The organism is Stieleria neptunia, from assembly GCF_007754155.1.
Lineage (GTDB): Bacteria > Planctomycetota > Planctomycetia > Pirellulales > Pirellulaceae > Stieleria > Stieleria neptunia.
The window spans coordinates 1,671,885-1,729,555 of the sequence record NZ_CP037423.1 but is presented as its reverse complement, the minus strand read 5'-3'; the positions used below and the strand labels follow the sequence as shown (position 1 = coordinate 1,729,555).

The window sequence follows — 57,671 nt, the reverse complement described above, 5'->3', positions numbered from 1 at the left end:
GAGGGCTTGCTTCATTCGGTCTTCGATGATCGCCCACAACCAGCGGACTTGTTGTCGACTTCGCTTGGCGGCCAAGTCGCCACCGGATTTCATCGCCGTGTAACGCTGCTGGACGGCCTGCCAGACGGCATCGACCCGCTGGTCGTGTAGCGCGCTGCAGGTCAGCACCTGCGGCGGATGATCTTGTTTTCCCAAAATCGAATGGATGGCCATTTCGTATTGGTGGGCGGCCAGTTCGGCGGCTTTCAATGTCGCGGAGTCGGCTTTGTTCACCGCGATCACATCCACCAGTTCCAACAGCCCGCGTTTGATTCCCTGTAGATCGTCTCCGGCGCCGGGCAACATCAACGCTAAAAAGCAATCGGTCATTTCCGCCACCATGGTTTCGGATTGCCCCACGCCGACGGTTTCAACCAACACGATTTCGTAACCGGCCGCTTCGCACACGAGTAAACTTTCACGCGTCTTGCTGGCCACGCCGCCGAGCGTTCCCGCCGAAGGGGAGGGACGGATGTAGGCGTTGGGTTCGGCCGCCAGTCGCGACATCCTGGTTTTGTCACCCAGGATGCTGCCACCGCTGATGCCGCTCGATGGATCCACCGCCAAGACCGCCACCCGTCGCCCCTGCGCGGTCAATTGCAATCCGAGCGCCTCGATGAAGGTGCTCTTGCCTGCTCCCGGGGCGCCGCTGATGCCGACGCGGATGGCGTTGCCGGTGTAGGGCAACAGTCGCGTCAACAGCGTCTCGGCTTGCCGCTGGTGCTCGGGATTGTTGGATTCAATCAACGTCAACGCTCGCGGCAGTACCGTGATGTCACAGTCGCGGACCCCGACAAAGTAATCCTCCGTCGTCAATTGACGGCGTCGTGGAACATCACGCTTCATGCTGAATTCCGATCAGGCATCTTGAGTCTCGACTGCTTCGTCCACCGTGAACCCGAGTCGATCGGCGAGGTCTCGAACCACTCGAATCGCCGCCTCGCTGATCACCGTTCCGGGGCCGAACACTTCGGCGGCGCCGGCCGCGTACAACGCGTCGTAATCCTCCGGCGGGATCACACCACCGGCGACAATCATGATGTCCTCGCGGCCCAGATCCGCCAACGCTTTGCGGAGTTCCGGGATCAGGGTCAGGTGACCGGCCGCCAACGAGCTGACGCCCACCAGGTGCACGTCGTTTTCAACCGCTTGCCGTGCCGTTTCGGCCGGTGTGCGAAACAGCGGGCCGATGTCCACGTCAAAGCCCAAGTCGGCGAACGCGCTGGCGATGACTTTTTGTCCACGGTCGTGACCGTCTTGCCCCATTTTGGCCACCAAGATTCGCGGCCGACGGCCTTCGTTGCGTTCAAACGCCTCCACGATTTGGCCCACTTCCGTTGTCATGGATTCACTCTCAAGTGCAGCGGCATAGACGCCGCGGACGGATTGCACGGGCGCTTCGTATCGATTGTAAACCTTTTCCAACGCCGCGCTAATCTCCCCCACCGTCGCTTTGGCACGCGCCGCATTGACGGCCAGTTCCAACAGGTTGCCCTGTTCGCTGCGCGCCGCTTCGGTCAATGCATCCAACGCCGCATCGACGTCGGACGAATCACGTTCGGATCGTAATTGTTTCAAACCCGCGATCTGTGACTTGCGCACCGCCGAGTTGTCGACGTGCAGCACACGCATGTCATCTTCGGTCGCCAACCGATACTTGTTGACGCCGATCAAGGTTTGTTGCCCCGAATCGATGCGGGCTTGGGTGCGTGCCGATGCCTCCTCGATCCGCATCTTGGGAATCCCGGCTTGAATCGCCTGGGTCATCCCGCCGAGTTCTTCGATTTCAACCAAGTGGCTCCAGGCACGCTGGGCCAAATCGTGTGTCAATCGTTCGACGTAGTAGCTGCCTGCCCACGGATCAACGACTTTGCACGTGTCGGTTTCCTGTTGTAAAAACAGTTGCGTGTTCCGCGCGATCCGGGCCGAGAAATCGGTCGGCAGGGCGAGGGCTTCATCGAGCGCGTTGGTGTGCAACGATTGGGTGTGGCCGTGCGTCGCCGCCATCGCTTCGATACAGGTCCGCGTGACGTTGTTGTAAACGTCTTGAGCGGTCAAACTCCAGCCGCTGGTTTGGCTGTGGGTCCGCAGCGACAAACTCTTGGGGTTCTTGGGGTTGAACTGTTTGATCAGCTTGGCCCAGATCATCCGGGCGGCCCGCAGCTTGGCGATTTCCATGAAATAATTCATGCCGATCGCCCAGAAGAAGGACAGTCGTGGGCAAAAGGCGTCGACGTCCAAGCCGGATGCGATGCCCGTGCGGACATACTCCAGTCCGTCGGCAAGGGTGTAGGCCAATTCCAAGTCCGCGGTCGCGCCCGCTTCCTGCATGTGATAACCGCTGATGCTGATGCTGTTGAATTTAGGCATCCGCTGGCTGGTGTACTCGAAAATTGAGGCGATGATCCGCATGCTCGGGGCGGGCGGATAGATGTAGGTATTGCGAACCATGAATTCCTTCAAGATGTCGTTCTGGATCGTGCCGGCCAGTTGTTCGGGTTTCACCCCCTGTTCTTCCGCGGCCACGATGTACAACGCCATGATGGGAAGCACCGCTCCGTTCATGGTCATCGAAACACTCATCCGGTCCAGCGGGATGCCTTCGAACAGCGTCCGCATGTCTTGGATGCTGTCGATCGCCACACCGGCCATGCCGACGTCGCCGCTGACGCGGGGGTGATCCGAATCGTAACCGCGGTGCGTGGCCAGATCGAAGGCGATGCTCAACCCCATCTGCCCCGCCGCCAGATTACGACGGTAAAACGCGTTGGAGTCCTTGGCGGTTGAAAACCCCGCGTACTGACGCACGGTCCAGGGACGCTGCACGTACATCGTCGCATAAGGCCCACGCAAGAACGGCGCCAGCCCCGGCATCGTGTCCAAGTGGTCCAGCCCCGCGCGATCGGCCGAGGTGTACAACGGCTGGACGGGAATCTGCTCGGGCGTCTGCCAGCGGAGTTGCTCCGCGCGGTCTGCGACCTTCGCTTGCCAGTCGTCGATCGAACCCGCGGCGCGGTGTTCGCTTTCGAAAGGCACATCGGAAAAGTTTGGAATCAAGGTCATCGTACCGGCTCTCCTTCTTCAATCACACCGACTTGTGTCAACAGACTGCGCAGCGTCTCGAGCACATCACAACGCATGAAGATAAAGCGGTCGACGCCCGCTGCTCGCCATGCTTGTTCATGGTCACCCGGGTTTCCCGCCAGCACGACCGAGCCGGCCCCCGCTTGTTTCAGTTTGGCCGCCGCCGCGGGAACCACGTCGGCGTAAAGTTTGTCCGAGGAACAGATCACGGCGATCGACGCGCCGGATTGGCCAAACGCCGTCGCGGCAGCGTCCGCGTCCGCAAAGCCTCCGCTGTCGAGCACTTCGAAACCGCCCGCGGCAAAGAAATTACTCGACCAGGTGGCCCGGCCGCTGTAGTGGGACACGGGACCGAGGTTGGCCAAGAACACGCTTGGCCGTTTGCCATGGGCGTCTTGCCAGGCATCGCAGGCGTCACGCAATTGATCAAACGGTTCCGCCAGGCGGTGCGGCTCAATCGCTGTGATCGATGGACTCTGGCCGCGTCCCAGTCCAATCGCGGCGGCGATCTGCCCCAACGTCGCTCCATCGGATGCCGCCGCAACCGCCGCGGCAACACGGTCCTCCGCCGCATCAAGCGATAGGCTTTGATGGGCGGCCGGTCGAGCATCGCGAATCCGATCGGCGGCCTCCCCGGCAAGGGAATCCAGGTCCGGTGCATCGCGAACGACGGGCTCTTCGGCGACGTTGGCGAATTCGCTGACGCCCGTGATCCCGCGTTTGCGAGTGGCCACATCCTTGGCCCGGGCCGCGGCGGTGGCCGCAATTTCTTTCGCCACCCAACCGCTGGTCAACGCCGACAGCATGCCACCCTGGCGTTCGGTTTCCTGGAAAATCTCCCACGCCTTGCCGGCCACGTCTTCGGTCAGCTGATCCAAAAACCAACTGCCGCCGGCCGGGTCGATGACGCGATGCAGGTGCGATTCCTCTTGCAACACCAACGCGCTGTTGCGTGCGACGCGGCGACTGAAGTCGCTGGGCAATCCGGCCATCACATCGAACGAGACCGACGTGATCGCATCCGCACCACCGATGCCCGCGGCGAACACCGCCACCGAGTTGCGCAACAGATTGACGTAGGGATCATGTTTGGTCAGCACGCGGTTGCCGGTTCGGGCATGAATTTGCATCGACCGAGAGGCTTCCGGCACGTCGCACGATTCCAGCACGCGAGACCACAGCCATCGCGCGGCCCGCAGTTTTGCGATCGCTTGAAAGTGCTCGGTGCCAAGGCTGAATCGGAACAGAATCTGCTTGGCCGCCGCTTCCACGTCCATCCCGGCGTCGGTCATCGCCCGCAAGTATTCCACACCCGTCGCCAAACTCAGCGCGATGTCCTGGGCGGCGCTCGCGCCGCCGTCATGGTACGGCGAACTATCCACGCCGACCGCAGTGACGCGTGGGTAATGCTGGGACGTCCAACGGGCCAAATCCGACAACTGGGACAGCGCCGACTGGGGATCCGACGGCAATGATCCCTGGCGGGCAAGTTCGCCTAGCGGATCGGCATTGAACGCCGCCCGCGCGGTTTCCGGCGAGACGCCGCGCCGCTTCCAAGTGGCCATCAGGGTCGTCGCGGCCGGAAAGTATGCCGCGCCGGCGTCCAACGCCACCGTGATCATTTCCAGTTGAACGTCACCGAGCAGTTTCTCCCAGTCGTCCACGCCGTAGACCATCACGCCATCGCGACCGACGCAACCGCCGCTCGCCGTGTCATCGGGATCGAGCCCCTGGCGGGCGGCTTGGTCCAGCCGGATCTGGATCGACGTCACACCGCCGCCGAGGTCCGCCAGGATCGCCTGGTTGCAGGCGGCCGGGCAGGGGGCGGTGAATTCCTGACGCAGATCCCAGCCGAATTGGACCGATCCCAGCGGACGTCCCCCGCGAACCCGGGTCGCCAAACCCGGGAAACCCATCGGGTCGTCTCGGCCACTGTCATCGCGGCGACTGTAGATCGGTTGAATGCCCAGCCCGTCATAGGTCTTTAAGACAAGCTTCTTTTCAAACGGCGCGCCGGCCAGCGCCTTGTCGACCAGCGCCCGCCATTGATCGTAGTCGACCGCAGGGAAATCATCTTGAATACTAAATTCACGGGGAAACGTAACCGTCATCGTGCTTTCGTTCAATTCGAGTAAAGTGGCCTAAGCTTGCGAGTGGCGAGCTCCCAGCTCGCCCCCTCCCCTAACTTCCACCAGCCGGTTCACAAAGTTCGGTCAGCACACCGCCGGAACTTTTGGGGTGCAGGAACGCGATCTGCATCTGATGCGAACCCCCACGCGGTTTTTCATCGATCATCCGCAAACCCGATTCTTGCAATTCAGCGATACGGGCCTGGATGTCTTCGACGGTGTAGGCCAAATGGTGCAAGCCTTCGCCGCGTTTTTCGATGAACTTGGCGACCGTGCTGTCCTCGGACGTCGGTTCCAGCAATTCGAGTCGAACGTCGCCGGCGCGGAAAAATGCGACACGCACCTTTTGGCTGGGCACATCTTCCAACCCTTCGAATTCCAATCCTAGCGCCCCTTCGTAAAAGGTTTTGTGGGCATCGATCGACTGCACCGCGATGCCGATGTGATTCAAAGACTTGACCGCCATTTTGATCATCCGTTGTTAATGGGAAACATTCATCGTGTTGGATGCCTTGCCTTGGCAACTTTCGATCGCGTCCAAGGCGTGACCGGTCAGGAAACTTGCCAACGCGGTGGGGGCGCCGAGCAGGGCTTGGGTTATATCGAAATTCGAAAGCTGTGTGGCAAAGCGATTGGAGAACGGTGGGTGGAACCAACGCTGGGGCAGTTCCACCGCGAAGTGTCGCATGAATTCCATGTTCAGTGTCCGATCGATCAATCCCGTCCGATCGCCGACGTCCATCACGACTCCCTCGAGTGCCAACAGCGATTTGCGCAGCAGCATCAAATCCTCGGGCACTCGCAATCTGGCCTGCTGGACCGCCTCGTCCAGCATCGCGACCAGCCAACTCAATCCGGGGAATCGACCGCGACGAACGCACGCGACCCATTTTTCGGCGACTGCCTTCAGTGCGGTTTCATCGGGCGTTTGCGGCCCCGCCAGTTCCGCCATCCGCAGGGCGACGCCGCGTGCATCGAGTGTCACCGCGGCCAGTGAGATTTGCACGATCATTCGCCTGACGTCGGTCCCCAATCGTCCGACCAGACTCCAATCCAGGATTCCCAGGCGACCGTCGTCGGTCAGAAACAGATTGCCGGCATGTGGATCGCCGTGAAAGATCGGGGCATCGCGTTTGGAAAACACCGGCGCCGCGATCAACGCTTCGCCGATCAACGCGGCAAGCTCCCGTTTTTCACGCCCGCCGAACAGTCCGTGGTCAGTGACCTTGCCGCCGCTGAGACGTTCCATTGCGGTCACGCGTTTGGTGCAGTGCTCCAGCAGTTCGGGGATCTGGACCCGTGGTTCATCGGCAAAAAACGCCTTGGCTTCCACCAGATGCCGCTGTTCGTTTTCCAACTGCACTTCGTCCAGCAGTTTGACGTGCGTCTGACTGAAGGCGTCTTCATAGTCGAGCTCGGGGATCTGCAACGCTTCGCAACGGCGATCCAATTGTTCGCCGACCTGTGTGAGCAGACGCAGTTCGTGATCGAGTTGTTGTTCGATACCGGGTTTGAGAATCTTGAACACGCCCGCGGTCGTCGTCGTGCCGTCAAGCGGCCGATCGCAATCAAACGGGACGACCACCGCGACGCTGGCTTCGGCAATCGCCGGTCCGAGCGTGATGCCCAGACGGTCCAGCGGCCCGAGTTCTTGGGTGATCGCCTGCTCGAGCACCGGTTGCGAAACCACCGGCGGTAGACTTTCCAACTCGCTCAAATAGCCACGCAATTCCAGCGGCAGACGTTTGTCACGCGCCAGAATCTGGCCGACCTTGTGCAACACCGGCGAACTGCGGGCGAGAACCCCCAGCCGCTGTGAAAACGACGCCGACGGTGGCAATTGGGCTTGAGCCCGCACAATCGCAATCTGTTGCTCCGGCGGCAGACCGCCCAGGAACAGACTCAACCCCTCCCGAATCGGACGCGAAAATTGCGCGTGTTCGGGAGGCAGGATCGACCGGAACGAGGCTTCATCGAGCAGGAATTCCCAACGGGGGATCATTTCAGCCACCCGACCTTTCCGACAGCCAGGCTTCCATGTGCGGCCAGGTGTTTTTCTCGGCGCCGCGTCCGGCCATGATGCCGATGTGCCCACCTCGCACTCGAAACAGTTCCTTGTCTTCGCTGCCCACCAAGTCCATGATCGACTCGGACTGGCACGGGGGTGTGATGTGATCGGCTTCGGCAATCACGTTGAACAAATTGGCTTTCAGTTTTTTCAAGTCGACCGTTTCGCCGCGCAGTTGCAGCGTTCCTTTGACCAGCTTGTTTTCTTTGTAAAGCTCATTGATCAACTGCTTGTACGCGCCACCGGCCATCGGGATGATGTCGCGGACCCAGGTGTTCATGGCGTGCCAGGCTTCCACGGTTCCGGGGTTTTCGATCTTGTCCCACAACATGCTGTAGCTGCCGAAGTAGTTTTCGATCGGCTTGAGCATCTTGGCGCCCGAATCGATCATCTCACCCGGGACGTTGCCTAGTTTTTCGACGATCGTGTTGGCATTAAACGCCGGGTTGCTGGACCAACGGGTAAAACCTCCGGCCTCTTGGTCGCTGAAGTCCAGTGGTGCGGTCAGCAGCATCAGGTTTTTCAGCCCATCATCGGGTCGCAGCGCCGCGTACATCGTGCTGATCAAGGCGCCCAAGCACCAGCCCAGCATGCTGAACTCCTCCGCCCCCGAAATGCTCTTGAACTTGCGAATCGCACGCGGCAGGTATTCCAGCGTGTAATCATCGAAGCACATGTTCTTGTCTTCGGGACCGGGTTCCCCCCAGTCCATCAAATAGAGATCGTAACCGTGCCGCAGCATGTACTCGACGAAACTGTGGCCGGGCCGCAGATCCAAGACGTGCGGCCGGTTCATGATGGCGAACACCATGAACAACGGCACCGGCTTGCGATCCTGTTCGGGTACGACCGGGATGTAGTGATACAGTTTGGCCTTGTTGAGCGTCCAAACCACTTCCTTCGGCGTTTGGGCGATTTTGGCGTCGGTGGTGAGCATCCGGTTGAACCGGTCCAGGTTCTCGGCGGCCCGATGCCAGCCTTCGCAAACGTCGGAGAAGGATGGCATGCCGGCGTCCACCGCTTGGGTCGATTCTTTCGTGGTCATGTCATTCCCCTTCAGTTGGTTGCTTGCGTGTCGTTGGATGAAGCCCCTTCGCTCAGACGTGCGTCGAGGTCGTCCAACCGCATTTCGATATTGGTCAGACGCTCGGCCAGACGTGTGATGTCATCGCGAGTGGGCATGTTCAGTTGAGCCATCGCCTGAGCCATGCTGGATTCCATGGCTTTGCGAAACGGCCCGCTGGTCGTCAGCCAGGCGTCCAGCATGGCGCCGGTCGATTCGGCGTAGGCCTCGGTATTGACGAAGTCCGTCATGATCTTCGACCACGATTCCATGTTGGAATCGCGCATTTGTTTCAGCATGCCCGTCGGATCGAAGGGGTCGAATGTTTGATTGTCTTTGGATTGCGACATCTTGGTTCTATTGGCTCCTATAAACTTCGCGAAAAAACCTCTTCGATCGTGGCGTCTGCTGCGACGCGCGCGGTCGGCCTTACATGAAGGCTCCACCATTGACGTTGATTTGTTGCCCCGTGATGTAGTCGCCGTCGGCGACCAGGAAGGTCACGGCTTTGGCAATCTCTTCGGGATGGGCAAATCGTCCCATCGGAATCCCACCGCGGATCTTGGCTTGAATCACCGGCGGGACCGCTTCAAACATGTCCGTGTCGGTGTACCCCGGCGCGATCGTGTTGACCGTGATGCCCGAGTGAACGAGTTCCGCGGCGGCCGTGCGGGTGAAAGCGATGATGCCACCCTTACTGGCGCTATAGTTGGCCTGGCCGATCGCCGGCAACTGACCGTTCATCGAGCTGATGTTGACGATCCGGCCATAACTTTGTGTCGTCATGATCGGGATCGCGGCCGAGGTGCAGAAAAAGCAACCGCCCAGATTCGTTTGAATCACTTCCATCCATTGCTCGTCGGTCATGCGGGGCAACATCGCATCGCGGGTGATGCCGGCGTTGTTGACCAGAATGTCCAGATGGGTGAATTCATCGGCGATCTTTTGCACCATCGCCCGCGCCGATTTGGGGTCCCCGATGTTGGCCTGCGCCAAAATGCACGTCCCCCCTTCGCGATTGATCTCGTCGGCCACTTCTTGGGCCTTGGCCTCATTGCTGGAGAAATTGATGGCGACCCTGGCACCCTCGCGGGCGAGTTCCAACGCGATCGCGCGTCCGATCCCACGTGACCCGCCGGTGATCAATGCCGTTCTTCCGTCGACCCTTCCCATTGTCTTGTGCTCCGTGTCAATTCAATTGTGATGTACAGTTCCAGTGATGCCGTTAGATGTGCTCAAAAATGGCCGCAATGCCTTGTCCGCCGCCGATGCACATCGTCACCAGGGCTCGTTTCTTGCCAGTCCGATTGAGTTCGTAGAGCGCCTTGATCACCAGGATCGCACCGGTCGCGCCGATCGGGTGGCCGAGTGAAATCCCGCTGCCGTTGGGATTCGTACGATCCATCGGCAGCTCCAATTCGCGGCACACCGCCAAGGCTTGCGAGGCGAACGCTTCGTTGACTTCAAAGACGTCGATGTCGTCGAGTCCAAAGCCGGTCTTTTCGAGCAGCTTGCGAACCGCCGGGACCGGCCCCATCCCCATGTACTTGGGATCCACACCGGCATAGGCGTAATCGACCAACTTGCCCATCGGTTTGAGCCCGCGGCTCTCGGCGACTTCCGCGTCGGCCAACACCAGGGCGGCCGCGGCATCGTTGATGCTCGAAGCGTTGCCGGGCGTCACCGTGCCTTCGCGATCAAACACCGTGGGCAGCCGCGCCAGCTTTTCGGTCGTCACGCCGTAACGCACCGTTTCGTCGACTTCAAACGGAACCACGTCGCGTTTGACCTTGATGTCGACCGGGACAATCTGTGCTTTGAAGTACCCGTGGTCGATCGCAGCCCCCGCCCGGCGGTGACTCTCCACGGCCAACGCATCCTGGTCTTCACGCGAGATCCCGTACTTCTTGGCGACGTTTTCCGCCGTGACGCCCATGTGACAGTCATCGAAGGGGTCGCTGAGCGCACCGACCATCATGTCGACCAACGTGGTGTCGTTCATCCGCGCCCCGAACCGCATCGCGGCAGAGCTGTACGGCGAACGACTCATGTTCTCGGCACCGCCGGCAACCGTCACATCGGCATCTCCCAACATGATCGCATGGGCCGCCGTGATGACGGCTTGCAATCCGCTGCCGCACAGCCGATTCAAGGTCAGCGCGGGCGTCTCATGCGGCAAGCCGCCTTTGATCGCCGCCACGCGAGCCAGATAATGATCATGGGCATCGGTATGGATGATGTTTCCAAACACCGCATGTCCGACATCGTTCGGCTTCACGCCCGAACGCTTCACCGCTTCCTTCACACACCTTGCGGCCAAGTCGCACGGCGGGGTGTCTTTCAAACTGCCGCCGTATCCTCCGATCGGTGTCCGCACGCCACTGAGTACCACCACTTCACGCGTCATCTCGCTGGCTCTCCTCTACAACACGTTGATAAACACGGCACCTTGATGATTCGCACCGAGTGCGGGAACAAGGACACCAGACTTGCCACTTCAAAGAATCAACTCCTCGGTGGGCAATGGCGTCAGCTTGAGCAAACGCTATACCAATCATGGGGGACGCACCGTGCCCGACAGCGTGAATCGACGACGGGTAAACCCGCAGACACAAGCGATCTGCAAACACGCATTCAAGCGCACTGGCGCGCGGAATCATCCAGACTTTCTAGCCATTGATCGGTACCTGTTCCGACCGATTCCGATCAAACTGTGCGGTGGCGTGGCGCTCGCGATGTGCGTTCCGTTGTTTCGTGCGTAATCGCTCGTTTTGTGGCTACCATCGCACGCTCTGCAACGTCGCTCTGCCACTCGCCGTCACCAGCGGTCCATGTGGTGCGCTCCGCGGGTGGCGCTGCGCAGACCTCCGGCGACTCGCTGAATTCCCCCCAGGATCCTGAAATCGCTGCCGCTCTCCCGTCGGACGTTGGCACCGATCGGGGTGCTACTTGTTAGCGGCAGGGCGCGAGCGGGCTATCGATTGAGTCGGGTTCTGCTGAGTTAATGGTGAGCCGCCGGCCGTAAGGCCTCGGGCAGGCGCCGGGATGCCCGGCCGCTTACGCGCCCGCGGCTCACAAAACCGACAGCCCGCGAGCCCTCCGGTCTTGCAAGCTGCTCCCAAGCCCACACCGGACGGCTCGCGCCGTTCCGCTAACACCTTCCATTACTCCTTGGAACGCAAGGCCGGGTGTGGCCGCTCGCCACACGCCGACGGCGGCCAGGAGGCGGGAGCCTCCATGACAGTGTGTTCCCAGGCGGAGCCCGGGAACAAGGGACAAGGGATGCAAGGCAATGGTGAGCCGCCGGCCGTAAGGCCTCGGGCAGGCGCCGGGATGCCCGGCCGCTTGCGCGCCCGCGGCTCACTCAATCGACAGACCGCTCGCGCCGCTCCGCCGGACCGTTCGGTTGTAGCGGCGGAACAACACGAATCGGAACTTTTTGCGCCGCCGAAAATCTTCCGCCGCTGCACCCGGCCCGCAAGGCCGTCGAAAGTGGGCGGTATGCAGCGCCCGGGTGTGCAACCGCACACTTTTGACGCAGCTGCGCTAGAGCGTTTTGCCGTTTTAGCGTGTTTTTTGCCGCGGCACGACGTTTGCACGCTGCCACTTTGCTGCGATTGCAGCAATCGGGCGTTGCAAGGAGCCTGTTTGTCCTTGGAATAGCACCACCACTGATATCCCGGAGGCTCTCCTATGTTCAAAACAGACAGCAACGTGCTTGATGTGATGCTCCAAGGCATGCGTCAAGCCACCGAAGCGAACTTCAAACTGCAGCAGGATCTGCTGCGGGGTTGGACGCGTTATTGGCCAGGCTTCACCGCTCGGCCCGTTGCCCCGATGGTGGATCCAGAGAGCGGGCTTGCCAACCCGATCTCCGCAGCCGCCCTGCGTCTGGCCAAAGCCCAACGTCAGTTGGCGATGCAACGCTATGACGGCGCGCTGGCTGCGATGGACTCGGTGCTGGGGCTCACCGAAGAGGCCGAGGCGGGCAGTGCTGCTCCGGCATCGGAAACGCCAACGAAGACTGCAGTGCCACCGTCCGGTGCAGTGCAACCACCAAACGAAACGACCAACACCAGCGAACAGGGACAAACCGAGATGATCACGAAAGCACCCGAACCCGAACTGCAAGCAGCCCCGGAACTGCCGATGGGCGTTTACAAAAACATCCGTGAAAAAGTCGCCGTCGTGACCGGTGCGGCCAGCGGGATCGGTGAAGCGGTGGCGCGGGAATTAGCTGCCCGCGGCGCCAAAGCCGTGATGCTGGTCGACCGCAGCGACAGCGTCCAGGAGTTGGCCAAGTCGATCAACGAGTCGGCCGGCCGTGAAGTGGCCGAAGCGAAGATGGGCGACACGACGGACGAGGCATTCCGCAAACGCGTCTTCAACGAGGCGGCTGAAAAATACGGCATCGTCAGCATCTGTGTTCCGGCAGCCGGGATCACCCGTGATGCGCTCGCCGTGACGATCAACAAAGAGACCGGCCGGGCCCAGATCTATCCGACGGAAACCTTCCGCCAAGTCACCGAGGTGAACTTGATCGCGCCGATCTATTGGGGCATCGAGATGGTGGCCCGGATCGCCGAAGATCGCCGCCAGCGTGGACTGAAGCGTTGGGATCCGGACGAGCTGATCCAAGGCGTTGTCGTCTTCCTGGGTTCGGTGTCGTCGCAAGGGAACAAGGGACAGATCTCTTACGCCGTCGCCAAAGCGGGCTTGGAAGGTGCCGCGGCGACGTTGACCAAAGAAGCGATCTTCCACGGCGTCCGCTGTGGCATCATCCACCCCGGATTCACCGACACTCCGATGGCCCGGGCGTTGGGACAAGATTTCTTGGACAAGAACGTGTTGCCCTACACCCAGCTGCGACGACTGATCAAACCCGAAGAGATTGCCGATGCGATTTGCTTCATGATCTCCAACTCGGCGGTCAGCGGCGAGCTGTGGGCAGACGCCGGATGGCACGGCCCCGCCTAGTCGTCTTCGGATTCCAACTGTTCGATCCGCTCTTCGAGCTGCTTCACGCGAAGCGCCAGTTGAGCGGACTCGGACGACGGAGGGTTGGCCGGGTCGGCCTTGTTGGTCGCCGAAACATTGTCCAACCAGGATTTAATCCACTGCATGGGAGCCAGAGATGTGGCGGCAGGATTGTGCCGCCGCAAGTAATCGAGATAGGTCAGAGAATGTCGAAAGTAGTCGCCGAAGAAGCCCGACATCAGGTCATTGGACCGAAGAATGAAATGCAACATCTCGGCGGGAAACAACGAAATTTTATCCGGATGCCGTTCCATGATGATTTGAATCAAAACCGCTTGGGTCATGTCCTCGCCCGACTGACTGTCACGGATCTCCACCGTGTGGCCGTCGATCACCATCTCTTCGATGTCCCTGAGTGACACGTACTTGCTGGTGTGACTGGCATAATAACGGCGATTGGGATACCGCTTGATCAAGATCGGTTGGTCGGTCATCAGAACCGTGATCCTCCCGGACAACAAAGCCACTTAGAAAAACTGCAGCGTTGTTACCGCTGCAGGGACGTCCGCCGGACCGATCGTCCGACAGGCATCAGTTTGGAACCGACGCTTACAAAAAGGAGCGAATGCAATGACTACGAAAACAGAAACGAACGTGTACGATCAAGTCTTTGACAACATGAAGAAGGCAGCCGATGCCGGATTGAAGATGCAACAGGAAGCGATTGCCCAGTGGACTGCATTATGGCCGGGAGTTCCCTCGCCGCAATCCGTGTGGGTCGACAAAGTGCGTGAATTCCAAAAGCAGTGGGGCGCTGTCCTCTCCGAATTGGCGCATCGACATCGCACCACTCTGGATCAGCAGTACGAAGCCGCTTTGGAGTCCTTCGAAGAAGCCTTGCAGGTCGGCGAGTCCAGCGATCCCGAAGAGTTTCGCAAACGCACCGAGCAGTTCTTCCGAAAGACGCTCGACTGCATGCGCGAAGCCTCCGAAGCTCAAATGAAAGAGTACCAAGAGGCGATGGGTAAACTGAGCGAGTTGGTCACCCAAGCAGGATCGTAACGATCAAGACGCGAAGGAAGAGCGATGCATCGAGGTATCAAGTCGCAGGACGCAGCATTGCGGGAAGCCCCCTCGCGGGAATCTCCCCGACGGGACGTTCTGTTCTCGGACGCCGACTTGGATCGTCTGACCAAGTCGACGTTCGTTGAGCGGGTCGATTTTCATCCCGCGATTGATTCCACCAATCGTCGCGCCCAGGAACTTGCCCGCAACCGCCTCCCCGCAGGCCCCGTGTTGATTCTGACCGAGTCCCAGACCGCTGGTCGTGGCCGCGGCGCGAATCACTGGTGGGCCGACTCGGGGGCGCTCACGTTGACGCTGCTGCTCGACACCGGGCTGCCCCAACGGCGTTTGCCCCAAGCATCGCTGACCGTCGGCCTGGCCGTCTGCGAGGCGCTCGAGGAAATGGGTGCTCCGTCCCCGATGCAACTCAAATGGCCCAACGATGTCTACTGCCGGCGACGCAAACTGAGCGGCATTTTGATCGAATTGCCGACGGCCGATCCACGACGGTTGGCCATCGGCATCGGGATCAACGTCAACAACTCCCTGTCGCGGGCACCGCAGGAATTGCAGGCGACCGCAATTGCCCTGTGTGACGTCGCCGGACACCCGTTTCCGCTGACTGATGTACTGATTGCTGTGCTGAATCGATTGCAGCATCGGCTGGAATCGATCGGTTGCCGCGACGATGAACTACGAACCATGTGGCGAGAACGATGTTTACTGACCAACCGCACCGTCCAAGTCGACCTCGGAACACGCACCGTTTCGGGACGATGTCGGGGCATCAACGACGAGGGTGCTCTGGTCATCGAAACCCCAACCGGGTTAGAACCCTGTTACGCGGGAACGGTTACCCTGTTCTAAACGGCAACGCCGTGCATCCATTCCGTCAACGCCTGCGCAACCCAACGCAGTTCGAGCCGTGCATGAACGAACCGATCGACGAACCGAGTGCGACCGAACGAACCTGGCCACCCCTGGTGGCGTGTTGGACCCGGGCTGTGAAACAGGCGGCCGAGAACGCACATCAACTGCAACAGGCGTCCCATCCCCATGCCGACCCGAAGACCCACCGACGCCAGTGGTTTGGTCTGTGGGGCCAGGCAACCGAAGCCTATCTCCGCAGCTCCGATTTTTTGAAACTGCTGAAACGACACATCGATACCCTGATCGACGCAAAGCTGGCCGGCGACTTCGACCCGGCGGACACCCGAGTGAAAGCGGGCAGATTGAGCAGCGATGTCCGGGCACTGGCGATGAGTTTTGGGCAACTCTTTCCCGAAACCAAAAGCGTGCCGAACCGAATCCACGGTGGTGGCCCCGGCGGTGGCGGCGGCGGCGGCGTTTCACCACAGACTCCGGATCGACCGTCAAAATGGGCCACGCCGTTCGAAGTCGTTTACGAAGCAACACCGCTGAAGTTGCTGCACTTCCAACCTGCCAAGGTCCGCTTCGCCGAACCCGTCCTGATCTGTTTTGCGTTGGTCAATCGCCCCTACATCCTGGATCTGAAAGCCAACCGCAGCGTGGTCCGGCGGTTACTCGATCGCGGCTTCGACGTCTATGTCATCGACTGGGGCAACCCCGACGATTCGGACTCGGCGTTGCGGCTGGAAGACTACGTCTGTTCGATGTTGAACAACGCCGTCGACTTCATTTGTCAGCGTTCCCACAGCCCACGACTCAGCCTGCTCGGTTATTGTATGGGCGGCACGATGTCGACCCTCTATACCGCGTTGCATCCCGAACGGATTGGCAATCTGATTCTGATGGCGGCGCCGATCGAGTTTGACGGAGAGAGCGGATTATTGAATTTGTGGGCACGACCGGAAACGTTCGACGTCGATGGACTGATCGACGCGTTTGGGAATTGCCCCGGTGAATTTTTGCAACTCGTTTTCCAGTTGATGAAACCCGTGCAGAACTTTGCGGAAAAGCAACTGTCCTTCATGGAGAATTCGAACAATACGGAATTCTTGGACGATTTCGAAACCATCGAGCGTTGGTCCGGCGATACGATCCCCATCGCCGGGGAGACGTTTCGCGAATTTGTTTCGATGCTCTATCAAGAGAATCGGCTGGTGAACAACCAAATGGTTCTCGCCGGTCAAACGATCCGATTGGCAGCGATCACTTGTCCGATCCTGCTGCTGGTCGCCCAGCGGGATCACTTGGTACCGCCAGAATCGACACTGGCGATCAAAGAACGTGTCAGTTCGGGGGATGTCACGTCCTTATCGATCGAAGCCGGGCACATCGGTTTGGCGGTGGGCTCACAGGCCCAGCGGAATCTCTGGCCCTTGGCGGCGGAATGGATAGCAAGTCACTCCACACAGCGATAAAAACCTGGTCACGCGAACGCCTTCACCGGGGTTCGACGCAATTGAACGAGAAGCATCATGCAGGATATAGTCAAACGCCTTGAAGAAATGCGCAAGGCCGCCGAAATGGGCGGCGGACAGAAACGGATCGATGCGCAGCACAAAAAAGGCAAGCTTACGGCACGGGAACGGATCGAACTGCTGTTGGATCCCGGGATGTTCGAAGAATGGGACATGTTCGTCGAACATCGTTGCAAAGACTTCGGGATGGACCAGCAAGGCATTCCGGGCGACGGCGTGGTGACCGGCTACGGGACGATCAACGGTCGCGTCGTGTTCGTCTTCAGCCAAGACTTCACCGTCTTCGGAGGCTCGTTGTCCGAAGCCCACGCCGAAAAGATCTGCAAGGTCATGGACCATGCGATCAAGGTCGGCGCACCGGTCATCGGCATCAATGATTCCGGCGGCGCGCGGATCCAGGAAGGCGTCGCGTCACTCGGCGGCTACGCCGATGTCTTTCAACGCAACGTCCTGGCCTCCGGCGTCGTCCCGCAAATCTCGTTGGTGATGGGCCCCTGCGCCGGCGGCGCCGTCTACTCGCCGGCCATGACGGATTTCATCTTCATGGTCAAAGACAGTTCCTACATGTTTGTGACCGGGCCCGATGTGGTCAAAACCGTGACCCACGAAGAGGTCACGCACGAGCAACTCGGCGGAGCGGTGACGCACTCGACCGTGTCCGGTGTTGCCGACCGCGCCTTCGAAAACGACGTGGAAGCGCTGGCGATGGTGCGGCGTTTCATCAACTACCTGCCGGCCAACAACCGAGTCGACGCGCCGCATCGCCCCACCCCGGATCCGTCCGATCGCGTCGAACCCTCGCTCGATACGCTCGTTCCCGATTCGCCGACCATGCCGTACGACATGAAAGAGCTAATCCTCAAGATTGTCGACGACACCGATTTCTTTGAACTGCAGCCCGAGCATGCAAAGAACATCGTCGTCGGGCTGGCCCGGATGGATGGTTATCCGATCGGCATTGTCGCCAACCAGCCGTTGGTGTTGGCCGGTTGTTTGGACATCAAATCGTCGATCAAAGCGGCGCGTTTCGTTCGCTTTTGTGATGCGTTCAACATCCCCATTTTGACATTGGTCGACGTTCCCGGGTTCATGCCGGGAACCGCCCAGGAATACGGCGGGATCATCAAGCATGGTGCGAAATTGTTGTTCGCCTATGCCGAAGCCACCGTCCCCAAGGTGACGTTGATCACCCGCAAAGCCTACGGCGGTGCCTATGACGTGATGTCGTCCAAGCACCTTCGCGGTGACGTGAACCTGGCATGGCCGAGTGCGGAAATCGCCGTCATGGGCCCCAAGGGTGCGGTCGAGATCATCTTCCGCAAAGACTTGGGCGACCCCGAAAAAATCGCCGCGCTGACCGAAGAATACCGCGTCAAGTTCGCCAACCCGTTCATCGCCGGGCGGCGAGGCTTCATCGATGACGTCGTGATGCCGCGGATGTCACGCAAGCGGATTTGCCGATCGTTGGCCATGCTGCGCAGCAAGAAACTGGAGAACCCTTGGCGGAAGCACGGAAACATTCCGCTTTAAAAGATTGGTCAAGAAGAAAATCATGTTCACTAAAATACTGATCGCAAATCGCGGCGAGATCGCTTGCCGCGTCATCAAGACCGCCCGCAAGATGGGCATCCAAACGGTCGCCGTTTATTCGGAAGCGGATCGTGATGCGCTCCACGTCTCGATGGCCGACGAGGCGGTGCTGATCGGCCCACCGCCCTCGGCCGAAAGCTATCTCGTGATCGAAAAACTCGTCCAGGCCTGCCGCGACACCGGCGCCCAGGCCGTCCACCCGGGCTACGGTTTCGTCTCCGAGAACGCTGCCTTCGCCGAACAGTTGGCAGAAGCCGGCATCGCGTTCATCGGTCCCAACGTCCATGCGATCAAGAACATGGGCGACAAGATCACGTCCAAGAAACTGGCCCAAGAGGCCGGCGTCAACACCGTTCCCGGTCATGCCGACATCATCGAGTCCCCGGACGTTGCCGTCACCATTGCCCAGGAAATCGGGTACCCGGTGATGATCAAAGCCAGCGCCGGCGGAGGCGGCAAAGGGATGCGGATTGCACGCGACGACGACGAATGCCGTGACGGATTCCAACGCGCCAGCGGCGAAGCGAAAACGTCCTTCGGCGACGACCGGGTGTTCATCGAAAAGTTCATCGAACAACCGCGGCACATCGAAATCCAAGTCATCGCCGACAAACACGGCAACGTGATCCATCTCGGTGAACGCGAATGCTCACTCCAACGACGCCATCAAAAGGTGATCGAAGAAGCGCCCTCGCCGTTCCTGGACGCCCAAACCCGTTCGGCGATGGGTGACCAGGCGGTCGCGCTCGCCCGCGCGGTCCAATACGAGTCGGCGGGCACCGTCGAATTCATCGTCGACAATGACCGCAATTTCTATTTTCTGGAAATGAACACGCGGTTGCAGGTCGAGCATCCGGTCACCGAATACGTGACCGGGTTGGACTTGGTCGAATTGATGATCCGCAGCGCAGCCGGTGAGGTGTTGCCGTTGTCCCAGTCCGACGTCCAACTCAACGGATCGGCGATCGAATCGAGGGTCTATGCGGAAGATCCACTCCGCGGATTCCTGCCGTCGATCGGTCGACTCGTTCGCTATTGTCCGCCGCCAGAAAACGAGGTCGTTCGCGTCGACACCGGTGTCTATGAAGGCGCAGAGATTTCGATGCACTATGACCCGATGATCGCCAAATTGATCACCTATGGAGCGACGCGTGACGCCGCGATCGGACACATGCGCGAGGCGCTCAACGAGTTCTACATCCGCGGCGTGTCACACAACATCAGCTTTCTGGCCGCGCTGATCGAACACCCCCGTTTTCGCTCCGGTAACATCAGCACCAATCTGATCGCCGAGGAGTATCCCGACGGTTTCCATCCGTCGGACTTGGTGCACGAGAATCCCGCGTTGCTGATCGTCGTCGCCGCAGCGATCCATCGACGCTACATGGACCGGGCCGCCGGGATCAGCGGTCAATTGCCGGGCTACGAACGCAACATCGACGATCACTGGGTCATCATGCTCGACGGCCAGCAGTCTCCGGTGGCGATGCGCCCGCTACCCGGCGGCCATGAGATCACCTACGGAACGGACACCTATCGTGTGACCAGCGACTGGCAATTCGGCCAACCGCTGTTCCGCGGCACGGTCAACGGCGAAACGATTTGCATCCAGGTCGAACGTCGCAACATGCACTACAGCCTGTTCCACTGGGGATCCCAAATCGACATCATGGTCTTGACCCCGCGGGCGGCAGACCTACTGGCCTGCATGCCGATCAAAGAACCGCCGGACACGAGCCGCTTCCTGCTCTCGCCGATGCCCGGCCTGCTGACGCAATTGAGAGTCGAAGAGGGAACCGAAGTGCACGCGGGGCAGGACTTGGCGGTGATCGAAGCGATGAAGATGGAAAACGTCCTGCGAGCCGAACGCGAGGGACGGGTTTCAAAGATCACGGCAAACATCGGCGAAACGCTGGCGGTCGATCAACCGATCCTCGAATTCGAACCGCTGGCGGATTGACGGGGGTAGGGGCAAAACGATGGGGGCAAAACGATAAAGGCAGAATGATAGGTGGCAGAATGATAAGAAGCACTCACTTCCGCATCGTCTCCCACCCCCTAGACCACCATCATTCTGCCCCGGATCATTCTGCCTCTCCTTCCCCTCCTCTGCCTCTCCTTCCCCTCCATCGTTTTGCCCCCATTGTTTTGCCCCCATTGTTTTGCCCCCATTGTTTTGCCCCCATTGTTTTGCCCCCATTGTTTTGCCCCCATTGTTTTGCCCCCATTGTTTACCGACCTCACTTCTTCGGCATCGGATTCTCATCGGGATCGTAGGGCATCAGGTTCCAATCAGAACAAAACGGTGACGCCGGCAACCCTTCCCGCGAATACAGATTCCACGCCCGGCCCGCTTCGGCTTCCGGATGACAGGCATAGCGTACGGCGATCGGCTGCGTCACTTCGGGGCTGGACACAACCACCGTGCCCCCTTCGATCCGAGCTTCCGCGGCGTACCACCGTCCCTCTGGACCGATCAATTCGAACCCGTTGAGCCGATCCTCGTGACTCGGCTGGATCGATTGCACGCCCGCGACACGTCCGACCATCAGGCCCGATTCGGCATGTTCGAATGAAACCGTGGCCGTACCGTCCCGGATCTTTGCCTCGCGAAACATCGGCCCACTGGCTTCGATTTCTCGTCCGTAAACATTGGCCAACGGCCATCTCGCCAGTCGCTCTCCGACGTCGATCTTGTTCGGCGGGTGGATGTCATTGCCGTTGTCCAAGTCGATGGTCACAACCATGCCGGTGTGAGGCAGGCGTTGTGCACGCCGCTGCTGCTCCCGCAGATACGTCCAGGCGTAACTGGACCATTGCGGCAACTGGACAAAGTAAACCGGCAAACGGTCGCGATCCCAGGCGTGACGCCAGCCTTCGACCAACGCTCGCATTTTGTGTTCATAGTCACGCGGGTCCTCGCCCTTTCCACTATTGGATTCACCCTGGTACCAAATGGCCCCACGAATCGCGTAGGGCACAAGCGGCGCGATGCGTCCGTTGTAAATCGTCCCCGCCAGCCAACTGGAACTGCGAACGTACGTTCCTCCGGGCATGGTTTGGATGCCTTCAAAATCGCCCGTCTTTGCCCGGGCGGCCAGTTCAACCAGGGTGGGATGGCCGACGAAGGCGTCCACCGGAATGAACGGCTCGATCGGCTTGCCGCCCCAGGAACAGTCGATCACACCGATGGGAACTTGCAATGCTTGATGCAATCGGCGGGCGAAGACAAAGGCCACGGCGGAGTGCTGGAGCACGTTTTGCGGCGTGCAGACATCCCACTGTGCGATCGCGGGAAGGTCGTCAAGCGGCTGGGGGGAATCCGGTTCGTTGATTCTGCAGAACCGAATCGCGGGAAAGTCCGCGGCTGACACCAAGTCTTGTCCCTTGGCGAGTCGACTTGCCATGGCTCGTGTCGTGTAGGCCATATTCGACTGACCGGCAGCCAACCAAACCTCGCCGACCCAAACGTTCTTGCGAACGACTCGATCTGCTTCAGACTGCACGACCAACTCACGCGGAGACGCCGATGCCTTCATCGCCGCCAGCGTCACCCGCCACCGACCCTGTTCATCGGCGATCGTGGTGTGGGACTGGCCATCGAACGCCACCTGGACACTCGCCCCCGGATCCGCGGTCCCCCAGACCGGGACCGGCAACTCGCGTTGCAGCACCATCCGATCGGCAAACACATTTGCCAACTGGACCTGGGCAACGGCGACGCCGGAAGCGACCAACTGGAACACCAGAACCAAAGCCAAACGGGACCGGCTGATCAGCAACCGGTCGTCGTGTCCCGAACGCATGCACAATAAAACCAGAAAATTCACCAGCCACCCCATCATTCTGCCACCCCATCATTCTGCCACCCCATCGTTCTGCCACCCCATCGTTCTGCCACCCCATCATTCTGCCTCCATCATTCTGCCCCCATCATTCTGCCCCCATCATTCTGCCCCCATCATTCTGCCCCCATCATTCTGCCCCCATCATTCTGCCCCCATCATTCTGCCCCCATCATTCTGCCCCCATCATTCTGCCCCCATCATTCTGCCCCATCATTCTGCCCCCATCATTCTGCCCCCATCATTCTGCCCCCATCATTCTGCCCCCATCGTTTTGCCCCCATCGTTTTGCCCCCATCGTTTTGCCCCCATCGTTTTGCCCCCATCACCTTGCCAGTTCCGGGTCATCGAGGTTTGTTTGGATCCATCGATCCGATAGGTGGATGTCGGTTGTTTCAAGCCGGCCGGGGCCGATGCTGTGATACTTGTGGGGGATGTTGGCGGGTCCGAGGAGCACATCGCCGGTCTCTGCCTCGATTTTCTTGTCACCGATGGTGAACAGGGCCCTTCCCTTGCGAACGATGAACAATTCATCGTACGGATGAACGTGCCAGAGTGGCCCCTTGCCGATTTCATCGGTTGCGTAAAACAGCACCGTGACGCCTGTCCCGATGTCCTTGCCTTCCAACACGCCCCTCCACAAATCAGCATGCGATCCCCAGTCCGAGCGATGCACGACCTGCGGTTGACGGCCTTGGGAGTCGAGTTCGGTAAAGTCGTAATGTTCCATGGGTTGCGATGCTTAGAACGAAATGCGTGCGAGATTGATCAACAAGAATATACCAGCACGACGCGCCGGCGGCATGTTCGTGGATCAGATGGTTCGGTCGGTCACGTTCGTCGAAGTGGACGATGAACGTGTCGCTCCGAGAGAGGAATAGCGTGGGCGGTGATCATTCGTGGTCAGCGGCCTGGAGTTGCCATTGTTGCACGACGTCCAAATGCAATTCACGAAACGCCTCACAATCCAACAGCAATGCACGCTGCAACGACGGGGGAATCGACCGCACGCCGCCCACATCGATCACATGGCGAAGCTCACGCGCATCGTCGGCGTGCATGGTCACACTGGCGTCGCTTGCGAGTTGGATCCGTTGATGCAGTGCATGCAGCGAGGGTTCGCTAATAAACCTCTCAAACAACTCGCCGGTCGAGGCGCGTTCGGCCTCCAATCGCTCCAGGGCGTGGCGGTGATTCCGAATGACGTCGCAGGGCTCCGTCTCTTGAGGAATCAGCAACAGCCCGGCACGTTTGAGTGCCTTGCCCGCTGAGACACTTGCCGCGAGTTTCGCCAACGGAATCGACACAACCAGCCCGATCAACACCGGTGAAAACCAAACCAGCAAGGGCGGCATCCACCATGCGATCAAAGCGGTCAATGCCAAGCCCATTGCGGTGAAGGTCCAGAACTGTCGCGTGACCTCTTCCCACCGCAAACAATGTTCGTTGCGATTCTGCGTCGACCAACTCACACTCGTTCCCATCAAGGCTGCGAACACGAACCAACTATGATAGAGAGCCATAATCGGGGACAACAAAACGGAAAACATCGACTCCAATACCGTACTTGAGATCAGACGCATTGCCCCTCCGACCGCTTTGACCCGAGCGTGGTCCGACAAGACATGGATCACGGCCCACAGTTTGGGCAGGAACAACACGATCATGGAAATCGAAAACAGCGTGATCGCCCCGATCGACACGGCATCGTCGGCAATGGCGCCCGCCTGGTGGATCCAGTGGTCATAAAGCATCCCAGAGACACACAGCATCATGAATGCAATCCAAATCGGCGATGCGGCGTAGGACAACACACCACTGGCAAAGTGAAATCGGCTGAGCGTCCGATAGTTTTCGGCCGTCAACAATTTAGCGTGCTGCAAATTTCCCTGGCACCATCGTTGATCGCGTTGGGCATAATCTGCCAGCGTGGTCGGACATTCCTCAAAGCTTCCTTGCAAGTCTGTCGCGATCTGCACCTTCCATCCCGATCGCACCATCAACGCCGCTTCGACGAAATCGTGACTGAGGATCGCTCCACCCAATGGCTCTTTTCCTGGCAACACCGGCAAATCACAGTGCTCCAAAAAAGCTCGCACACGGATGATCGCGTTGTGTCCCCAATAGTTTCCGTCATCACCTGCCCACCTGGCGAATCCGGCGACAAAAATCGGACCGTACGCGTGCGCCGCAAACTGTTGCAGACGCGCGAACAAGGAATTTCGCCCGACCGGCGCCGGGGGAACTTGAAGAATTCCCAACTGGGTGTCCGCTCGCATGCGCGCGACCATCTCCAGCATTGTTGCAGCCGACATCAAACTGTCCGCATCCAAAACGATCATGTACGGATAACTCGCTCCCCAGCGGATACAAAAGTCAGCGATATTACCTGCCTTGCGCGACTTGTTGTGCGGCCGGTGCCGATAAAACACCCGGCAATCGGGAACGCGTTGGACAAACTGAGACCACACCAACTCCTCTTGCAACCAGACTTCTGATTGCGTGGTGTCGCTGAGCAGATAAAAGTCGAATTGATCCGTCGCATCGTACGTGCGCAGATCACCAATCATCGCTTCGATCCCTGCGATCACGCGTTCCGGCGCTTCGTTGTACACCGGCATCAACACCGCAGTACGCAGCGATTGGGCGTCCTCTTTTTTATCCGGATCGAGGCTCGACGCGTTTGGCAGCGTTAACTTCGTCGACGCGCGACGCCGACCGTGCAGCGAGAGAAACCCGAGCGTTGCGAGCACGAACGAAAATGCAATCCAACCAAACAACAACGCGAAGATTGCTGCGCTGAATGCTTCGAACAGATTGATCCCGCTGCTGCGTCCCACGATCACGAGGTCGCTAGCCGTCGCAACCGCAGTCAACCCGAGCGACAACATGATGACCGTGACGCGAACGGATGAGTTGGAAGTTTTCACTGAGTTATCCATACTTCACCTAGACCGAGAGACTTAGCCGAACGCTGAAAACCGTCAAGGCAGCAACGCTATCGCGTACCGGCACTCGTAGACGCGGTGAAGCGGTACGACAGAATCAAACCTGTCCACCAACTCAGTCGCAGCGGTGCGGCGCGGCGAACGGGTTGCGCCGGTTGCATCACACTGCATTGTGGCGACGGCACGACCTGCCGGTTTCCCGTGCTGGCAACCTGGTCGGCGGCCAATCGAAGTGCGGTACGAATCAGATCACCTTGCTCACCGCAAACTCGCTCTGTTCGCTCGGCGATCAGAACGGCGATCGAGTGGTTCGACCGGCGATCAGCAGATCCGCTGGCATCAAGGTATCGTTCAATCAACGTGACAAGCGAAACCGGTTGTTGAATCTCTGCCGGGTGGCTTAAGAAGACAACAGGTTGAGGATTCAGATTCGTATCAAAAGCAACGAACATGGGTTCAGTTCCAAAGACAAAGTCAAGACAAGGTGTCCGCCGATCGACGGGGACACGGGTGGAAAAGTTCGACACACTTGTTGCCCCCAACTTCAAACGGCGTGCCGATCGCGAGCATTGATATTGTTTCCGCGGCACATCGCCTAACGACACAGGCCGAGACGAAAGAAAGTTCACTTGCTAGGGGAAACTAAGTCCCCGTCTAACCGCCTGCAGCGGAAGAGTGACCCTGCTCCAATTTCTTTCCGCGCGGAAGCTTCATTTCAATTTCACTGAGATGGAATCGTTTGCCGTCGGGCAGGCTGCGTCGGGTGGACGACAAACGAGCAACGCCTGCTCGAATCTCAACCAACACCGATGGCCATCGGTCGTTTCAACATCGGCATGGGGATTGCAAAGCCGTGGCTGGCTCACATTCTTTGTGAACCGATTCAAATGTCGTTCGCCGTTCTGGCGGCGGTCGATTGACTGAATCGGGTTTGCTATCGCAATGCATTGGCCGCTCACGTTCTGCCGCTTTCGTTCTATGGAGTCCGCTATGGTTCATCTGCGTTTCGTCATGGTCCCACTCATCCTCTTGGTCACGATCGGTTGCCCCCCCATGTCACAAGCGTCCGACCGATCGATTGGCCAATGGACAGATGTCGTCGACTATGGCAGTTTGTGCACCCTCGCTCGGCAGGTTGCTGACGGTCCGGCGACACCGCGATCGGTCCTGCCGGAGGTTTTGGCGAGCATGCAGTACGATGACTATCGGCGGATCTCATTCCGGCCCAAGCATGCCGTCTGGTGGAACGAACGGCCGACCTCACTGGAAACCTTTCACCGCGGATTTGTCCAACGCGACAAGGTTCGCATCTTCACAATCAGCAATGGCGAAACACAGGAGGTGATGTTTTCGAAGTCAGATTTCCAGTATCAACCACCCTTGATTCCGGATGCCATTCCCTGCGATGCGGGACATGCAGGATTGAAATTGGTCAGCACCATCGATGGGATGAGCGGCGGTCAGGAATTATTGACGTTTCTCGGGGCCAGCTATTTTCGCGGCCGCAGCGGTGCAACCCACTATGGGGCCTCCGCAAGAGCGTTGGCAATCGACATCGCGATGAACCGTGAGGAAGAGTTCCCCTTCTTTCGCGGCTTTTGGGTGATCCGACCACAGCACGACCAACATCGTGTGACCGTGCTTGCACTGTTGGACAGCCCCAGTGTGGCGGGTGCGTACAAGTTTGAACTGACACCGGGCATGCACGAATCCCAATTGCAGGTCGAATCAACGCTTCACTTTCGCAGCACCCCGGACAAGGTCGCGCTGGCTCCGTTGACCAGCATGTGGATCTGGGGTGACGGGCTGGACGGACCGCCCAAGGATGCTCGCCCGGCCGTCCACGACAGCGACGGATTGCTCGTGCAACATCGAAACGCAACCACAAACCGGCGGCACTCCAATCAGTTAGATCCAGACGCGTCGTCGTCAGACGATGCGAGCGAGTGGACCTGGCGCGCCTTTGCGCGACAAAGTTATCCCTCGGTCAGCCGCATCGCCGTTGATCAATTGATCGGATTCGGATTGATGCAGCGAAATCGATCCTTCTACCACTATGATGATCACAATGCACGTTATGACCTTCGTCCCAGCGTGTGGGTAACGACGGACGAAGCATGGACCGATGGCGTGATTGAATTGTTGGAGTTGCCGGGAGCGCATGAAGGCGTCGACAATATTGCCGCCTACTGGGTCCCCGATTCGAAGCCGACGGTGGACGAGCCGGTCCAATTGAACTACACGGTGAGTTTCTTTGCCGGGGACTACGGCCGTCAAGTCAACGTTGCCCGTGCGACTCATTTTGACGTCAAGCGTGATTCCGATGAGCAGTCGATTGACATGACGATTCGATTCTCAGGAACACCGCTCGACAAAGCCCATGTGCTTGCCCACATGGGTGTGGATGTTCAACTGATGCGCGCATCGCTGTTACGCAAGTCGGTAGAACGAACTGAATCGGGCGACCTGCTGGTCGGTTTGACTTTCCAGCTGGAGGGCGAATCACCGCCTGAACTGGCCGTCCAACTCGTCGACGAGGGGAAACCGGTGAGCGAACGATTCACGTATCTGTGTCCGCCCAAGCAGCCCGAGTTTGTGTACCCGGCTGTTTATACACGCACGGAATGACATGCGATCGACCTGTCAGAAATCAAATCAGATTTGCAAATCGTTCGTTAGCGTGATCGATCGATCCCAGGGATGTCGACCGGCGCATTGCTTGCGTTGTAGCCACCGCTCCAAGTCCCGAAGTTCGGTGGCACCCGGTAAACCTCGGTTTGGTCAAGAGTGACGACCAAGGTGCTGGGAGCGGACAGGCGACCGATACCGTACGTCCATGTTTGACCGTCGGTTTCGAGAAACACGATCACACCGGGCATTCGTCCTGCGACAAACAAGTAGACCGCACCGTTGCTGTCCGGTCCGTCTGGTTGGTAGACGTCGATCGGTCGGGGCAGCAGTCGCAATTTCAACCGTTTGGTATCGGACGTCTCTGCGCTGACGACCTGCGACGCGACGAAGCCTTGGATCAGCCGATTCATTTGAATCTTTCGACCCGCCGCGGTCGCCACGGGGGACGGTGCATCGGCCATTTGTTTGAACTGGACCGCGGACATGGACGGTTGCCACTGGCAATGGCTTGACGTCGCCGTAAACGGAAAGTCTGCCAACGACAGAAAATCGTAAACGATGCGTGGCCCGGCACCCAAGTACTTCGGATGAAGTTCCGTCGTGACGATCGCTAACGGTCGCCCGGTTTCCCCCCAGCGCCAAACCGCACCATCCAAATAGCCGCGAGGAATATCGTCGTACCGGAACAACGGTTCTGGACGAACTTGTTTGGCATGCGAAGCGTTACTCGAACGAAACTGAATCGCCATCGCATGATCGCGCATCACTTGCATTCGCTGCGTGACCAGCGTTACGTCTGTGGAATCCGACCCGACGTCATTTTCTTGGGCGCGCAAAGAACCGGCGCTGCAAAGCAAGACGGTCAACAGACCGACAAAAGACCCGTGATACATCAATGACACACCCACCTGTGAGACGTAAACCCGACCGATCAAGCCTATCCGCCAACGCGGCAATCCTGCAACCAATCTTAACGTCCGGGCATTTTGCATGGCCTTTCGTCCAGCGAAACCGCTGCTCAGAGATGGCAGAAAAATGGTGGGCAGAAAAATGAGGCGTCGGGTCAGAATTCGAGAGACAGGAAAATAGGTGACAAGAAAATGGGTTGCTGAAACGAGAGGGCCGGCTGGCGGAATGGGCCTGCCAATGGAAAACGATGCGGGGCACACGCACGCCATTTTCCTGTCACCCATTTTCTTGTCTTGCTGCCAACACCTGCCATCCTCAGCACCCCCGGCAGGATTCGAACCTGCGACACCAGCTTTAGGAAGCGGGTATCAAGTTAAATCCAGGTTTCACGGTGATTTCACCATCAATCAATTCGAACCTTGGCGACTTGCCCTTTCCTCGGTCGGTCACATCCAGCTTGATCGACTCGCAGATCGTCGCCAGCAAGTTTCGAACTAACCTCGGTTCGGTATCGGCTATTTCGGCGATAGCGGCTTTCAGTTCTCCCACGACGTCGCCGAGCATGTCTAGCTGTTCATCGAATCGGCTTAACTGATCGACTTCGGGCACGCTTGCCGCGTCGATTCGCGATTGTAGTTTTTCAATCTGGGCTTTCTTCTTTCGCAGATCGTCGGTGAAGTCTGCCAGCAGATCGTCAGGAAGTTTCGCCAGCTTGCCGCGTAGATTGTCGTAGTCGGCTTGTGCGGTCGCGAGAGACGCTCTCAGGGCCTTCACGTTGACGCTAGGGCGATCGTCTCGCAATGAATCGGCGTAGGCCTCCCGCAGTGCATCGGCCTTGTCCTGATCAATCAGTTGATCGAATGACGCGACCACTGACGCCACGACGTCGCGCTGATTTACGTAGTTAGCTTGGCAGGTGCCTTGCCGGTATCCATTGCATGACAGGGTAAGCCGGTCGGGGTTGCCGTTCTTGCCCTTGTATCGGTGCCCGGTGAATTTCTGCCCGCACTTTGAGCATCGGCACAATCCGGTCAACAGGTGCTCGCCGCCGTTGCGGAACGGGGTTGTCTTGGTCGATCGCTCGGCACGCATCATTTGAACGCGAGTGAATAGCTCCCGGTCGACGATGGCTTCGTGATTGTTCGGGATGAACACGACGTCAGCTTCGGCGTTCTTGCCGGTTTCAAAGTCTTTTGTGACCCGACCGTCACGCAGTGCAAAGAACCGCCCGCTGCTATTGGCGTTCCAACGGTAGTCGCCGGCGTAAAGCGGGTTGGTCAGAACCTTTTGAACGAATCGCTGCGTTTTGGTGACGCCCCGTTCATCGGCAAGCTTGTGAACGATACTCCGGTCGCTGAATCCCTCGGCGTACCACTTGAACATAAGGCGGATTGTCTCGGCGTCGTCAGGATCTCCGACAATGATTTTGCCACCCTTCACGGTCGCCAAACCGAATGGAGGGCGACCAGCAACCCAAAGCCCCTTGGCGGCTCGCTTGTCGTTCTGGCCGCGGACCACTTCACGGGCCATCTTCATCACGTAGTCGTTGTTACTGTGCGCGTCGATCGTCGACATAAGGAACCCCGGTAGGTCGTCCATGTCCACGACACCGCGATCGGTGAAAACCAACTTCACGCCAGCGTCAGCCAAGGGGTTCATCTCGGCGACGAATTGACGTGGTTTCGATCGACTCGCGCGGCTTTGCGACCAGCAGACGACGTATTCAAACTGCCCCGCTTCGGCATCCGTGACCAGCTTTTGAAAACCGTTCCGCTTGTGCTCGGACGATACGCCGCTGATCGCTTCGTCTGCGTACTCGCCAACAATCTGATAGCCGGTGTCGCTGGCGTATAAGAGACACGCTTCACGCTGTTGAGAAATTGAGTCCTTTTGTGGACTCGATGACATACGCAGATAGATAGCGGCCCGCTTCTGTCCGCCCTGTTTTTTGATCTTCACTGTGACAACCCCTTCATGTTGTCCCTTCAAAAAAAAGCGGGGCAAGCCGGTGAAGGTTTCCGGCGGTTCGGCCGCTAAGCCTAGCCCGCTTGGATTATTACGTTTTTTCGTCAGTTGTCCAATCCGCCAGCCATCGCCGCCATCGGTCCCGACCAGATCCGCGCCGGGATCTCGCACCAATTCCGCCACGTTTGGCCGTCTGCTAGCTCGCTGTGCCGATGGCGTTCGTCGTCGGTGATCTCGGGAGCCATCGCCAGCAACGCGACCATAGCGGCAATGGCGGGGTTCTCTCGTTGGGTGCTGGCCTGGACCCGGTAGCCGTTTCGCGTTTCGGTGATCTTCATGGGTTCGCCTTGGTGATCGGTTTCAGTGTTCGGAGAAAAGACCGGCGGAGCGTTCGCAGTGCGGCAACAGTGCGACCAGATCCCGCCGGTCCCGTGCCCCCGTCTCAGGTCAGGGGCTTGTTGTCATCACGCCAGCACGGCGTCAGGATCGGACGCCAACCAGATCAACAGACCTTTGCAGCATTCCAGCAGATTCGATGTCGTGGCGTTCTTCTTGATCGCGAATTGCAGCCGCTTAAGCGCCGGCTTGGTGATCGCTTGGCGGAGGAACAACTTGTGCGGGACGTCGCAGGGGTCGGGATTGGTCGCAGGCTTGCCCGACACTCGCGCCCATGACAGACGCAGCAAGCTTGCCAGCAACGCTTTGGCCAACGGCTGGGCGTCCAATGGCTGATCGATCGCCAGGCGTTCCAGGGTGCCGAGCACGACGTCGTAGCGTTCCAGACGCTCGACCGTGTAGACCAGTTTGACCTTGGGTTTCTTCGCCTCGGCGACTTTAACGGCCAACGGGCGGGTTGGCTTCTTTGCTTCGGCTGCGATCGCTTGCCGCTCCTTGTGCATGTCGATGCGGCGTTGGCGGATTTGGGACAGATTTTTGAGTTCAACAGTGGCTTGCATAGTTTCGGCCTTATGAATCAGTTTGTTTTTGGTTTGGGACGTGATGCCGGTGAAGTTTTGAAAGTTGTCACCGGCGGCAACTTTTGGAATGTGCACGATTGCGCACAAGCAACTCAACCGGCAATCCGCAGTTGCCGTCGTGATCGTCGCCGTACATGACGCACCGCACGCTCACGGAAACGCCGTAGGATCGCATCGGCCGATGGGATGGCCGGCGGCTTTGGCGTGTCGGCGTAATGCGTAGTTCGTGGGTCCGGGATACGCTGTAGCGCCGCTTCGCGGATTACGCGGCAACGCTCCCGGATCTCTTGGGGCGTCGGATCGCGAAAGGGAACGCCGATCACAACTTCGACCGGTGGCAGATACCGGGCAGGGCATTCCCGCCGGATGGTGGCCACGTCTGATTCACGGATTACCGGATACAAATAACCGGGGACGCGATACCGCTGGATGATGCCGGCTTTGACAAGCTTGCGGACGCGATCGGTATGAACGCCTGCACGCCGGGCACCCTCGGTAAGGGATAAATAGGCCATCGATTCGATGACTCCTTGCGGACCTCTCGGACCGCGCACGATTAAGCCGCAAGACCTGGTAGTAACCGGGGAACTACTCCCGGTCGGGTCCGTCGCTCGCCAGCCTATGCTGGTTCAAAGCTCGGGATGACTCCCCCAAATCTTGCGGCTTAATCATTTCTCAATGGTTTCAGAATGGTAGTTCTTTGCTTCGTCGCCACTGACATTCACAAGTCAGGGCCAAGTCGACCGGGTTACTAGGCCCGATCAACAGCACCAACAATCTACGCCAGATCCGCGGCGGGTGTCAACACAAATCGCATTTTGCCGCCATCGCGTCACCGCCGGCCGCGTCACCGGATCCGGCGGCGGAGTACTTCACTCCCGCAGCTCGGCCAGGAACGCATTCAACGTTCGACGCCTCACACGTCGCCGAGTGGACCCCGGCATCGGGAACGACTTCAAACCTCCCGTCTCAATCCATCGGTCAACGTCATCGCGTTTGACGTTTGCGATTCTGGCAACTTCGGCCAGCGTCAAAAGGTGGTTTGAATCATCGACCACGCGATCGCGTTTCTTTTTCTTCATCGGCGGAATAGAGCCAGGGCGGGAGGGTGCACGCATCCTCGGCGATCTGGCCGGCCAGGTCGAACGATTCGCAATCCGGGTCGCCAGCTTCGATCATTTCATTGTACTTCAACCACCGTTCTTGACTTCGGCGGGTACAGATACGCTCGCCCGCACGGATGCGAATTGTCAACGCTTCGATCTCCGCCGGCGTCGGTAGATGCGTGATCCGCTCATTGCCGGCGGCACCGATCCGATACAGCCGGCGGGGCAATCCAACCAGTTGACACGCTTCGTCAACGTCCATGCCGGCGGAGACAAACGCCGACACTTCGGCCTGCATTTCGCCGAGAGTGGAGTGCGGTAGCCGATGCTTGACGCGGATTCGATCAAGCTCCGTCCGAGTTCTAAATTGATCCATCAGATAAACGCAGGGCGTCGTCGTCGAATGTCCCTCAGTTCCTTTCGCATTTCCTGTTGCAGTTCGATTGTCTTCCGCCTGTAGGCTTTTTCTTCCGATGACGTGTTGTCGAAGCTTGGGGCGAACTTGCCGATGTTTGCAGCTACGTGAGCACTTTGTGCCGCCATCTGCTGGAAACTTGGCTTGCCGGGGGCATCGCCTAAAAAGTCGTCACGCAATTGCCGGTTGAACGCCTGGGCCTCTGCTTTCGTCAGGTGGCCAGATTGTACCAACTTAACCGCTTCGGCCATTTTCTCGGCGACTCGTTGGGCGTCGGTTTTGATCGCGTCCCTGATCCCCTCAGCGGCTTTCACGCCGGGATCGTCAGCGGCGCTTGGTTGGCTTGCCTTAAACTCTTTCACGGACGCGGCAATCGCGCGGCGAAGAAACTCCGGTTGGCCTGCGAACAACTTGTGAGCGTTGGCGATGGATTGCCGCATCCGCTCGATCGGCGTCATAAGTTGCTGTTTCAATTGCTCCGCCGGATCGGTCGCCTTAAAGGTTTCGATAGCGGCCTGGACCGCGCGACGCATCATCTGTGCATCGTCGGCAAACAACTTTCGGGCGTCGGCAATTGACTTGCGGAGCGTTTCCGCCGGCGTTCGCAGTTGATCGGCAAGACTGTTGCGTGCCTGGGTCGCCGGGTCGGATTGTTGGAACCGATCAAACTCTTGGCGAGAAAACGCATTGAATTGATCTTTGCTGATCTCGCCCCGGTTAAGCAATTCACTTGCCGCCTTGATCCGCTCCCGGAAGGTTTCCAGCGGGGAACGCATCGCGTTGATCTCATCGACCAGACCACGCTGGGCCGCGGTCAGTGCGGCAAGCTCAGGGGCCGGATTCTTGACGACGCGGGCACCGTTTGGATTGAAGGTTTTGAACAGGTCATGCGGTGGCGTTTGGCCGGCATCGATGAACGACTGACGCACCAACTTAACCCGCTCAATGTCCAGTTGCTTCCCGCGTTTGTTCGCCAGTTGTTCGGCGCGACGGTAGTACAGTTCTAACCCCTTCATCGCCGCGGCGGTCGCAGCGGCGATTAGGCCGATCGGCGAAACGAGCAGACGCCCCAACGCCATCAGTCCAGTCTTGGCGATGCCGATGATGGCAGATCCCGCAAGCCGGCCGACTGTGACGATGTTACGCAGACCGCGAATGATGCCGCCCATTGCGGCCTTGAAGATGTTCGACCGAAACGCCAGGACGATAGCCTCGGCGACGTGAGCGATACGCGCCCCCACGGCTCGCAACGCAGCACCAAACGACATAGCCCCCGATTCGCCCGCCGCCATCGCCGCGGCACCCTTACCGGCTTCTGCCGTTGCCGCTGCGATCGCTGGTCCGGCGGTCTTGGCCGCTACTGCCATCTTCCCCATCGTTGCGGTTAAACCCTGGGCTCGCACCGTCCAGACCAGCAGCAACGCCCCAGACGTCGCCAGGGACGTCCCCATCGTTGCCAACGCCACGCCCAACCCGGTCGCCGCTGCACCGACAGCACCAACGGCCAACGCCGTACCCGCGGCAAACTTCGTCAGCAGGGGGAACTTTTCAAGTACCGTGTTGATCGACTGGATAACCGCCGCCATCCCTTGGACGAACGACGTGCCGATTTCCAAGAGCGGTTGGCCGATTGCGTTTTTCAGATCACCGAATGCGGCTTTCAACGCTCGCACGCTGTTAGCGAAACTGCCAGCGGTCTTGATCGCATCACCCTGTGCGTCCTGGGTGCCCGCTAGCGTCAGTTCCAAGATGGCCAACGCCTTTTGATACGCTGTGAGGTTTGACGGGTCGAAACCCATCGATAACGCCTGGGCCTTGATTTGAGCCTCTTGTGCGACCACTCCAAACCGGCGCAAGTTTTCAGTGTTCCCGATGATGCCGCCCAACAGGCTACGCAGTGCGTCGGCGTCATCGATGTTCTTAAAGCTTCCCAAGTCGATCGCCAGCTTCGCGACGGTTTTAGATAGCTCGGTGGCCTCCTTGCGGTCGAATCCCAGCGGCACAAACGTATCTTGGGCGTCTGCCAAAAACTGCAACAGTTGCCCCCGTGATCGGCCAACGGTCTTGGCGTAGTTCTCGCCCCATCGCCGGACGGATTCAGATTGATCCTTGAACACCGCGTCAAACATCGAAAGCGTTTCGGCAAAGTCGCCGGCGGCAATGGTCGCACGAGCAAAACCGAAAGTCACGCCAGCACCCAACGCACTCGCGCCAGCCCCGATCTTGGCGATTTGCTTCCCGGTGTCCGTGATGGTCCGGCCAAGGGCCTTGATCTCCCGGTCGATCTCCCCGACCACGCCACGCACCGCTTTGACCGCGTTGGACAGCGACGATTGTAGATCACGGGTCAGGTCGTCTTTCAGCGATAACGCAAAACTCGCTCCGCCCGCGTCGATGTTTTGGCTGCTGGTCATGTTACTTTTCCCCTCGGGTTGGTTGTTTGTGTTCTCGCCGTTCACACTCGGCGTTGATCGCCTTCCCGATCGCGGTAATCGCCTCGGTTAATTGTGTGCCTCGCAATGAGATTTCTTCCAATGCGTCAATCATCTGCGTCGACTCGTAAAACATGACAGCAAGCTCGCCGGTTTCGACTTGCTTGATTCCGCCATCGACCAACTTGTCACGCATCGCGTCAAGTTGCTGGTTCATTTCTTCGAAGGGGTCGGCCATCTTTCTGGTTTCCGTTGTTTGAATCCCGGTGAACGACAACGCCCGCTCGACACTGCCGGATCACCGGGCAACCGATCCGGTGACGTCCCGGCCGATTGTTCTTTTGATCGTCATTTGCAAAAAACGGCGGGCCAAGCTTACGCCCAACCCGCCGTCCCCTTGTTCCCACGCCAACCCGCTACGAGCGGGACCGAAAAGGAGCTAGGCGTGGTTCATTCTTGTTCGATGCCGGCAGTGCGTAGCCTCGCCGTGATCCAGTCTTCCATCGCTGCATCGGCTTTGGCTTCGTGTTCTTTCGCCGCTTCACGCAGTTGCTTGACGCTGGCGTCGATCACCGATTTGAGCGACTTGTGAGGCTTGCCGGCGTCGTCGAAAATCAACGGTTGCTCTTTGGTGATCTCGTTTACCTGTTTGATGATGCCAGAGCCACGCGCCGCCAGGGCTTGGAGCTCGCGCAGCTTCTTTTGGCATCGATCCGCCTGGGCTTTCGCCGTGAACATTTGCCGCTGCGTTTCGACAAACCGCACGTCAGAGCCTTTCGTTTGTTCGTCGTGGAATTGCTGTTGCGACAGAGCACTGATCGCTTGGCCGATGCCTCTCACTAAATCCTGGTAGTCTTCGTCGCCGAGTTCCAGAAACTCCATGCAACGCAGCAGATCGTCGGCGTCATCGTCTTTCGACTTGCCGAGATAGTCACGCAACGCGATCTGAAAAAACTCGTCACGCTCGGGTTGCAGGTCTTCATAAACTGCCTTTGCGTCGTCTTCGCGGATGCCTCGAATTCGGGCCAGTAGTGAAGTCATGGGTTTGCCTTATTTGCTGGTTGGGGTGGGGTCAGAATCGGATGGTCAAAGTTAGAACGCCAGGTCAACCGCCATCGCGACATGACGGTCAAAGTTCGTCGACAGTGACGACAGCTTCACGGTGGTCAGAATGGAGACTTCACCGGGTGCCGATGCCGGCTTTCGGGATTCGTGGAATGCCACGTCCAGGGCGGTCAGTGCAGACTTGGCAGCTTCAGCGATGCCCTTGAACGCCTCGGGTGATTCGTACAGCGCCTCGAGCGCGTGGCGGCTGCCGACTCCGCCCTTGCTCATGCCGCGCCGGCCGAGACGTCGGTTCACTTCTCGCAACGCTCCGTCCCGCAAGACTGCCGCCATTGCGGACACGCCCAACGGAACGCCAGAGGGCTTGCGGGCAAACAGGGTGCCTGTTGAATCCGCTGCGAAACAGTCCCGCATCGATTTCGTTGGGGCAACCGTGAACGTCAGGGGGCGTTGCCGCGGGTTGGCTTTGTATGCCGCGTCAATCTGCTCGTCAGTGACTTGGGCCAGTTCGCCGGCATGACGACGGATTCGACGCTGAAACTCGTCACGCTGGACGAGGGTGGGGTCATGTGCAAACCATCCGTCACGGGTTCGAAGTGACTTCAAGTTCGGTGCCCGACGGCCCATGAATCGTTCCAGGTCGCCACGCATCACGACGTTGCCGTCTTTGTTGCGGTTGTCGTCCAGTTCGCCGAGTGCGATTACACGCTGAACGTCGATCGGATTGGCCCCCAGCATTTCAGCGGCATCGCCGACGCTCAGGATTCCCGCCATTGGGTTTGGATGGTTAGTTGCTTTGGTCATCGGTTCGGATCTCTCGGAAATAATCGATTCGGGGTGTCTCGCATTTCGCACACTTGCAACGCCTCGCGACCAAGTGGGTCCACGGCTCCAACTTCGTCGGCGTCAACCGAGACGTCCGGGAATGCCCATACTTGCCGCGCTGCGTGCTTCCGCATGTTGGACAGCGGCGGGCATCGCCGAACGTGTGGACGGTCACCTTTGCCCGGTTGATGTTTTGAACTTTAGCGGTCATCTGAAAAACAAAATCAGTCGGTTGTGTGATCTGCGGAATTACTTTTTTCGGGTGATGATGTCGAACCGTTCGCCGACGCTCAGCGGCTTGTCGTCGGTCGCCAACTTTTGCTGCAACCGTCGGACGTGATGCCGCAATCGGGCGTGGTTGTTTTCCATCGCCTCCCATTCGTCGTCGATCTCGGCCAGGATCGCCGCGGCGTCGTCCAGGTGGGCGGCGGCCTGTTCGGCCAGAAAACGGCGCGACGCCCATAGCCGGCGGTTGTGGTCGATGGTGCACTGGGCGGCGGCTTCAAAATCGGTCATTCCGTCGCCTCAGTCGTCGCGTGTGGCGTTTCGGCGGTCGGGGCCGGGATCTCGGCCGCATCGATGGGAACACGCTCGACAACGCGAAATCCCGCGGAGTGGGTATTTCGCTGCAAAACCAGTTCTTGCCAGCCGTCATCAACCCGTAGGAACACCCGGTCATCGGCGATGACACCCCGCCCCATCGGATCGGAACGGTCGGGCATCCGGTAAATCACCGACGCCCCGCCGGCGATCCAGTCCCAATCTGTGACGAGCTCGCGCCCTCGGTCCCGGCATTTGGTCGAGCAGTATTTTTTGCCCGCCGCTTTCGATGGGGGCCAGTGTCGAATCGTGCCGCAAACTCCGCAGGTGACGGCGATTTGTTTCCCTTTCGGTCTTGCCATTGGGTTAATTCCTTCTTAGTGGTCAACAGTACTAATTTTTGTGACTGTTCCCTTTGGAGGCCCGAGCGTTGGACCTCAAAGTAGTACCTACGCCTCTCCGGCCTCACCTGCGTCGTCAGGCTTCACGCTCACAACCACGTCATCGGGCGGGATGCCATCGACCGCCGAGCCTGCCACGTCAGCCAGCGTGTCGACAATCGCCCCGTGGATGCGTCGGGCCAGGTATGCCGCTGTGATGTCGCCCGACGCGATCAACGGCTGGATGCGGGCCAACGAGACGTCGACACGGATCGATTCCGGTGGTGTCGCACGGCGCGTTCGATAAGGTGCTCGGGTTTCGCTCATCGTGTTTTTGCTTTTCAGTTTTCGTTTTTGCAAAACCGTTTTTTCGTTTTTGCGATTTCAGTTTTTGCTTTTTCGTTTTGAAAAAGTGTTTCTGATTTACCTGCGTTCACTCGGACAAAAACCGCCACCCTTACACCACTCGGATTCACACACTCTCACACACACCACTCGGACAACCCCTATAGGGTTGTTGTCCGAGTGAGTGGAATGAGTCGGACAACGCGAAAAAGTCCGACTGGTGTCCGAGTGAGTCCGAGTGTCCGAGTGACGGGGGGTCAGGACATCTGAGAGAGCAAATCAGCATTCTCTTTTTCCTCCCGGTCGGCTCGCTCGCGTTCTTTTGTGGTCAATCGGTAGCCGTCGTATTCTTGGCCGTTTGCTTTTTTGACCTGGCACGATTCCAGAACGTCGTCGCCGATCAGGAACGCCAATGCGTTCTTGCCGGCCACCCCGTGACTGAGCCCCGCTCGATCGAATGCGTCCGATTTGGTGAGCCCATTGCGGCCAACGCCGATAAACGCATCTCGCAATTTTTGAGCATTTTTTTCGTTGGCCTTCCGCTTTTTCGATTCCTTGGCCTCTTCCTTTCGCTGCTCGGCAAGTTCTCGGGATTCGCTGGCGTTGCTCACCGTCACGTCCCATCGCCGGCCGCCTTCGTCGTCTGGGTGGCCTTCGGCAATGTCGAGCCCCCAGCACCCGTTATGCCCCGCAGAGCCGCCTACGCTCATCCACAATCGGTGTTCGCCCGATCCTTCGACATAGCGGCCTTGTCGCGACAGCAAGAGCCATTGGCGCGCAAACTCAGCAAACCCGGCCCATGCGATGTCGACCAATTCAAGCGGCTGGAATTCGCTGGCGTTGACGTTGTTTTTCTTGGCGTGGTGAACCAGTACTGGGGTGCAATTCGCCCCCGCGGCCATTTCCGAGAAGACCCGCAGCTGCTCACCCATCGAAAACAGGTTGCCGGCCTGCTCGCCTTCAATCATCAGGTACGCCGGGTCCGCGATGACAACGTCGAATTGTCCATCCCGCAGAATCTGGCCGAGTTCCCCGACGTGATCGAGACTCGCCAGGCGTGGGACGCGATCAGTGACCGTGAACATTCCTTCAAGTCCAGCCAAATCGAAAAAGTGGCTCTTTGCAATCCGCAAACAACTTTCTTGAACCGTCGCCATCCCGCTTTCAGCAGTGAGAACCAAGACACGCTTCTTTTCTGGGATCTCGAACCGACCAAGAAATTTTGTGCCCGATGCCAGCGACAACGCGACCTCGAGCGCAATCGACGTTTTGAGCGACTTGAATTGGCCGGCGATAATCAGCGGTTGACGTTCGGCGATGATGCCGGGGATTAGATAGTTCAGCTTGAAATCACCGTTTGCCAATTCGGCCGCGCCGATCAGTTTGAAATAGGGTCCGCGGTTCTCTTTGTTGGCCTCGCTTGGATCACTTGGCGATGGTTCTCCGTCGAACTTCCCAAACACACCTTCTTCGCAGACCTTCTTGATTCCTTCTTGAAGCTTTCGGCGTAGGTCCTTCTCATCCCACGGTGGCTGGCATCGCTGGTTGAATGTTTGCATGATTGGCCAGCCGAGCGATTCGTCCAATCCGAAGCGTGCGATAACGCAGGCGACCTTTAGCGTTTGACTAGATCCGCTCTGCCCTTCAATTGCACCGTCGATCCTGTCAACGTAGCGTTGGCATCGCAGCTGATTGGAAGCAATCGGTTTCACCGATTCGGGCGACTGCGAAACATTCGCCGAAAGTGATTGCGGAGCGTCAAACGTCAACGTGCCACCTGGTTTCTGTGCGGCGGTCTCGTCGATCACTGATTGAATCAGATCACGCTCAACGGTTTCGATCGTTTCGGGAGTGACGAACACCGATTGGCGGTGCGGGCGATCTTCAATGCCATCGATGCCCGCCAGGTTCTCACCTTTGCGTGCCCACGTTCCGCCGATCTTCGCCACTCGCGAGGCGTTGAACACCTTGCGGTCGATGTCAACAAACTCATCTGTAAAACGATCGGCAACCGCATTGATGAATGATTGAACTAGCTTCTCTGATTCATTGTCGTTCGGCAGATCGACACGATAGAAAAGGTAGGTGCCGTTGCCCGACATTGCCCGAATAGGCTCTGGCCAGTCGCGGCCTTTCAGCCAGTCGTAGATTTCGCGGCATTTCGCAACAGCCGCGTCAGACTCTTCTTTAGTTGCGGAGATTCCCGACGGTCGAACCGGGTCAATGTCAATGAAGATCCAACGCCGGCGTTGGATGTCACCGTCAGCGGTTGCGTGTTTTGCTCGAAAGACGATCTTGTTGGCCGATCTCGCCAGCAGTGAGTCATCGACTGGATTGATGGTGACATAAATTCCCGGCGGTTCAACGCGGGACCATTGCCGGACGTGGGACGCAGCTGCGTCAGCATCGTTGTAATAGCCGCTTGCCGTTGCCTTGAACGATCCGCCTTTTTTGTCCGGCGTCTCGAAAATGCGAATTTCGTAAACGCCGTCGGGGTGAATCGCTTTAAGAAACTCCGCAACGTCGGTTGAACGTCGCGGCGAGGCATTGGCCGGCGTGTTTGATACGGTGCTCACGCTCCTACTCCATCACTGTAATACAAAGATTCCGGTTGCTTGTGATACCAACGCCGGCTGATCCCGACGTCGACGTTCAGCGTCGCACGCCAGGTGCGATCATCGGGGATCATTCGGAAGCCGAGTTCATGGGCGGCAAGAATGAACGCGCCATTGCTCACGTATTCACCGGCCCACCGCTCAACCGCATGTTTCAGTCCGTATGAATTGAGTCCCGGCGTTTTGATCTTTTCCGCACGTTCCAACCATCGCAGGCAGATCGCGACCAATTCGGGAGACGGTTTTTCGCGGATGCGATACGGATTGCCGAACATCAGCAGACCGTTTTGATCGACGTGGAATTGCTCACCCGTGACCATGCGGACGGTCGGATAGTCGGCCGCCTGGGTGCGGATCTCTTCCACGGTCAGGAAGTGCCGCTCGGGCTGGTCGTTCGGTAGTGCGATCATCTTTCCGCGGCCTCCTTGCAGACGATCACCGCTGCCATGCTGCCATAGGGCGACATCCGCTTGCGTCCGTCCTCGATCAGGACGCCATCACGGAGAAGATCCAGCACGGGGGCGCAGACGCCGGACAGTGGGCACGGCAAGTGATCTGCGATCGAATGTCGAATACAGCCCTCCGGGCCGCATGATTTGACATACGCCAAGATTTGTTCTCGCCGATTCGGGGCCTTTTCTTTTGCGGCCGATGCCGCGGCGGCTCGGGTCGCTTTGGCGTGTCGGCCGTGGTCAAAAAGTGGCGTTTGACTTGCCGCGATGGATGATGGTGATAGACTCATTGGTGGTTCCTTTGCTCTGTTGGTCCCAGTCACCACAACTTGACCAACACGCTGCCCGCCGGCATCCTCGCCGGTGTGGCAGCTTTCAAACTCCTTTCCGCCGGCAGTCCGTCGCCGGTGGTATCTTGGTGGTCGTCTTGCCTTTCGCTTCCCGTCGCTCCCGTGCTGCACGCAGCACCGCGACAGCGGCGTCTATGAAGGCTTGCGGCGTCGGGGCGTCAGTCTGCGATTCAACAACCGAGAACCGGACGCTGCTTTCCTGGGTGTCCTGTGCCAGCCGGATCACTTGTGCGACCCTGCCAGGGTCAGAAACTTCGGGCCGACCTTTATCGTGATGTCGAACCGGGTCTTGAGTTCGGCCGTGATCGCAGCGGCTAGCGTTGCGTCTCCCGTCCGTTTGGCTGCGACCAGCACCGCCACTAAGCCGGCGGGCGTTTCGCTGTATGTCGTTCCCATTGCTCCGTCCAAATTCGAGTGAAGGTGTCTCCCTATCGAATTCCGGTGACGGACGGTAAAAAACGAAAAAAGCGGCTTTTCCTTATAAGAGAAGCCGCTAAAAAAGTGACGGTTACGATTGAAAAGTGACGGTTAGAAAATGCCGTCACATTCTGTGAGCGAGTTGAAGCCCCTGGATCTGTTTCCATGCAGGGGACTCGCCAAAAGTCGTCCTTTTGACGCCCAGTTTGCGTGCCCACTTCGCACAATCCATGCCGAGCGCTTCGGGCTCGTTCTGAATGATGACCAGCGCCTCAGCGTAAACCTTATTCCAGTCGTATCGCTTGCGACTGCTGTTTTTTGCTGGACGCTCCGGCAATGCTAATGTGGGTGCCACTGCATCAAACGCCGCGCACTCTCTTTGCACCGCTCCGGCAAACAGGCGGAAGTCATCGTCGGAGTAGCCGGTTGCGTCGATCGCAGAAACCAGACTTTCGAGAATCACCGCTGCCAGTTGCACCGTTCCCGCCGCTACCTTTGTCGACGCTTCTTCGATGTCTTTCGCGACTGGTTCAAGTAGTAAGCATGCCAGACCGTTTTTCGATTCCGGTGAATCCGAAACGGATTCATAGAATCGCCACAACATCAGATTGACAGTCGGGACCGCCGATTCCAGGCAACATGTAAACTCCGCCGGCAGCTTTTCGGGGCGTTTCTGCGATGCGTCAGCAACCACCGCGGCTCGCATCGGATAGGCCAGATCGTCAGTCAGGCAATCCGCGATCTCGTCAGCGCACGCAACAACGGTTTTAAGTTCCAGCAACCGCAGTGACGCGATGCGGGGCAGGTCCGATTGCTCGAAAAGATCGCCCAGCGAAATACGTGATTTCTGCCGGACAATCGGCAGCAGTTGAAAACACTTGACCGCCGCCTGTGCGACTTTCGTTAACTCGCTCATCAAATCATCCTCGTTTTAAGCATCGGCTGACGCAGCCGGCCGCGGCAGAGGATTCGCACCGCAGCCGGCCACGTCGCGCGGGGAGCTACCCCACTGGCCGAAAAATCAACTCTCACAGCGTCCACGGCGTGACTCGAACACGCGACCTAAGCTTTAGGAAAGCTCCGCTCTATCCAACTGAGCTACGCGGACGTTACCGCCATTTTAGGCGGCTTTTACGGGTATCAGGGCAATCTTTGCAACTTGAAACCTGTTTGAGGAAAGCTGTGCTCTATCCCCTGAGCTACGGGGGCGTGTTGGTCGTTTTGCTCGTTTTACCTTGGCCGTGAGGCCAGGAAAACCAGCCTCCGCAATTGGCGCCCTTTCTTTGTGCGGAATTCGCCCTGTCTTGCGTCCCCTCCGCCCGTGGGTCCGTCATACTGGTGGCGGATGCGAAAACGATTCCTCGCCGGGAGATTAGAGAGCGTGATTGCAGAAATTTGTTCGCCGCGTGCTTGGGTTTTCTTCGTTTGCACCCTCGTTTTTGCCTCAATTCCCCCCTCGCTACCTTCCGCCCAGGCGCAGGATTCGGATCCTGCGGAACAGACGAGGGTCTCCGATCAAGAACGTGCGACCGCCGAAAAGTTTCTGCAGGTGCTGCTGCGCCGTCCACGCCCCGGAACCGCGCTGGATCGGGTTTACGGATTCCACGTCCAAAACGGATCGCTGGACGATTTCATCGCCTCGCTGGACGTCCCCGATGATGCCCCCGACGCCGGCCGGCAGCGGATGATCTTGGGTTTGCTGCAGGCTCAACGCGGTCGCCAGGCACTCGCGGCCGAGGCCTTTGCCAAAGCCGAATCCCTGCTGGGCGATGACTACGCCAGCAGCTACTTCCTGGGGCGGTCGCTGCTGGCGGTCGGCCAGACCGAAAAAGCGGCCGCGGCACTGGAGCGGGCGATCGAACGACAACCCGCTCGCAACGAAGCACTACCGATCTTCACCGAACTGGGCCGAATCTACAGCCGCGCCGGACAAAGCGAAAAGGCAATCGAGGTTTGGCAAAAGCTCGAAGCGCTGTTTCCAGGCGACACGCGGGTCGGCGGGCAGATCGCCGGCACGCTGGCCGACGAAGGCAACGTCTCCGAAGCCCTGCAGCGATTCGAGCGCCTTGCCAAGACCGCGCGGAAAGACGACGAGAAGATCGCGTTCGCGGTCCAGGCCGCCGAAATGCGACGGCGACTCGGACAGACCGAGCAGTGCACCGAAGCTCTGGAGGCAATCCTGGCACGGCTCCGCCCGGGCAGTTGGCTGTACAGCGATGTCCGCAACCGGATCGAGGAAGGGTTCCTGAAATCCGGTGACTACGACGCCTTGGCGAACTATTACCAACAAAAACTGGCCGGTTCGCCCGATGATTTGGCGCTGCAGGTTCGACTGGGACGCATCCTGGTTTCCGCGCGACGCATCGACGAAGCGGCCGAGACGTTGCGCAGGGCAGCCGAACGGGCACCCGAAGACGCCGACGTGCGTTTGGCGCTGATCGACGTCTTGGTCAACCAGGGCGACATGGCCGCCGCGGCCGATCAATTCGAACAGCTTGCCGAACAAGATCCCGACAATCCCGACTACCTGATTCGTTGGGGGCAGATACTTCTGGAAGACGACGATCGACCACTCGCGGCGCGGCGCGATGCCGCCGCCGGGGTTTGGCAACAATTGGCCGATCGCCGCGAGGATGACGCCGTCACGCTGTCGCAGATCGCCGATCGGATGCGTGGAATCGATCGAAAAGACGATGCCATCGGGCTCTACCAGCAAGCCATCCAGGTCGATCCCGATTCACCACAGTATCGCGAGTACTTGGGGGAATACCTGTTTCGTCTGGACAGAAAAGACGAAGCGATCGAGACCTGGAATTCGATCGCCGAGGGTGACCGTCGCAGCCGTGACTCGCTGGTCCGCCTGGCCGAGATCTTCGCCACCTTCAAGGAAGACGAACGCTCCCTGACGGCTTGGCGCGAGGCATCGGAACTGGATCTGACGTTTCCCCAAGAGTTGCGGTTCGCGCAGAACCTGCGCGACGCCGAGCTCTACGACGAAGCGATCTCTCGGCTGGACGCGGCGGCAAACATCGCCGAGACGCCTGACGAGCAAGAACAGTTGTTGAAAGATCGGATCGCGACGTATCAGCAAGCCGGCACGCTGGAGCAACAAATCGCACAGCAACAATCCGCCGATCCGACCGTCCAAAACTTGCGCACCCTGGCGATGATGCACGCGGCGGCGGGCCAATTGGCCGACGCCGAGGCGGCGATCCGAGACGCGATCGAACAACAACCCGATGCCCCCAGCGTGTTGTTGGTCGCCGCGGAAATCTCCGAACGTCAGAACCGCTTCGCCGATGCCGCAGCAACGTTCCAAAAATTGGCCCGCGTCGACGTTCGCTTTCAAACCAACTATCTGCAACGTGTCGCGGATCTGCAGATGCGGTTGGGCCAGGTCGATCAAGCGATGCAGACCTGTGACGCGTTGATCGACGCCAATCCGGCAAGCCCGGAATCGTACCAGTTTCTGGCGCGGCTGGCCTTGCGAGCCGGACGCGACGACCAGGCCTTCACGGCGCTGCGGCGTGCGATGAACGTCGCTCCCCGTGACAATGGCCCACGCCGCATGCTCGCGTCGGCCTTTGCGGACCGCTACCGTACCGAAGAAGCGGTTGAGCTGTATTGGCAAGCGATGCGGTACGAGCCCGAAGCGGACGATCGAATCGGGTTGGTCAAACAACTCGCACCGCTGTACGACCGCCAGAACGAGATGGACACGTTGATCGGGCGGATCGAACAATCGGCCGCCGACGACGTCGACAATCGGACGCTTCAGTTGATGATCGCGGCCGCGCACGAAGCGGTCCAAGATTATGGTGCCGCGAGAAAAGCCATCGATCGCCTGTTGGCCGGCCAGCCGCGTGATGTTTCGTTGCTCGAAGCGATGGTCCGGTTGAGCGACATGGCTGACGATGTGGCGATGGCTGCCGAGTTCCAAGAACGCATCGTCGCGTTGGCAGACACGCCCGAGAACCGTTTCAAACTGGTTCAACTGCAACTCGACGCCGGCATGATCGACATCAAGTCGGCACTCAGCGACCGGATCTCACTTGCCTCCGACCCGACGCGGTTGGGTTCGATGATCCGTTCGGCGGTTCGGCGGGGTGATCGGTCGACGGCGATCGCGATCTGTGAAGAAGCCGTCCGCCGGGATCCCGGTCTGTGGGACGTCAAACTGATGCTCGCCCAGTTGTTGCTTTACGAGCGAGGTGACGATGAAACGCTAGACGGCGACGAAAACACCTTCCCCGCGCCGCACCGCCGCGCGATCGATCTGGCCGCTGAACTTCGGAAACTGGATCTGCCACTGGACGCGTTGCCTCCGACGGCACGAACGCAGACCGCCCGCACATCAAGCAGCACGTCGCGTCCACCGGGTTACGCCACCAGTCCAAATCGTTGGACGGGCAGCTCCTACACGTTGGCGCGAAACTATCGCGTCGGTCGCTACGCCAGCAGCAATTATTCCAGCATGTCATCGAGTTACTCGACCACCGACCCGTCCTCGTTCGGGCACGCACGGGTCCTAGCCGCCGCCGTGGAAATGGTCGCGATCGCCAAACGTTTTCCGAGCGATGAAGCGAAAGCGAAAATCGATGCGTTGATCGAACAAACCGTCGCACTTCCGGCGGTCGACCAAATCGAAGACGCCAACTTGATTTGGGAGCACCGGGCACTCCGGTCGATTGCGGGTTCGGTGACCTCGACCACAACATCCAGACCAGCCAGTGGCGACGACAAAGAACTCACCGAAAAGCTGAATTGGCGACTGGCGGAACTGGACCCTAAGGAGGGAGCGGTCTCGCTGCGCAGCATGTTGACGGGGAAGATCCGCTCGGCTGCGCAAAACGAATCCAGCAGCGGCGACAACGCGGCGCCCGCTGACACGGACAGCACGTTGACTGAGAAACAGTTGCAGCTGGTACTGGATCTGTACGAACAAGCACAGGTCGACGCTGCGGCAAGCGGCAACTCCGGCAGATCCACCTCGTGGTCGACGCTTGCGGACTATCGCGTGATCCTGTCGAGCCACTTTAACGCCGTGGGCGACACGACGCGGGCAAACGAATACGCCTTGCAACCGCCACCAGCAGACGCGTCGCTGAACGAAATTTTGACCGCGATGTCGTACTATTTAAACGTCAATCAAGTCGATCAGGCTGACGCTTTGGTGGAACGGTTGATGCCCGCGGTGCGTGACGACACGACAGGAAAATCAGTGACGTGGAGTACCGTATCGGGGACGGCCGGCCACCTGGTGACGTCTGGACCACACGGGGCCGACTTTGTCGAGCGTCATCGCTTGGCGATTCTCGACGCGGTGCTCGCCCAAGCGATCGAGCACAATAGCGTCGCCGCGCGGCGCAGCACCGCCCTGTCCAACGGAACCCTCAACACGTACGTCCGCAGTTCGCAGAACAGCTACTCTTCGTTCCAGGTCAAAGCTCCCCTGTCGTTGCATCTGTTGAACCAACAAATCATCAACGAGCTTTCCAGTCTGATGCCCAGCTCGCAAAGCAACGGCCAGCCGCGGGGCATCAACGTGAGCGACGAAGTGATCGCGCACCTGGATCGACCGCTGGCGGGGGCGTCCGTGCACGAACAAAAGACGCGTCGGGTGTTGGCCGCGTTCGCCTGCTGGTGGATGAAGCGTCCGCAGGAATGTTATTCGCGCATCAGCCAGCTTGCCCGTGAATTCCCCGATGACGTCGACTTGCGAATCGAACAGGCCCGGCTGGCGAGTGAGCTTTCACAACCACGGGTGGCGTTGGAGACGCTCGACTCGTTCGATCCGCTCGATAGCGGGATGCTGGTTCGCAAAGAGATGGCGGCGCTGAACCTGGCTTCGCAACTCGGCGACGTGGAACGAGCCAAGCAGGCCGCCGAGCGTCTGTTCGGGATGCGGATGGACACCCGGACTCAGTTGGCGTTGGCCGACCAGCTGCGTCGACTCGGGATGAACGACAAGGCCACCGCGATGTTGCGGCGTTTACGGGGCGGGCGTGCGCGCGATGAACGCACCGAATTGCAGATCGCGAACGCGTTTTTGGCCAACGACGACCAGGAGGCCGCTGCGGAGGTCGCCTACACGGTGCTCAAAAAGTTGAACAGCGGCCGGGGATCGTCCAGCAATTCGGCGTACTACCGCCGGCAAGCCGTTTCGATTCTGAAAAACGCCAAACGCCTCGACCCCCTGATCGAACAAGCGAAACGACGCGTTGCCGCGGCGCCCGCCTCGGTGCGGGCCAGGATGGAGTTGGCCGAACTGTACACCGCCGCGGGGAAACAACAGGACGCCAGCGCCTTGTGGAGTGAGATTGCGAAGTCCAAACCGAATGATCCGAACCAATTGCTCGCGCGCGCCGCTGCACTCTACAAAGCCAACCAATTCACAAAGTCGGCAGAGATGTATTTGGATGCGTTCGAAAAGGAACCACAATTGATCAGCCGTCATGTTTACGAAATGACCCGTGCCGTTGAACGCGGCGGTCACTATGACGCGATGTTTGAACGATTGATGAAGATCGATCCCGAAGCCATTCAAAGCTACCGATTCAATACGCTGATCAACGTCGGGCGGCGCAAACCGTACACCGACGCCAAGCGAAGGTTTGTCGCTCACGCCTTGAAGAATTCGCAGGTCAAGCGAGACTTCTATCGCTACATCGACAGCATCCCGGCGCCGGACCGTGAAAAGATTCCTGAAATCCGCCAGACCATGATCGAGGTGATTTGCAGCCCCGACGCATTCACGACGACGTCTTCGACGTGGCGTGTGACCAGCCGTTCTTCCGGCGGCACGGCGAAGGGCCCCTTGAAAGAGATCATGACGTTGCTCCGCAGCGACGACGAGGCGCGGGAGCGTTTTGATGAAGCCGCCGAGCAAGCCCGTCAAGACACGTCGCTCGCACCGTCGTCACGGTTCTTGTCGGCACTCGTGGACGCGGCCGACGATGACAAACGTGACGCGGCCGTCGAGTCGATTCGTGAGCTGATGAGTTCCGACGCAATCGTCGCCGCAAAAGGCGGTGACACGCTGGCGATCAGCGGCGGTTTGCTGTGGCAGGGTGGCCAGGTGCTGGAGTCGGTCGCCGATTTCAAAGACAAGAACGCCTTGCTGATTTCGATTTATCAGGCCGCCGCGATCGATCCGAATGTCTCCGGCACCGACATGCGATTTTCCGTCGGTGCACGGCTCGTCAACGTTCTCGCCAAGGATGGTCAAAAGCCACGGGCCCGAAACGTCTTGCTCGACGCCTACGCCAAAACGGATCATTCGGCCGATGACCAATACAACCCGGGCTACGGGGACTATCAAGAGATCCAAGCCTATCAATCGATTGCCGAAAAGTTGAACGAGATCGGGTTTCCGATCGACGCGTTGATCATTTTCCAACAACTGATCGCCAGCCCGGAACGGTTCGCCAAAGCGAAACGCTGGGGCGGCGGCCTGTCGATCGACGATGCCAAGAAACTAGCCGAACAAGCGTCGGAAAGGATCACGCCCGAGTCGTCGGCCGAGTACCTGGACGTCCTCCGCGAATCAATTGATGCCCCCGACGATGAACTGGCCCTCCGATTGCTGGATCTGCCGCTGGAGGTCATGGTCAACGCGGACATTGATCCGGCGTTACAAATCGCAATCGATTCGGCAGCCCAATCCGACGCGGGACGTGAGACGCTGCAGTCGTTTTACGATTCGTTGGCATCGATTTCGGCGAAACGATCGCAGGATTGGTCGATCCCCGCGGCACAGCTGTTGATCGCGCTGAAGATTCGCCCCGACGACGTGGATGGCTTGGCCGACACGTTGACCGAACGCTTGCCAGACGTCGCGACGATTCGTGACGCGACGGACACACCCCAGGCCACCGCGTTGCAACCCCTGACGGGATTGTTCGTCGTTGCATCGGCCGCATCCAAAAGTGACTCAGCGACGGCCGAGCAAATCGCAGAGAACGTCGGCAGCTACCTTCGCGTTTTGGCCGAGACGCTGCAGAAACCCGGACTGAATCTCGCGATCGCATCACTGGGCGGAGACGACGCGTCCCTTGCGGCACTGTTGGATTCGATCCAGACGTCCTCGGAGTCCGGTGCCCCACGGACGATTCTGCAACTCCATGCGTGCCTCAAGATCGCGAGGATTGCTGCCAAACGCGGCGACATCCAAACTTCCGCCAGGGCGTTGAATCTGGCGCTTCAAAATGGTCCGCCGATCCGTTCGATCGGCGGGGGAACCGACGCGTTCACGATCAACACCAACCAAAACGCTCCTCCCTCTCCCGTCGATGACGGCACCGATGAACTGACACCGCGATTGTTGGAATTGGTCGATTTGTATTCCGATCTGACGGGAAAACAATTGGGGCGGCGTGAACCGAATGCCGATCTGGCATTGGATGCCGATGAATTGGATCAGGACATCTGGCGATCGCTCGATCAAGCGTTGCGCGCGGTCGTCTTGCCGAGCGGCCAACCGGGGATGGTCTATCCCTACGCCAAACGAATCGCGTCTCGCACCAGCTACGATAATTATTCCAGCAACGAGGACCTCAGTCCCCACTCGGTCTCGATCGCGATGTCGCGCGTGGCCGCGATCGCCGGCACCTCGGACACCCTGCTGGACCTGATCGCGTCACGGATCGAATCCGCGGCCGACAAGAAAGAGGCGGCTGCGATCTTGGTCGATGCGGCACTGGCGCGTGTTGTTCAAGCCGACGGCGATGGTGATGCTTTGACGGAAGCATTGGAGCGTTTTACCGAGTCCGTCGATCCGATCCTGCCGAGTGCCGAAGCGCCGGCGACTGCACGCGAACAGTTGTCGACGATTTCAAGCCAGGTTCAGCAGGAGTCGCACAAAAAGAGTGACAACATCGACCTGATGGTCCGCACGCTGGTCCCCCTGATCGCGAAAACGGACGGCATCACGGCAGCACATCGGGCCCAGGCGGAGGAGCTGTTCGAGAGAACGGCGCGATTGATCGAATCGGACAGCTACACGGCCAACCGGCATCGCGAAATCGTCCGGCGGATTCGCGAGAAGGTCTTGTCAGGGGAGGAGAAACCAGACGGTCACTCGGATGTGCAGCACGCCGACTCAGAAACCGTGTTGGGCCAACAACTCGATGCGATCAAACGATGGTTTTTGGGAGGGGGTGGATGAAGGGGAGGTAACGCTGTGACGCATTTTTTAGCGGAACGGCGCGAGCTGTCGGTTTAATCAGGATCTGCTGAGTCAATGGTGAGCCGCTGGCCGTAAGGCCCCGGGCGGGCGCCGCTGTACCCGGCCGCCAACGCGCCCCGAGGGGCGGCGCGTTAGACCGGAGGGCTCGCGCCCTGCCGCTAACAAGAGATAGAAAGTCACCCTCCCTGGCAAGGAGGGTCGAGCGCAGCGAGACCGGAGAGGCTGTGAATAATTGGACCAATGGTTGCGAGATTTGGTTTTGGCGCTAAATTTTCTGCATGAATAATCCAAGCATCGCTACTCAGCGTGGCCAAGCTCGTACCAACCGGCCCGAACGAACTCAGATCGAGATGCGGATGCTCTCGCTGGACCAACTCGTCGCCAGTGATCATCGCGTGCGATTGGTTTGGGACTACTGCCAATCGCTGGATCTGTCCCCCTTCTATGAACCGATCAAATCACTCCAAGGAACACGTGGGCGAAACCCCATCGATCCCAGGATTCTCTTCGCTCTGTGGTTCTACGCCACCCTCGAAGGAATCACCAGCGCGCGGCGAATCGCGGAGCTTACCACGCGTGATTTTTGTTACCTGTGGATCTGCGGCGGAGTAACAGTCAACTACCATACGCTGAGTGATTTTCGCACGAAGCACACTGAAGAACTGGAACAACTGCTAAGTGATTCAATCACCGTATTGCTCAACGAAAAACTGATCACGCTTGAGACGATTGGCCAGGATGGTATGCGTGTGCGTGCTTCGGCGGGCAGCAGTTCGTTTCGATCCGAGCCGACGCTGCAACGGATGCAGGAGGAAGCGGAGAAGTATCTCAAAGAACTCAACGAGCAATCCGAGCAAGAGAACCAAGCCGAAGTCTCGGCCGCGGAGCAAGCCGCACGACAGCGTGCCGCCGAAGAACGGCTCGAACGCATCAAAGCCGCTCAAGACAACCTTGAGGAGCTTGAACGCCGTCGCCGGGAAAAGAAGTCTCGCAAAAGCAAATCAACTCCGCGAGCCTCGACGACGGACCCCGAAGCGGTACGGATGAAGATGGGCGATGGCGGCTTTCGTCCGGCGTTTAATGTGCAGTTTGCCACCGATGGGCAGACTCGAATCGTTGTCGGCGTGGACGTGAACAACCAAGGCAGTGACATGGGCCAGATGCTTCCGGTCTATGAGTCAGTGTGTTCGACGTATGGTGTCGTGCCAGGACAGTACATAGTCGATGGTGGTTTTATCAAAGCTGCGGATATCGACGCGTTGGATGCCGCTGGGACGACGGTCTATGGTGCTGTTCAGGGTGCTGAGAAAGCCGTCGCCGATGGTAAAACTCCCTATCAAGCGAAGCCCACTGACAGCGACGCGATGGGGCGTTTTCGCGAACGGATGGGGACAGAGGAAGCTCAAGCGATCTACCAGCAACGTCCCTCCATTGCGGAATTCCCCAACGCGGAGTGTCGCAACCGTGGGCTGAATCAATTTAGCGTTCGCGGCCAGCGCAAAGCCCTTGGGCAAACACTGTGGCATGTGCTGGTGAACAACTTCAATCGCTTCCAACATCTGGGCTTTTTACCGCATTTAATGGGGGAGCATAGCGCGCCGCCTGCTTCAAGTTGAGCGATTCGCAGCGAGTCGAGCCAAACGAGCTCGATTCGCTAGCCAACTTGGCAGGCCTCCCTGCTCAGCCGCCTCCAATTTCGGATCGGCAGGAGCAAACACGACCGAAATTTTTCTGTCCGTTTTTGAAATCACGTCAAAAACGAAGGTGAGTGCTGATGTAAACCAATAATTCACAGCCTCGGAGGGCTCGCGCCCTGCCGCTAACAAGAGATAGAAAGTCACCCTCCCTGGCAGGGAGGGTCGAGCGCAGCGAGGGGAGGGTCGATCGGTCGTCGCTGAGCGATTCCGAGCCACAGAGCCCCTCCCCGCTCCGAGCGTCAACTCCTCCGCGACCCTCCCAGGGGACCTCAATTGTTTAAGTGACGGATTTGATCGTAGCGCAAGGTGCAACGACTTTTGCAGCGCCGGCCCTCTCTGGCGTTTGCTTGCTGCGCAAACGCCCTCTCTCCCAGGGGGAGAGAATCTAAATGGTTCGCCAAAAGCTGCCATTTTACAATCGTGATCGCAGAGGGAGGATGACTCCGACTCATGGCAGGTCCTCCCAAGCCGGGGGCGGAGCAAGCCAGTGTTCTCGGCAATCGCCAGTGTTCTCGGCAATCGCCAGTGATTTCGATACACTCCGGGGCAGGCTGAGTTTTCTTCCCCGCACCGCTTTCTTCCCCGCACCAGGACACGACGATGCCGCTGTGGCAGATTGACATTTATCCCGCCGAGAACGAGATCGACCGCGAGGGCGCCCGCACCAGCGAGGAAATTCATGAGTTGGGCATCGGTGACGACGTCCCGGTCGTCTTCGCACGCGGTTTTTTGGTCCAGGGTGAAATCGACGGCGAACAGGCCCAGCAGATCGCCCAGACCCTGCTGGCCGACGCGGTGACCGAGCGGACCGTCGTGGCGGTCGCCGGCGATGCGGTGTTGAGCCAGCCGCCGGCCGAATCGAGCGACATTCGACTGGTCAACGTGTTGCCCAAACCCGGCGTGATGGACCCGGTCGCCGCCAGCACGATCGGTGCCGCCCGCGATTGTGGTTTCGATGTCCAGTCGGTCCGCACGATGCGAAAGTATTGGATCAGCGGAGTCGACGAGCCGACCTTCCAAACGATCTGCCGCCGCGCGTTGTCCAACGACTCGATCGAGCAGGTGATCACCGGACCGCTGGAAATGGAGCAACTGGATGTCGGCACGGCCTACGAATTCGAGCTCGTCCGCGTCCCGATTCGCAGCCTGAGCGATGACGAATTGGAAACGCTCTCGCGCGAAGGCCAGCTCTATTTGACGCTGGTCGAAATGCAGACGATTCGTGACCATTTCGTTTCGCTCGATCGCGATCCGACGGACATCGAACTGGAGACGATCGCGCAGACCTGGTCGGAACACTGCAGCCACAAAACGCTGGCCGGTCGGATTCATTATCGCGGGATCGGCGCCGACGGAACGCCCGGCGGCGACGAGAGGCAATACGACAACATGCTCAAAGAAACGATCTTTGCGGCGACCCAAACGATCCGCAAGAATTTGGGCGATGACGATTGGTGCGTCAGTGTCTTCAAAGACAACGCCGGCGTGGTGACCTTTGACGACCAATTCCATGCCTGTTTCAAAGTCGAAACGCACAATCACCCTTCGGCGCTGGAACCCTACGGCGGTGCGAACACGGGCATCGGCGGCGTGATCCGCGATCCGATGGGGACGGGCATGGGTGCCAAACCGGTCTGCAACACCGACGTGTTTTGCTTTGCACCACCGGACACGCCCGCCGACCAGTTGCCCCCGGGCGTGCTGCATCCGCGTCGCGTGATGAAGGGCGTCGTCGCCGGGGTGCGCGACTATGGCAATCGGATGGGCATCCCGACCGTCAACGGTGCGGTCTATTTCGACAAACGCTATTTGGGCAACCCGCTGGTCTATGCCGGCAACGTCGGAATGATCCCCGTCGGCATGGAAGACAAGCAAGTTCATCCGAACGATCTGATCGTTTCGATCGGGGGCCGCACCGGACGCGACGGCATCCACGGCGCGACGTTCAGCTCGGCGGAACTGACCAGTGAATCGGAATCGTTGTCCGGCGGCGCCGTCCAGATCGGCAACGCAATCACGGAAAAAATGGTCTTGGATGTTTTGATGCAAGCCCGTGACCGGGGACTGTACAACGCCGTGACGGACTGTGGTGCCGGCGGGTTTTCCAGTGCCGTCGGCGAGATGGGCGAAGACGTCGGCGCGGAGGTCTGGCTGGAGAAGGCACCGCTGAAATATGACGGTTTGTCGTATACCGAGATCTGGATTTCCGAAGCCCAAGAGCGGATGGTGCTGGCCGTGCCACGTGAAAAGTGGGACGAGCTGCGAGAGCTGTGTGAAAGCGAAGGCGTCGAAGCGGCGATCCTGGGTGAATTCAAACCGACCGGCCAATTGCACCTGACCTATCACGGCCAAACGGTCGGGAACGTCAGCATGCAGATGCTGCACGACGGACGACCGCCGGTGATTCGCGATGCCGTGTACGAACCGCCGGCCGTGGCGCCGCTGGATTTGCCCGCGTCGGTCTCGGCCGAGGCCAATCAACAGACGCTGTTAAAAATCCTATCCAGTCTGAACGTCGCCAGCAAACACTGGGTGATCCGTCAGTACGATCACGAAGTCCAAGGCGGCAGCGTGGTCAAACCGCTGGTCGGGCCGCAGTGTGACGGCCCCGGTGACGCCGCGGTGATCCGCCCGCTGCTGGGCAGCAACCGCGGGCTGGTGATTTCATGCGGGATGAACCCACACTACGGCGACTTTGACACCTACCATATGGCTGCGTCGGCGATCGATGAAGCGATGCGGAACGCCGTCGCGGTGGGGGCCGACCCCAGCAAGATCGCGATCTTGGACAACTTCTGCTGGGGGTACACCGATCGGCCCGAAACGCTCGGCTCCCTGGTGCGTGCGGCGATCGCCTGCCAAGACGTCGCCGTCCAACTGGGCACCCCGTTCGTCAGCGGCAAGGACAGCTTGAACAACGAATTCAGCTACTTCGACGACGGCGGCGAAAAGCAAACGATCTCGATCCCGCCGAGTCTGTTGATCAGCGCGATGGGCCAGATCGCCGACATCTCGTTGGCCGTGACGATGGACGCCAAACAGTCTGGCAACGCGGTGTTCCTGATCGGGACGACCAAAGACGAGCTGGGCGGTTCGCATTATTGTCTCAGCGAAAATCGATCCGGTGGCCAGGTACCGACCATGGATGTACCGGTCGCCAAGGCAACCTTTGCCGCGGTGCACGAAGCGATTTCCGCCCGCTTGCTGCGTGCCTGTCACGACCTCAGCGAGGGCGGACTGGCCGTCGCGGCGACCGAAATGGCGATGGCCGGCGGCCTGGGCATGCAGCTCGATCTGGACGCCGTCGCTGACATTTCCGCCCCCGGACTCTCCGACATCTCGCTGTTGTTCAGCGAATCCAATTCGCGGTTCCTGGTCGAATTGCCGCTGGATCTGGTGGATCAGTTCACACCAATCTTCTACGCCCACGGCGTCCAGGCGGCGCGAGTAGGTACAATAACCGACGACGGAAAACTGACCGTCACGCGATCCGGGGCCAACGTGCTGGACATCGAGATCGCGGCAGCGAAAGACGCTTGGCAACGACCACTCGATTGGTAAACGGATGATTTCCCCCAGCTCTCAAGCCGATCCGAACAAGACCGCCACCTGGACGGTGGTGGTTTCGCGCGGACAATCCCGCAATCCCGCCAAACGGTCCTTGGAACAATCGATCGCCGATGCGGCCTCGACTCTCGAAGGCGCCGACGTGGTCGTCGTCCCGCACCTGTACGATTTGCCCAAGGGCGGGGAGTCGCTGCAGAAGCTGTCGGAAATCGAGGGCAACCTGATCGTCGTCTCGTGGATCTTCCCCCGTGCCGCCCACTGGGTGTTGGACCGAAACGGTATTCGGGGCCAGTTCGTTCCGGTGGCGATCGGCGACCCAGAAGACGAGGACCAGGAAGAGCCCTCCGCCGAGCAATCGGAAAACGACGTCGATCGCGTCGCCGATCTGTTTCCGCGGCCGGATCGACAAATCCACTGCATCGACCTCAAGGCCGAAGAGAGTCTGGATCGGTTCAGCGAAGAAATCCAGCGGTTGGTGCTCGGCGAAGCACCAAGCGCCGATTCCGGTGCTGCCGATTCCGGTCCCGCAGCGACGCCCGATGAAACCTCGCTGCCGATCGTCGGCGGCCGGATCGTGCAAGTC

General features: G+C 59.1%; 44 protein-coding genes and 1 tRNA gene (2 of these 45 cut by a window edge). 11 read left to right on the top strand and 34 right to left on the bottom strand.

What is annotated here, in order from left to right; all coding sequences use genetic code 11:
• The 9 genes from meaB to bktB all read right to left on the bottom strand — a co-directional run.
• Window positions 1–885: the 5' portion of a methylmalonyl Co-A mutase-associated GTPase MeaB gene (gene meaB / locus Enr13x_RS06010; protein ID WP_145385176.1), read on the bottom strand. The gene continues 132 nt to the left of window position 1, outside the view; only the first 885 of its 1,017 coding nucleotides appear in the window; the start codon lies at window positions 883–885; the stop codon falls past the left edge of the window.
• Window positions 886–897: 12 nt separating this feature from the next.
• The gene (gene scpA, locus Enr13x_RS06005; RefSeq protein WP_145385175.1) at window positions 898–3,102 is read right to left on the bottom strand and encodes a methylmalonyl-CoA mutase; all 2,205 of its coding nucleotides are present in this window, start codon (window positions 3,100–3,102) and stop codon (window positions 898–900) included.
• The gene (locus Enr13x_RS06000) at window positions 3,099–5,234 is read right to left on the bottom strand and encodes a methylmalonyl-CoA mutase family protein (RefSeq protein WP_145385174.1); all 2,136 of its coding nucleotides are present in this window, start codon (window positions 5,232–5,234) and stop codon (window positions 3,099–3,101) included. Before Enr13x_RS06000 ends, scpA begins: the two co-directional genes overlap by 4 nt.
• Before the next feature lie 70 nt (window positions 5,235–5,304).
• Window positions 5,305–5,718: a methylmalonyl-CoA epimerase gene (gene mce / locus Enr13x_RS05995; RefSeq protein ID WP_145385173.1), complete on the bottom strand. Its 414-nt coding sequence runs from the start codon at window positions 5,716–5,718 to the stop codon at window positions 5,305–5,307.
• Window positions 5,719–5,733: 15 nt separating this feature from the next.
• Window positions 5,734–7,254 carry an AarF/UbiB family protein gene (locus Enr13x_RS05990; RefSeq protein ID WP_231744387.1) on the bottom strand — a complete coding sequence of 507 codons (1,521 nt, stop codon included), beginning with the start codon at window positions 7,252–7,254 and terminating at the stop codon, window positions 5,734–5,736.
• 1 nt (window position 7,255) lies between these two features.
• Window positions 7,256–8,365, bottom strand: a complete 1,110-nt coding sequence (locus Enr13x_RS05985; RefSeq protein ID WP_197455829.1) for an alpha/beta fold hydrolase — start codon at window positions 8,363–8,365, stop codon at window positions 7,256–7,258.
• An 11-nt stretch (window positions 8,366–8,376) separates the two neighbouring features.
• Window positions 8,377–8,733, bottom strand: coding sequence for a hypothetical protein (locus Enr13x_RS05980; RefSeq protein WP_095741928.1), 357 nt, complete (start codon window positions 8,731–8,733; stop codon window positions 8,377–8,379).
• A gap of 79 nt (window positions 8,734–8,812) precedes the next feature.
• Entirely contained in the window at window positions 8,813–9,556 is a 744-nt protein-coding gene (locus tag Enr13x_RS05975; RefSeq protein WP_145385171.1) for a 3-oxoacyl-ACP reductase family protein, read from the bottom strand.
• A gap of 52 nt (window positions 9,557–9,608) precedes the next feature.
• A complete protein-coding gene (bktB, locus tag Enr13x_RS05970; RefSeq protein ID WP_145385170.1) occupies window positions 9,609–10,790 on the bottom strand; it encodes a beta-ketothiolase BktB in 1,182 nt (393 codons plus the stop codon).
• A 1,286-nt stretch (window positions 10,791–12,076) separates the two neighbouring features.
• On the opposite strand from bktB, the gene Enr13x_RS37740 reads away from it, so the two are divergent.
• Window positions 12,077–13,360: an SDR family NAD(P)-dependent oxidoreductase gene (locus Enr13x_RS37740; protein WP_197455828.1), complete on the top strand. Its 1,284-nt coding sequence runs from the start codon at window positions 12,077–12,079 to the stop codon at window positions 13,358–13,360.
• On the opposite strand, the gene Enr13x_RS05960 is transcribed toward Enr13x_RS37740, so the two are convergent.
• On the bottom strand, window positions 13,357–13,854 hold the full coding sequence (locus Enr13x_RS05960; protein ID WP_145385169.1) for a polyhydroxyalkanoate synthesis regulator DNA-binding domain-containing protein: 498 nt from the start codon (window positions 13,852–13,854) through the stop codon (window positions 13,357–13,359). The two genes, Enr13x_RS37740 and Enr13x_RS05960, sit on opposite strands and share 4 nt — an antisense overlap.
• Window positions 13,855–13,990: 136 nt before the next feature.
• On the opposite strand from Enr13x_RS05960, the gene Enr13x_RS05955 reads away from it, so the two are divergent.
• The 5 genes from Enr13x_RS05955 to Enr13x_RS05935 all read left to right on the top strand — a co-directional run bounded on the left by Enr13x_RS05955 (window position 13,991) and on the right by Enr13x_RS05935 (window position 20,380).
• On the top strand, window positions 13,991–14,422 hold the full coding sequence (locus Enr13x_RS05955) for a hypothetical protein (RefSeq protein ID WP_145385168.1): 432 nt from the start codon (window positions 13,991–13,993) through the stop codon (window positions 14,420–14,422).
• 24 nt (window positions 14,423–14,446) lie between these two features.
• The gene (locus Enr13x_RS05950; protein ID WP_145385167.1) at window positions 14,447–15,292 is read left to right on the top strand and encodes a biotin--[acetyl-CoA-carboxylase] ligase; all 846 of its coding nucleotides are present in this window, start codon (window positions 14,447–14,449) and stop codon (window positions 15,290–15,292) included.
• Between the two features lie 62 nt (window positions 15,293–15,354).
• The gene (gene phaC, locus Enr13x_RS05945; protein ID WP_197455827.1) at window positions 15,355–16,770 is read left to right on the top strand and encodes a class III poly(R)-hydroxyalkanoic acid synthase subunit PhaC; all 1,416 of its coding nucleotides are present in this window, start codon (window positions 15,355–15,357) and stop codon (window positions 16,768–16,770) included.
• A 57-nt stretch (window positions 16,771–16,827) separates the two neighbouring features.
• On the top strand, window positions 16,828–18,360 hold the full coding sequence (locus Enr13x_RS05940; protein ID WP_145385165.1) for an acyl-CoA carboxylase subunit beta: 1,533 nt from the start codon (window positions 16,828–16,830) through the stop codon (window positions 18,358–18,360).
• A 22-nt stretch (window positions 18,361–18,382) separates the two neighbouring features.
• Window positions 18,383–20,380 carry an acetyl-CoA carboxylase biotin carboxylase subunit gene (locus Enr13x_RS05935; protein ID WP_145385164.1) on the top strand — a complete coding sequence of 666 codons (1,998 nt, stop codon included), beginning with the start codon at window positions 18,383–18,385 and terminating at the stop codon, window positions 20,378–20,380.
• A gap of 280 nt (window positions 20,381–20,660) precedes the next feature.
• On the opposite strand, the gene Enr13x_RS05930 is transcribed toward Enr13x_RS05935, so the two are convergent.
• From Enr13x_RS05930 to Enr13x_RS05915, 4 genes are all read right to left on the bottom strand, one after another.
• Entirely contained in the window at window positions 20,661–22,250 is a 1,590-nt protein-coding gene (locus tag Enr13x_RS05930; RefSeq protein WP_231744118.1) for a sialate O-acetylesterase, read from the bottom strand.
• A 340-nt stretch (window positions 22,251–22,590) separates the two neighbouring features.
• Complete coding sequence (locus Enr13x_RS05925; protein ID WP_145385163.1) at window positions 22,591–22,995, bottom strand: cupin domain-containing protein; 405 nt, start codon at window positions 22,993–22,995, stop codon at window positions 22,591–22,593.
• Window positions 22,996–23,158: 163 nt separating this feature from the next.
• Complete coding sequence (gene mdoH / locus Enr13x_RS05920; RefSeq protein WP_197455826.1) at window positions 23,159–25,195, bottom strand: glucans biosynthesis glucosyltransferase MdoH; 2,037 nt, start codon at window positions 25,193–25,195, stop codon at window positions 23,159–23,161.
• A gap of 68 nt (window positions 25,196–25,263) precedes the next feature.
• Entirely contained in the window at window positions 25,264–25,665 is a 402-nt protein-coding gene (locus Enr13x_RS05915) for a hypothetical protein (RefSeq protein WP_145385161.1), read from the bottom strand.
• Window positions 25,666–26,266: 601 nt separating this feature from the next.
• Here Enr13x_RS05915 and Enr13x_RS05910 point away from each other — a divergent pair.
• Window positions 26,267–27,841 (top strand): glucan biosynthesis protein, encoded by a 1,575-nt coding sequence (locus tag Enr13x_RS05910; RefSeq protein WP_231744117.1) that lies wholly within the window; start codon window positions 26,267–26,269, stop codon window positions 27,839–27,841.
• A gap of 47 nt (window positions 27,842–27,888) precedes the next feature.
• Here Enr13x_RS05910 and Enr13x_RS05905 read toward each other — a convergent pair whose 3' ends face one another.
• The 20 genes from Enr13x_RS05905 to Enr13x_RS05815 form a co-directional block, all read right to left on the bottom strand.
• The gene (locus Enr13x_RS05905; RefSeq protein WP_145385159.1) at window positions 27,889–28,737 is read right to left on the bottom strand and encodes a hypothetical protein; all 849 of its coding nucleotides are present in this window, start codon (window positions 28,735–28,737) and stop codon (window positions 27,889–27,891) included.
• Window positions 28,738–29,107: 370 nt separating this feature from the next.
• A complete protein-coding gene (locus Enr13x_RS05900; RefSeq protein WP_145385158.1) occupies window positions 29,108–30,712 on the bottom strand; it encodes a recombinase family protein in 1,605 nt (534 codons plus the stop codon).
• Window positions 30,713–30,822: 110 nt separating this feature from the next.
• Entirely contained in the window at window positions 30,823–31,056 is a 234-nt protein-coding gene (locus tag Enr13x_RS05895; protein ID WP_145385157.1) for a hypothetical protein, read from the bottom strand.
• Window positions 31,057–31,182: 126 nt separating this feature from the next.
• A complete protein-coding gene (locus Enr13x_RS05890) occupies window positions 31,183–31,770 on the bottom strand; it encodes a hypothetical protein (RefSeq protein ID WP_145385156.1) in 588 nt (195 codons plus the stop codon).
• Window positions 31,771–31,787: 17 nt separating this feature from the next.
• A complete protein-coding gene (locus tag Enr13x_RS05885; protein WP_145385155.1) occupies window positions 31,788–32,210 on the bottom strand; it encodes a hypothetical protein in 423 nt (140 codons plus the stop codon).
• A gap of 357 nt (window positions 32,211–32,567) precedes the next feature.
• A complete protein-coding gene (locus tag Enr13x_RS39650; RefSeq protein ID WP_197455825.1) occupies window positions 32,568–32,777 on the bottom strand; it encodes a helix-turn-helix domain-containing protein in 210 nt (69 codons plus the stop codon).
• Window positions 32,743–33,177, bottom strand: coding sequence for a hypothetical protein (locus Enr13x_RS05875; protein ID WP_145385153.1), 435 nt, complete (start codon window positions 33,175–33,177; stop codon window positions 32,743–32,745). The genes Enr13x_RS39650 and Enr13x_RS05875 overlap by 35 nt, the downstream gene beginning before the upstream one ends.
• The gene (locus tag Enr13x_RS05870; RefSeq protein WP_145385152.1) at window positions 33,177–35,630 is read right to left on the bottom strand and encodes a hypothetical protein; all 2,454 of its coding nucleotides are present in this window, start codon (window positions 35,628–35,630) and stop codon (window positions 33,177–33,179) included. Before Enr13x_RS05870 ends, Enr13x_RS05875 begins: the two co-directional genes overlap by 1 nt.
• A gap of 1 nt (window position 35,631) precedes the next feature.
• Window positions 35,632–35,886: a hypothetical protein gene (locus Enr13x_RS05865; protein ID WP_145385151.1), complete on the bottom strand. Its 255-nt coding sequence runs from the start codon at window positions 35,884–35,886 to the stop codon at window positions 35,632–35,634.
• A gap of 212 nt (window positions 35,887–36,098) precedes the next feature.
• Window positions 36,099–36,689: a hypothetical protein gene (locus Enr13x_RS05860; protein ID WP_145385150.1), complete on the bottom strand. Its 591-nt coding sequence runs from the start codon at window positions 36,687–36,689 to the stop codon at window positions 36,099–36,101.
• A 51-nt stretch (window positions 36,690–36,740) separates the two neighbouring features.
• Window positions 36,741–37,517, bottom strand: coding sequence for a hypothetical protein (locus Enr13x_RS05855; RefSeq protein WP_145385149.1), 777 nt, complete (start codon window positions 37,515–37,517; stop codon window positions 36,741–36,743).
• A gap of 270 nt (window positions 37,518–37,787) precedes the next feature.
• On the bottom strand, window positions 37,788–38,054 hold the full coding sequence (locus tag Enr13x_RS05850; protein ID WP_145385148.1) for a hypothetical protein: 267 nt from the start codon (window positions 38,052–38,054) through the stop codon (window positions 37,788–37,790).
• Window positions 38,051–38,440 (bottom strand): hypothetical protein, encoded by a 390-nt coding sequence (locus tag Enr13x_RS05845; RefSeq protein WP_145385147.1) that lies wholly within the window; start codon window positions 38,438–38,440, stop codon window positions 38,051–38,053. Before Enr13x_RS05845 ends, Enr13x_RS05850 begins: the two co-directional genes overlap by 4 nt.
• A gap of 87 nt (window positions 38,441–38,527) precedes the next feature.
• Window positions 38,528–38,785, bottom strand: coding sequence for a hypothetical protein (locus Enr13x_RS05840; protein WP_145385146.1), 258 nt, complete (start codon window positions 38,783–38,785; stop codon window positions 38,528–38,530).
• A gap of 275 nt (window positions 38,786–39,060) precedes the next feature.
• Entirely contained in the window at window positions 39,061–41,379 is a 2,319-nt protein-coding gene (locus tag Enr13x_RS05835) for an AAA family ATPase (protein ID WP_145385145.1), read from the bottom strand.
• Complete coding sequence (locus Enr13x_RS05830) at window positions 41,376–41,828, bottom strand: hypothetical protein (protein ID WP_145385144.1); 453 nt, start codon at window positions 41,826–41,828, stop codon at window positions 41,376–41,378. Before Enr13x_RS05830 ends, Enr13x_RS05835 begins: the two co-directional genes overlap by 4 nt.
• Window positions 41,825–42,160 (bottom strand): hypothetical protein, encoded by a 336-nt coding sequence (locus Enr13x_RS05825; protein WP_145385143.1) that lies wholly within the window; start codon window positions 42,158–42,160, stop codon window positions 41,825–41,827. The genes Enr13x_RS05830 and Enr13x_RS05825 overlap by 4 nt, the downstream gene beginning before the upstream one ends.
• 282 nt (window positions 42,161–42,442) lie before the next feature.
• Window positions 42,443–42,616, bottom strand: a complete 174-nt coding sequence (locus tag Enr13x_RS37735) for a hypothetical protein (protein ID WP_197455824.1) — start codon at window positions 42,614–42,616, stop codon at window positions 42,443–42,445.
• A gap of 145 nt (window positions 42,617–42,761) precedes the next feature.
• Window positions 42,762–43,553: a hypothetical protein gene (locus tag Enr13x_RS05820; protein ID WP_145385142.1), complete on the bottom strand. Its 792-nt coding sequence runs from the start codon at window positions 43,551–43,553 to the stop codon at window positions 42,762–42,764.
• A gap of 118 nt (window positions 43,554–43,671) precedes the next feature.
• Window positions 43,672–43,745 (bottom strand) — tRNA-Arg (locus Enr13x_RS05815).
• A gap of 441 nt (window positions 43,746–44,186) precedes the next feature.
• Between Enr13x_RS05815 and Enr13x_RS05810 the strand changes: the two genes are divergently transcribed.
• The 4 genes from Enr13x_RS05810 to Enr13x_RS05795 form a co-directional block, all read left to right on the top strand.
• Window positions 44,187–51,803: a tetratricopeptide repeat protein gene (locus tag Enr13x_RS05810; protein ID WP_197455823.1), complete on the top strand. Its 7,617-nt coding sequence runs from the start codon at window positions 44,187–44,189 to the stop codon at window positions 51,801–51,803.
• Window positions 51,804–52,102: 299 nt separating this feature from the next.
• Window positions 52,103–53,440: an IS1182 family transposase gene (locus tag Enr13x_RS05805; protein WP_145385140.1), complete on the top strand. Its 1,338-nt coding sequence runs from the start codon at window positions 52,103–52,105 to the stop codon at window positions 53,438–53,440.
• A gap of 681 nt (window positions 53,441–54,121) precedes the next feature.
• A complete protein-coding gene (gene purL, locus Enr13x_RS05800; protein WP_145385139.1) occupies window positions 54,122–57,082 on the top strand; it encodes a phosphoribosylformylglycinamidine synthase subunit PurL in 2,961 nt (986 codons plus the stop codon).
• A 4-nt stretch (window positions 57,083–57,086) separates the two neighbouring features.
• Window positions 57,087–57,671: the 5' portion of a 4Fe-4S dicluster domain-containing protein gene (locus Enr13x_RS05795; protein WP_145385138.1), read on the top strand. It continues 468 nt past the right edge of the window; only the first 585 of its 1,053 coding nucleotides appear in the window; the start codon lies at window positions 57,087–57,089; its stop codon lies off the right edge, out of view.

Bases quoted from the DNA above. Each gene is read 5' to 3' on its own strand.
- scpA (WP_145385175.1), bottom strand. From the start codon at position 3,102: ATGACCTTGATTCCAAACTTTTCCGATGTGCCTTTCGAAAGCGAACAC.
- Enr13x_RS06000 (WP_145385174.1), bottom strand. From the start codon at position 5,234: ATGACGGTTACGTTTCCCCGTGAATTTAGTATTCAAGATGATTTCCCT.
- mce (WP_145385173.1), bottom strand. From the start codon at position 5,718: ATGGCGGTCAAGTCTTTGAATCACATCGGCATCGCGGTGCAGTCGATC.
- Enr13x_RS05990 (WP_231744387.1), bottom strand. From the start codon at position 7,254: ATGATCCCCCGTTGGGAATTCCTGCTCGATGAAGCCTCGTTCCGGTCG.
- Enr13x_RS05985 (WP_197455829.1), bottom strand. From the start codon at position 8,365: ATGACCACGAAAGAATCGACCCAAGCGGTGGACGCCGGCATGCCATCC.
- Enr13x_RS05980 (WP_095741928.1), bottom strand. From the start codon at position 8,733: ATGTCGCAATCCAAAGACAATCAAACATTCGACCCCTTCGATCCGACG.
- Enr13x_RS05975 (WP_145385171.1), bottom strand. From the start codon at position 9,556: ATGGGAAGGGTCGACGGAAGAACGGCATTGATCACCGGCGGGTCACGT.
- bktB (WP_145385170.1), bottom strand. From the start codon at position 10,790: ATGACGCGTGAAGTGGTGGTACTCAGTGGCGTGCGGACACCGATCGGA.
- Enr13x_RS37740 (WP_197455828.1), top strand. From the start codon at position 12,077: ATGTTCAAAACAGACAGCAACGTGCTTGATGTGATGCTCCAAGGCATG.
- Enr13x_RS05960 (WP_145385169.1), bottom strand. From the start codon at position 13,854: ATGACCGACCAACCGATCTTGATCAAGCGGTATCCCAATCGCCGTTAT.
- Enr13x_RS05955 (WP_145385168.1), top strand. From the start codon at position 13,991: ATGACTACGAAAACAGAAACGAACGTGTACGATCAAGTCTTTGACAAC.
- Enr13x_RS05950 (WP_145385167.1), top strand. From the start codon at position 14,447: ATGCATCGAGGTATCAAGTCGCAGGACGCAGCATTGCGGGAAGCCCCC.
- phaC (WP_197455827.1), top strand. From the start codon at position 15,355: ATGAACGAACCGATCGACGAACCGAGTGCGACCGAACGAACCTGGCCA.
- Enr13x_RS05940 (WP_145385165.1), top strand. From the start codon at position 16,828: ATGCAGGATATAGTCAAACGCCTTGAAGAAATGCGCAAGGCCGCCGAA.
- Enr13x_RS05935 (WP_145385164.1), top strand. From the start codon at position 18,383: ATGTTCACTAAAATACTGATCGCAAATCGCGGCGAGATCGCTTGCCGC.
- Enr13x_RS05925 (WP_145385163.1), bottom strand. From the start codon at position 22,995: ATGGAACATTACGACTTTACCGAACTCGACTCCCAAGGCCGTCAACCG.
- Enr13x_RS05915 (WP_145385161.1), bottom strand. From the start codon at position 25,665: ATGTTCGTTGCTTTTGATACGAATCTGAATCCTCAACCTGTTGTCTTC.
- Enr13x_RS05910 (WP_231744117.1), top strand. From the start codon at position 26,267: ATGTCACAAGCGTCCGACCGATCGATTGGCCAATGGACAGATGTCGTC.
- Enr13x_RS05905 (WP_145385159.1), bottom strand. From the start codon at position 28,737: ATGTATCACGGGTCTTTTGTCGGTCTGTTGACCGTCTTGCTTTGCAGC.
- Enr13x_RS05895 (WP_145385157.1), bottom strand. From the start codon at position 31,056: ATGAAGATCACCGAAACGCGAAACGGCTACCGGGTCCAGGCCAGCACC.
- Enr13x_RS05885 (WP_145385155.1), bottom strand. From the start codon at position 32,210: ATGGCCTATTTATCCCTTACCGAGGGTGCCCGGCGTGCAGGCGTTCAT.
- Enr13x_RS39650 (WP_197455825.1), bottom strand. From the start codon at position 32,777: ATGAAGAAAAAGAAACGCGATCGCGTGGTCGATGATTCAAACCACCTT.
- Enr13x_RS05875 (WP_145385153.1), bottom strand. From the start codon at position 33,177: ATGGATCAATTTAGAACTCGGACGGAGCTTGATCGAATCCGCGTCAAG.
- Enr13x_RS05870 (WP_145385152.1), bottom strand. From the start codon at position 35,630: ATGACCAGCAGCCAAAACATCGACGCGGGCGGAGCGAGTTTTGCGTTA.
- Enr13x_RS05865 (WP_145385151.1), bottom strand. From the start codon at position 35,886: ATGGCCGACCCCTTCGAAGAAATGAACCAGCAACTTGACGCGATGCGT.
- Enr13x_RS05860 (WP_145385150.1), bottom strand. From the start codon at position 36,689: ATGACTTCACTACTGGCCCGAATTCGAGGCATCCGCGAAGACGACGCA.
- Enr13x_RS05855 (WP_145385149.1), bottom strand. From the start codon at position 37,517: ATGACCAAAGCAACTAACCATCCAAACCCAATGGCGGGAATCCTGAGC.
- Enr13x_RS05850 (WP_145385148.1), bottom strand. From the start codon at position 38,054: ATGACCGATTTTGAAGCCGCCGCCCAGTGCACCATCGACCACAACCGC.
- Enr13x_RS05845 (WP_145385147.1), bottom strand. From the start codon at position 38,440: ATGGCAAGACCGAAAGGGAAACAAATCGCCGTCACCTGCGGAGTTTGC.
- Enr13x_RS05840 (WP_145385146.1), bottom strand. From the start codon at position 38,785: ATGAGCGAAACCCGAGCACCTTATCGAACGCGCCGTGCGACACCACCG.
- Enr13x_RS05830 (WP_145385144.1), bottom strand. From the start codon at position 41,828: ATGATCGCACTACCGAACGACCAGCCCGAGCGGCACTTCCTGACCGTG.
- Enr13x_RS05825 (WP_145385143.1), bottom strand. From the start codon at position 42,160: ATGAGTCTATCACCATCATCCATCGCGGCAAGTCAAACGCCACTTTTT.
- Enr13x_RS37735 (WP_197455824.1), bottom strand. From the start codon at position 42,616: ATGGGAACGACATACAGCGAAACGCCCGCCGGCTTAGTGGCGGTGCTG.
- Enr13x_RS05820 (WP_145385142.1), bottom strand. From the start codon at position 43,553: ATGAGCGAGTTAACGAAAGTCGCACAGGCGGCGGTCAAGTGTTTTCAA.
- Enr13x_RS05805 (WP_145385140.1), top strand. From the start codon at position 52,103: ATGAATAATCCAAGCATCGCTACTCAGCGTGGCCAAGCTCGTACCAAC.
- purL (WP_145385139.1), top strand. From the start codon at position 54,122: ATGCCGCTGTGGCAGATTGACATTTATCCCGCCGAGAACGAGATCGAC.